Here is a 57,671-nt window from a genome sequence, read left to right as displayed (position 1 = left end):
ACTCACTATTCCCCTAATAATTTATGACTAAAGAACAAACGTGGAGTCAACGATTTGAATCAGCATTGCATCCGGCGATCGCTCGTTTTAATGCCAGTATAGGTTTTGATATTGAATTAATCGAATATGACCTAACTGGTTCTCAAGCTCATGCCACAATGTTGGCTCACACAGGGATTATTTCCCCCGCAGAGGGTGAACAACTGGTGGTGGGTTTAGAACAAATTCGCTCTGAATACCGCCAAGGCAAATTTCAGCCGGGAATTGATGCGGAGGATGTCCATTTTGCTGTGGAACGGCGATTGACGGAAATTGTGGGTGATGTGGGTAAAAAGCTGCATACCGCGCGATCGCGCAATGATCAAGTAGGTACTGATACCAGACTTTATCTGCGCGACCAAATTCAACAAATCCGCAGCCAATTGCGAGAATTTCAAGGCGTATTGCTAGATATAGCCGAACAGCACGTTGAAACTCTGATTCCGGGCTATACTCACCTCCAACGCGCCCAACCCCTGAGTTTAGCTCATCACCTGCTGGCATATTTCCAAATGGCACAACGGGACTGGGAACGCCTGGAGGATGTTTCCCGCCGAGTCAATATTTCGCCTTTGGGGTGTGGTGCATTGGCGGGAACGACTTTTCCTATTGACAGACATTACACAGCCGAACTCTTGCATTTTGAGAGTATTTATGCTAATAGCTTGGATGGAGTAAGCGATCGCGATTTTGCCATTGAATTTCTCTGTGCTGCGAGCTTAATCATGGTTCACCTCAGCCGTCTTTCCGAGGAAATCATTCTTTGGTCATCTGAAGAATTTCGTTTTGTCACCCTCAAAGATAGCTGCGCCACGGGTTCGAGCATTATGCCCCAAAAGAAAAATCCCGACGTACCAGAATTGGTGCGAGGCAAAACCGGGCGCGTATTTGGTCATCTTCAAGCAATGCTGGTAATCATGAAAGGGCTACCCCTGGCATACAATAAAGACCTGCAAGAAGATAAAGAAGGTTTATTTGATAGCGTTCACACCATCAAAGCTTCTCTCGAAGCAATGACAATATTGTTGCGCGAAGGCTTAGAATTTCGTACCCAGCGTTTAGCAGCAGCAGTGGAAGAAGACTTCTCCAATGCGACAGATGTCGCTGATTATCTCGCCGCTAGGGGTGTCCCTTTTCGGGAAGCCTACAACCTGGTCGGTAAAGTTGTCAAAACCAGTATCGCCGCAGGTAAACTGTTAAAAGACTTAACCTTAGAAGAATGGCAAAACCTGCATCCCGCATTCGCCACAGATATCTATGAAGCAATATCCCCCCGTCAAGTTGTAGCAGCACGCAACAGTTACGGTGGGACAGGTTTTGCACAGGTGAATCAAGCAATTGTGACAGCCCGCGCTCAAATGGTTGAATAGGGGAAGTATAGCAAAAGTCAAAAGTCAAAAGTCAAAAGTCAAAAGTCAAAAGTCAAAGACTCGCTGTGACTGGGTTTTAGGCTTTTGCCATGTCCTAAGCACCTTGGCGGTTACTATAAGAGGTAGGGAAATCACCGCCCCATCCCCACTAACAAACCAGGGCGTACATAATATATATGTACGCCCTGAAAATTCAAAAATTCAAATAACAAGGATTTCAATAGGTGGCTTAGTCAGTATCAGTTGCTGCTGCGCCCTCTTCTTCCTCACTCTTCGGAGGTCTTTGTTGGAACCTTCTCTGCATTCTTCCTGTAGTAGTCCGTTTACGAAACTTTCTGGCATACGCCTGGTTCCGTAGCGCCTTTTCTTTTTTCGGGTTACGGCGCTTGGCCATGTTCACCTCATTTAATAAACAACAAAAAAGTGCAACTAGGTATCACATAAGCAATATCAGCTACTTATGTTATTGATATACTTTTGTCCTAGCTTAGTAATCCACATACTTTTAACAGTATACTAGGATATCATATTTAATTGATTTATGTCAATAGTATCCAGAATCCTGTCTCCAGTCTCAAGGTGTTGCTCATCGAGCATTCAACCAGCAGTTCAATGACGTGTGGGTAAAATATCGCGCCCATCCCGCAAAAATAAAAAACACCAGTCTTCGTAATTGAGTCAGAATCTCACATAAAGTTGAAGAAATTGGAATTGAGAAATTAGATTATTGGAAACTATTCCCAGAAAGACAAGAATAAGCTTAGATGTTTCATATGCTGTACTTGAAATATCAGATTAACTGCTACTTGTAATCAGACTCGGAGTATTTTTAATCTAAAAAGGAATATATGTATTAAAAATTATTGTATAAACAAATACTTAAAATTCAATCATGATTTTGGCAACAAATGGGAAGATTGATATACTATATACAAGAAATATAAGAATAAAATCTTTAACTCTTAGCATATTTGTGTTATACAAAAATCAACCCTATAGTCATGGATTTTATATAAAATTGTAGGAAATTAGAGAACACAACACACATACATCACTGAAGTTTGAATGTTTTTGTTTTTTTTTGCAACAGTTGTTCAGTCTACACGTAATTTATGGCGTGTAGGACAAACGGTACTGGGTATCATTTTTCGTCATCCCATTACTGGCGCTAGTATAATTCCGATTTTACCAGATGGTAGAATTGTGCTGATTAAGCGACGCGATGATGGCTGCTGGGCGTTACCTGGAGGAATGGTGGACTGGGGAGAGGATATTCCTCAAACAGTCAACCGAGAATTGATAGAAGAAACTGGATTGGAGTTGGTGCAAATTACCCGTTTAGTAGGAGTTTACTCAGCACCTGATAGAGACCCCCGCATTCATTCAATTTGTGTTGTGGTGGAAGCAAAAGTTCAAGGGAAAATGGAGATTCAACATACCTTGGAGGTTATGGAAATCCAGGCTTTTCCAGCTAATTCTTTACCTCTAGGAAAAATGGCTCATGACCATACTCGCCAATTACAAGACTACTTGAATGGCTTGACAACACTGGCGTAAAACGATTTTGGATTTAACGTTAAATTAAAATGGCTACCCTATTTTGCAACTCCCGGAGGAAATTCTCTCAAGGGCTATTATTTTGGCGCGAAGCTGGTAAAGGAATTCCTGTAATTTTTTTACATGGTGCTTGGAATGATAGTAGTCAATGGGTATCAGTGGTTGAGTCATTATCTGATAATTTTCATTGTTTGTCACCAGATTTATTAGGGTTTGGTGAGTCAGAAAATCCTCATGTTCATCACTCCATTGATTTACAGGTGGAGTGTATTGCTGAGTTTATTCAAGCTCTGAAACTAGAAAAAGTATACTTAGTAGGTTATTCTCTTGGCGGTTGGATTGCGGCTAGCTATGCTTTAAAGTATCCTGACCAAGTTGGTGGTTTAGTATTACTAGCGCCAGAAGGTGTAGGGATAGAAGGACAAGAAAAATATGCGCGTAAAATGCGAAAATTAGTCAGTCGTACACCAATTTTATCGACACTATTAAAATTTTTTCGACCTTTAAATAAAATTGCGGGAGTGAAAGCAAAAATCGAAAGGGATTTTAGTCAGCGTCAGGTTTTGTTAGAATATCCCAATGCCTGTCAGTTATTATTCCAAAGGCGGCAGTCAGAAATTGAAGCCGAGTTTTTGGATAAAAGATTGCATTTAATGCAAGTTCCAGTTTTGATTTTGCAAGGTGGTCAGGATTTACTTGATGCTGTAGTTAAAAGTCAAACTTATACTCAACTGCTTCCTAAAGTTGAGTTGCAAATCATTGCTCACGCCGGAAATGATTTACCTGGTTGTTGTCCTGGGATTTTAGCTAGGGATATTCAGAATTTTATCACGGCTAATGCAAGTTTTTAGGAATGGGGATTTAATCAAATAAAGAACCTCACCCCCAGCCCCTCTCCTTAGTAAGGAGAGGGGAGAATTAAGGAGAGGGGAGAATTTAATGCTCTGTGATGTTTTCCCGCATTCTCCTGCTTGCTAAACTTGAGTTGCAAATCATTGCTCACGCCGGAAATGATTTACCTGGTTGTTGTCCTGGGATTTTAGCTAGGGATATTCAGAATTTTATCACGGCTAATGCAAGTTTTTAGGAATGGGGATTTAATCAAATAAAGAACCTCACCCCCAGCCCCTCTCCTTAGTAAGGAGAGGGGAGAATTAAGGAGAGGGGAGAATTTAATGCTCTGTGATGTTTTCCCGCATTCTCCTGCTTGCTAAACTTGAGTTGCAAATCATTGCTCACGCCGGAAATGATTTACCTGGTTGTTGTCCTGGGATTTTAGCTAGGGATATTCAGAATTTTATCACGGCTAATGAAAGTTTTTAGGAATGGGGATTTAATCAAATAAAGAACCTCACCCCCAGCCCCTCTCCTTACTAAGGAGAGGGGAGAATTAAGGAGAGGGGAGAATTTAATGCTCTGTGATGTTTTCCCGCATTCTCCTGCTTGCTAAAGTTGAGTTGCAAATCATTGCTCACGCCGGAAATGATTTACCTGGTTGTTGTCCTGGGATTTTAGCTAGGGATATTCAGAATTTTATCACGGCTAATGAAAGTTTTTAGGAATGGGGATTTAATCAAATAAAGAACCTCACCCCCAGCCCCTCTCCTTAGTAAGGAGAGGGGAGAATTAAGGAGAGGGGAGAATTTAATGCTCTGTGATGTTTTCCCGCATTCTCCTGCTTGCTAAAGTAGGGATATTCAGAATTTTATCACGGCTAATGAAAGTTTTTAGGAATGGGGATTTAATCAAATAAAGAACCTCACCCCCAGCCCCTCTCCTTAGTAAGGAGAGGGGAGAATTAAGGAGAGGGGAGAATTTAATGCTCTGTGATGATTTCCCGCATTCCCCAGAAAATTAAATTGGGTTCCATAATTAAATGGGCGGCAATTTCGGGGAATTGTATTTGGAGATAGTTTAGTAGTAAGATGCGATCGCCTCCTTTAATGACAATTTTGCTCTCTGGAAATAACTGCTCCCAGGCTGTAACAAAATCTTTAATTCCAGCTAACAAAGTGTAAATAATTCCACTTTGAATTGCTTCTGTTGTATTCAGGGCAAAGCGTGGAGGTAAAGAGCTAATTTCTGTTTCTAAATGTGGTAATTGTCCGGTTTTTTCACCCAGACTACTAAATTGTAAACCCAGTCCCGGCAGAATTGCACCTCCCACCAAAGACTTTTTAGCATCCGCACCTGTAAAAGTGAGTGCAGTTCCAGCATCAATTACCAGCATAGGAAAACCCCAAGTTTTTCCAGCACCCCACAAAGCCAGCGCTCGGTCAATTCCCAAAGTGGGGTACATATTTAATAAGGGAATTTGTTCCAAGGTAATCACGCGCACATGAGGGTGAGTTTCCCAAAGTGCAGTTTGTTGGGGAACAACAGAGGCTAAAAAAATAGGGGGATGGGGGGAGTTTTTTTCGCCTACTTTCCTACGGCGACTGGGAGGAAAAATTTCTGGTGGTAAATCATTAAATGTTTGACATTGAGCTAGTTGTTGTGTTATGTATTCGGAAAAAGGGTCAGTATCCCAAGTGTCGCTGAGGGTTTGTCCTGTAAATAACGCCCAGTGCAGCCGAGAATTGCCAATTTCCAACGCTAACCAAATATTCTCTCTGTGTCCTCTGCGCCTCTGTGGTTTCACACTTTTAATTTTTTGAAGTCAGTCATTATATTTTTCAATAAAACTTAATATTCAAGGCGTGTCAAAATAAAACAAGGGAAAAATATACTCATTGTGTCAAGGAGGCCAACTATGGTAGCACTCACCGAAAGAACTGAAAAACGGCTCACCATAGAGACTGTGAAGATTGCTCAAGAAACTATCGCAATTCGGTCTTTAGACTGGGATCGCGATCGCTTTGATATTGAGTTTGGTTTACAAAACGGTACAACCTATAACTCGTTTCTGATTCGCGGTGAAAAAACTGCCTTAGTTGACACTTCTCACGAAAAGTTTCGCCAGTTATATTTTGATACTCTCACAGGATTAATCAATCCTACAGAAATTGATTATTTAATTATCAGCCACACAGAGCCAGATCATAGCGGCTTAGTCAAAGATTTGCTGCAAATGGCTCCAGATATCACCGTTGTGGCTTCTAAGGTAGCAATTCAGTTTCTGGAAAATCTCGTCCATCAGCCCTTTAAACGCCAAATTGTCAAAAATGGCGATCGCTTAGATTTAGGCAATGGTCACGAATTTGAATTTGTGATTGCTCCTAATTTACACTGGCCAGATACTATATTCAGCTTCGACCATAAAACCAAAATTCTCTACACCTGTGATGCTTTTGGGCTGCATTACTGCTCAGATAGCACCTTTGATGAAGATTTAGCAGCGATTGAAGCAGATTTTAAATATTACTACGAGTGCTTAATGGGACCAAATGCCAGATCGGTTTTATCTGCTCTGAAGCGGATGGGTGAACTGAAAACCATTGAGATGATTGCCACTGGTCACGGTCCCTTATTATCTCACAACGTCGAAGAACTAACTGGACGTTACCGCACTTGGAGCCAAAGCCAAAGCAAACCTGAAACCGCTATTGGGATATTTTACGTTTCAGAATACGGATATAGCGATCGCCTGGCACAAGCCATAGCCAAAGGTATCAATAAAACTGATGTCGCTGTGGAAATTGTGGACTTGGGTTCAGGGGTAGATTTACAAGAACTGCGGGAATTAGTCAGCCGTTGTACAGGAATTGTCGTGGGTACACCGCCGGCGGTCAGTAATGCTAATATCCAAACAGCACTCAGTACAATTATTGGATCTGCCAAAGAAAAACAAGCCATTGGCATATTTGAAACAGGCGGAGGAGATGACGAACCTATAGATACTCTGCTGAATAAATTTCGCAACTTGGGTTTAACCACAGTTTTTCCAGCGATTCGGATTAAACAAACCCCCACAGAAAATACTTACCAACTTTGTGAAGAAGCGGGTACAGACTTGGGACAATGGGTAACACGCGATCGCAGCATCAAAGCGATGAAATCTCTAGGTGCAGACCTAGACAAAGCACTAGGTAGAATCAGTGGGGGATTATATATTATTACCGCCAAAAAAGGCGATGTATCCAGTGCCATGCTAGCCTCCTGGGTTTCTCAAGCCAGCTTCAAACCGATGGGATTATCCATTGCAGTAGCTAAGGATAGAGCAATTGAATCACTGATGCAAGTAGGCGATCGCTTTGTCCTCAACGTCTTAGAAGAAGGTAACTACCAAACCCTGATGAGACACTTCTTAAAGAGGTTCGCCCCCGGTGCTGACCGCTTTGAAGGTGTGAGAACTCAGCCCGCCCAAAACGGCGCTCCCATCCTCGCCGATGCTTTAGCCTACATGGAGTGTGAAGTTGTAAGTAGGATGGACTGTGGCGACCACTGGGCAGTATATAGCAACGTTTACGAAGGGCGAGTATCCAAACCAGAAGCACTCACAGCAGTTCATCATCGTAAAGTCGGCAACCATTATTAAGTTACTTCACCGACAAAGGCCAAGGTACAAAGAAAATTTCCGCGTCTTTGCGCCTTTGCGCCTTTGCGTGAGATAAAAACTTCCTGATTCCTCACACCCAAAGGCTATGTCAATAAATAAACCCCGTGATGTTCAAGTTCTTCCCATTGCTACAGATACCACAGTCATGCGATCGCGCAGTTGGTCAAGACTGAGATTTGAAATTGAATATGCTTTAGCCAAAGGTACAACTGCCAATTCTTATAAAATTCAAGGCGATAAAATTGCTCTGATTGACCCTCCAGGAGAAACATTTTCCCAAATTTACAAAGAAGCATTACAGCAACGGATGGATGTAACCACCATTGATTATGTAATTCTGGGTCATATTAATCCCAACCGCGCCGCCACTCTTAAGGCTTTATTAGAACTAGCACCACAGATTACCTTTGTTTGTTCTAATCCTGGGGCTAAAAATTTACGGGATATTTTAGAAAATCAGGATTTACCAATTATCGTCATGCGGGGGGAAGAAACCCTGAATTTAGGTAAAGGACATGATTTACAGTTCATTCCCACCCCTAACCCCCGTTATGCAGACCAACTCTGCACATACGACCCACAAACAGAAATTCTTTACTCAGATAAGCTATTTGGGGCGCATATTTGTGGAGATCAGGTATTTGATGAAGGCTGGGAAACAATCAACGAAGACCGACGCTATTATTTTGATTGTCTGATGGCTCCCCATGCGCGTCAAGTAGAAACAGCTTTAGATAAACTGGCTGATTTACCCATCAGAATGTATGCTACTGGACATGGCCCCATAGTCCGTTATGGCTTAATCGAACTAACTAAAGCTTATCGGCAATGGATTCAACAACAAGCGGCGGCTGACTTGACAGTGGCGCTGATTTATGCATCGGCTTATGGAAATACAGCGACATTAGCACAGGCGATCGCTCGTGGTATTACTAAAGCTGGTGTAGGAGTAGAATCAATTAACTGTGAATTTACAGAACCCGAAGAAATCCGCGCTGCTGTAGAAAAATCTGCCGGTTTCGTCATCGGTTCACCTACTCTTGGCGGTCACGCACCTACACCAGTGCAAACAGCTTTAGGAATTGTCCTCTCTACTGCGACAAATAATCAACTAGCTGGGGTGTTTGGTTCCTTTGGCTGGAGTGGTGAAGCCGTTGATTTAATTGAAAGCAAACTCAAAGACGCTGGCTACAGATTCGGTTTTGATGCCATTCGGGTCAAATTCAAACCCGATGATGTCACCTTACAATTGTGTGAAGAAGCCGGAACCGATTTTGCCCAAGCGCTGAAAAAAGCTAAAAAAGTCCGTGTTCCCAGCCAACCAGCCACAAATGTAGAACAAGCCGTGGGGCGCATTGTGGGTTCTCTGAGCGTCGTTACAGCCAAAGAAGGGGATATATCCAGCGCCATGTTAGCTTCTTGGGTGTCTCAAGCTAGCTTTAATCCTCCTGGTTTAACCATAGCTGTAGCGAAAGACCGGGCTTTAGAAACGCTCATGCACTCAGGAAATAAATTTGTCCTCAATATTCTCCCAGAAGGCAAGCATATAGGCTTAATGAAACATTTTCTCAAACCTTTTGCCCCAGGACAAGACCGATTTGGTGATGTCGCTACTGAGGAAAGTGAAAGTGGTTCTCCCATCCTTACAGATGCCCTAGCATATTTGGAATGTTCTGTCAAAGGTCGGTTAGAATCGGGTGATCATTGGCTGGTTTATGCCACTGTGGATAATGGCAAAGTCTTAAATAAAGATGGTGTGACAGCTGTGCATCAACGTAAAACCGGAAGTCATTATTAGACATCGACCGTCACTGTGGAAACAACTTTGGTGAATGGGGATGTTAACCCAGATGTCAAGGACTTAGCCCCAGAAGGTTTACTTTTTATCTTTGCTACAGATAGCCCAAATAATCAACCGTTGTTGGTTGTCACTAATGAGATGAGCAAGTCCTAAGTTGACAATTTCATAGACAAAACTATACTTATATTGACAAAAATCAATATATATTTTAGGAAAAAATCAACTACTTGATATATAATACGGTGATATCAAGTATTGAATTGAGACTATTGCCGACGCGAAAACCAAGCAATGATGGTGGTAGTCTTTTTCAGAAACTTAATTGGAACACAATCGCGTCTGGCTAAGGCGTGAAAGTCTACTGAGGGATAACTGCTCCCATGCTCCCGTTGAAGTAGAAAGTAAAGTCTAGTTTTGTCTAGGTTTTATATAGCAGCGGAACTACGACACTCTACAATGTAGCGTCTGTTCCTGAACCTGGAGCTATTTTTGGCTTAGTAGCAATTGGTTCAATGGGTCTTTTACAATTCAAGCGGAAGCGCTAGAACTAATTCCTGCAATAATTGCAGTCCCAAGGGGGAGAGACTATGGCTAATAGCTAGCTCTCCTCTTTTTGCAGTGTAATAGTTTCCTCACCCACTGGATAAACTAACTTTCAATTCTCTTTTCTAAATATTGACCAATCATCAATTGCTCACTAGCACGAGAAATGATAGTCTGTCTGGTGCGGTATTTGCTACCAATAAGTTTTAATTCCTCTTCAAATACTGAGCCGTTGTACTCAGTTCGCAAACATAATGTTTTAGTGTTGGGGAAATAATATTTGGCGGTTACTGGTTTGGATGTCGCAAAACCGCGATCGCGATATAAAATATTTCCCAAAACTCCAAATAATGTGGAACCTTGAGACTCTTTTCTGTCCTTTAACACATTTGTACTGTCCCAGGTGACTTCCGCACCACAGATTAAACTCACGGAGTTGGGTAAATTGTGCAGCAGCCCTAGATTTTGCAATTCATCACATCCTGGTTCTAAAAACCGGATGGTGATCAAACTTTCCATTTCCTTGGTTTCACCCTCTGGCAAAGTATAATAGCGTCTTTCAGACCGCCAATGACCTACTGATTCTTGGAAAAATTCTGCAATCTGGGTTTCGTCAACGGTTTGTGCAAGTTTTAGCGGTGATATCACTCTTCTTCCTCGCCTGAGCAAAAATTGGCATTACTCATATAATACATCGATAGAAAAGGCAATCTTTAGTTAAAAATTTTAATACATATCGAAAAATACTAGTTGATTTGCAACATTATGTATATTTATGTAAAATAAAATTTCATAATTCAATAATCTTCAAATTACACTCAGAAGTCGAAAAAATTCCTGTAAATGGCTATTTTAGATGGATTAACCTTCGAGCCAAAACCGAAAATTATGTAAATTTTTATACAAAAAATGTATTTTTTGTAAGTGCTAAAAAAGATTTATTTTTGCGTAGGCAGCATAATGGTAAATATTTTATTGGCTTAAATAGTTAAAAAAAAGCGCAAAGATATGTCAGAGTATCTCTATATATTCACGCGTCTTACAAGTTAGTAATATCGATATTAAATTACTTGGAAATACACCGGAAGTTGCAGTAAAACCTCCCTTTTAGGAGAAAAATACATGATTTTGGATGAAAAAATGCCTAACAAACAGGCAAAATTGCCAAACGATAATGGCTCCCTATTAAACCAGGTAATTAATCCCCAATTGCATTCAATTTCACAAACGCAACAAATAACAGCCGCAGCTAATCGCCCTTTGTCTATATCTGTCTTATTCATTACTTCTTTGCTCAGTATGGGCTTCTTGACGGTCAGCTGTGGATCGATGCCGAAGGAATCTGCTAAGGCGCAATCTCAGCAACGTGGTGAGGGTGGGCGTGGTAAAAATGCCACACCTGTAGATGTGGCGATCGCCCGCACTGGATCTTTGCGAGTACAACCCAGTTATACAGGGAATACCACGCCATTTCGGACTGTTTCACTGCGATCGCAAGTCGAAGCAAGGTTATTGGCTTTGAACTTAGACGTAGGTGATAAAGTTAACCAGGGGCAGAACGTCGGACTATTAGATGATGCCATCTTGTTAACATCATTAAAACAAGCAGAAGCCGAACTAGCAGCCCTGGGTTCAGAAGTAGCCAGAGCAAAAACTCAGGTAAGTAACGCCCGTGCAGAAGTAGAAAGAGCGCGCTTAGAATTAGTGCAAGCCAAAGCCGACTCCAAACGCCTACAGCAACTCGTTCAAGCAGGTGCGATCGCCAAACAAACCGCAGAACAAGCCCGCACCGCCGCCCAAACATCAGCCCAATCACTCCGCGCATCTGAAGATCGGGTGCGTACAGAACAGCAAGCCGTCGCCGCCGCCCAAGGTAGAGTCATCGCTCAACAAGCCGTAGTTGCTCAATTTAAAGAGCGCAGATCCTATGCGCGCTTAATCTCCCCCATCACCGGTGTAATTACTCAAAGAGTCACAGAACCAGGTAATTTGCTGCAAGCAGGTAACGAAGTTTTGCAAATTGCCGACTTTAGCCGGATAAAAGTCGTGGTGCAAGTTTCCGAATTAGAACTATCCCAAATTCAATTGGGACAATCTGTGCAAGTCAGCTTAGATGCTTTCCCCAATGAGTCAATAATTGGCAGAGTCACACGCATCTCTCCAGTCGCTGATCCTACAGCCCGTTTAATCCCAGTAGAAGTAATAATTCCCAATAGCGACAACAAAATTGGTAGCGGACTCTTAGCAAGAGTCAAGTTTCCCTCCCAGACATCAGAGCGAGTAGTGGTGTCCCAAACAGCTATTCAAAAAGAAGCCAAAAATAATAATGCTTCTAACTCCACAGCCACTAAGAGCGAGTCGGAAGATACCTACGGCGGGTTAAGCCTACGCAGTGGTAAAGTCTTCGTAATTACAAACAGAGAAGGTCAAACCAAGGTAACAGCCCGTGCTGTAACTTTAGGTAACAAAGCTGATGGCAACGTAGAAATCTTATCTGGTTTGGAAGCTGGTGAACCCTATGTTGCTCGTAGTGGTAAACCCTTAAAAGACGGTGATTCTGTAGTTATTTCAATTCTGTCAGAAAGCGGAGAATAAAAATTTGGCGTTGCTCAAACCAAGTATGAATTTAAATGTAGAGACGTTCCACCCAAAGTATATACAGGGGTTTTGACATCAGCAACGCCAAAAATTAAATATGACTTTTTGTGGTGTTTATTTAGCCCTGTTATTGGAGATTAGCAATAGATGCAGGAAACACAGAAGGGCGGCGGATTTAGTATCAGCACTATTTCCATTCGCCGACACATCGGCACACTCATGCTGGCTCTAGCAGTATTGGTAATGGGTGTCTTTTTTATGATCAAAATACCTGTAGATTTACTACCATCAATTACCTATCCCCGAATTGGAGTGCGGATAGATGCACCAGGACTTTCTCCAGAAGTAGCAATTGATGAAGTCACCAGACCTTTAGAATCAGCCTTTTCCGCCACCGAAGGGGTACTACAGATTTTTTCTCAAACTCGTGAAGGACGAATCAGTTTGGATCTGTATTTTCAACCAGGGGGCAATATTGACCAAGCCTTAAACGATGCTACAGCCTCCTTTAATCGAGCTAGAAGTAATTTACCAGACACTATTGAAACAGCGCGCTTATTCAAATTCGACCCTTCCCAGTTACCAGTTTACGAATTTGCCTTAACTTCTCCCTCCTTACAAAGCCTGGATTTGCGGGTTTTTGCCGAAGAAGAACTAGCGCGGGAACTAGGTGTTGTCCCCGGAGTCGCAGGGGTAGACGTATCGGGAGGAGTGAAAGAAGAAGTTAGAGTTAATCTAGATTTGGCGCGTTTGCAAGCCTTGGGTGTGGGTTTAACCGATGTGTTGGATGAACTGAGAAACCGCAATCAAGATGTTTCTGGTGGTCGGCTTTTAGGGTCAAATTCTGAGCCATTGATTCGGACTGTGGGGCGTTTTCAAAGTGCAGATGAAATTAAAAATTTGTCTTTTGAGGTCAATTCTGACTCAGATACCACCGTTTTGAATCGCCGCGTTTATTTACGAGATTTTGCCGAAGTCATTGATGGCTCAGAACAGCAGCGCATCTATGTTTTACTTAACGGGGAACCTGCTGTTAAAGTCAGCATTCAAAAACAGCCAGATGCTAACACAGTCAACGTTGTCGATGGTGTAAAAAAACGATTAGCAGAACTGCAAGCCTCTGGTGTAATTCCGGAAGGGACAATACTGACATCTACCTTGGATGAGTCGCAGTTTATCCGCAATTCCATTTCTAATGTTGTTACTTCCGGGTTAATTGGTACGGGATTAGCTGCTTTTGCGGTTTTACTATTTCTTGGTTCCCTGCGACAAACTTTTATTATTGTCATTGCTATCCCTTTAGCCAGTTTAGCCGCCATCATCTTGATGGGAATCTTTGGCTTATCCCTGAATGTATTCAGCTTGGGTGGTTTAGCTTTAGGGGTGGGTATTGTGGTGGATAACTCCATTGTCATGTTGGAGAATATCGCCGAGGGTGCAGGTATGACTCCTGGGAAAGATAGCAAAACTCGCCTGAATTCCCAGCAATTGATTGAACAGGCTGAACGAAGTAGTCAGGAAATAGAGTCAGCTTTAATTGCTTCTACCAGTACGAATTTAGTGGCGGTGATGCCATTTTTGCTCATTGGCGGCTTTATTTCACTGCTATTCAATGAGTTAATTCTTACCATTACTTTTTCTGTAGCGGCTTCTATTGTAATTGCTGTCACCATTGTACCTATGCTTACCTCCCGCACCTTGGCGTGGAAATTTTCTAGTGGGTTGAGTAAGTTTTGGCTGCTACAAGAATTTAACCGCCGCTTTGATGCAGCGACAAACAGATATAGCCGTTTTTTGGCTGATATATTGCGCTGGCGATTTTTAACAGTGGCGATCGCTATTATCCTATTTGGTGGTGGTAGTTTGTGGATGGCTCCGCAAATTCCCCAAGAAATCTTACCGCGAATTAGTACAGGACAAGCCAGGTTAAATGCTCAGTTTCCACCTGGTACGCCCCTAGAAACCAACCGCAAAGTTATGGCGATGGTGGATGACATCCTCCTGAAGCAACCAGAAACTGAATATGTCTTCTCTACAGCTGGCGGTGCGCTGTTTGCAACAAATGTCAGTGCTAATCCTCTCAGAGGTACTAGCACTATTACCCTCAAACCGGGGACTAATACTGAAGCTTATATCGAACGAGTTACCCAAGAGTTCAACAAGCTAAATTTAGTCGGAATTCGCCTGCGCCTTTCTCCTGGTCAAGTGCGGGGTTTAATTCTCAGCAACTCTCCCGCACGTGGCGCTGATGTTGATATCATTCTTCAGGGTAACGATACAGACAACTTAGAACAAGCTGGTCGAGACGTGCTAACAGCCTTGGAAGAACGATCCAAATTAGTCAGATTTCGTCCTGATGCTGATGACCGTCAACCAGAACTGCAAATTCGTCCTGACTGGGACAGAGTAGCAAATTTTGGCTTAACTACTAGTGATATTGGCGACACAATTCAGACAGCTATACAAGGTAGTGTACCCACCCGACTACAACGCAGTAACCGTTTAGTCGATGTCAGAGTGCAGTTGAATGAAGCATCAATTCAAGAGGTTTCTCAATTGCAAAGATTACCTTTGTTCGTTAACAATAATCGCCAAGTCCGCCTGAGCGATGTAGCTACAATTACTCAAGGACAAGCGCCTGGGGAAATTCAAAGGATTAATCAGCGTCAAGTAGTCATATTTGCAGGTAATTTGACCCAGGGAGCTAATCTTAGTGATGCTTTTACTGAAGTAGATACAATTCTCAGTAGTATAAAATTACCCGAAGGTGTAAGTGTTTTGCCCAGTTCGGCAGCTGCATCCAATCAGGAACTCCAAAACTCACTGCAACTATTAGGTGGATTAGCTAGCTTTTTAGTCTTTGTCGTCATGGCAGTGCAGTACAATTCACTCATTGACCCCTTGGTAATTATGTTGACAATTCCTTTGGCTTTAGCTGGGGGAATTTTTGGGCTTTACATTACCAATACTGCCATTGGGGCGACAGTGATTGTGGGGGCTGTGTTATTGGTGGGTATTGTGGTTAACAATGCCATCATCATGGTGGAACTCGCGAATCAAATTCGCAAACGAGACAAAGTTGACCGAAAAACCGCAATTTTGCAAGCGGCTCCTCAACGCTTACGTCCAGTATTAATGACTACCATTACTACAGTTTTAGGGATGTTTCCTTTGGCTTTGGGAATTGGTGAAGGTTCAGAATTCCTTCAACCATTGGGTGTGGTAGTATTTTCCGGTTTGTCACTAGCCACATTGCTAACGCTGTTTATTATCCCTTGTTTCTATACTATGCTGCACGATTTATTACATTGGCGTTGGGCGAAGCCAATTTTAATTCATTTGGGTGGCTGGAAGAAAAAGTTCTACTAACAAAGGTGAGTTTAGGCACTGATATAGCGATTCCTACCTCAATAGGTACTACAAGAATTATTCGACCACAGATGGACACAGATAAACACAGATAAATCTGTATCTCAGCAGACTAGTAAAGGCTATATAGCCGTTCCTCATCACATGAGGTATAGCAAAAGTCAAAAGTCAAAAGTCAAAAGTGAAAGCATCACGACTGCAAGCCACTTGAACAGGTGTACCAAAGGGTACAAGTTCTAGGAGCATACCATAGTGCAGATCAGCTTGTGGAATATAAAAAGCTAAACCAGGGCCAATTTGGGGGGTACGACTGAGTTCAGTTTCATAACTATCCACCTGAGCAGCCACACGGGAAGATATTACAGCACCTGGACACAAAGCGATCGCTCTGGTCATTTCTGCTATACAGTTAGGAGCTAAGTAGTCATCATCATCCAAAAACTTAATCCAGTCACCGCTAGCTTGTTGCACTCCAGCATTTACCGTTGCAGCGTGACCTTTATTAACTGGGTGGCGATGATAAACAACAGAGTTACCCAAGCTTTTGATGTATTGTTCAGTTTCATCAGATGAACAGTCATCAGCAACAACCACTTCACAAGGTATGGTCTGATTAAGAGCAGAGTTAAGGGATCGTTTGAGCAAATTTAAGCGATTATAAGTAGTGATGACAACGCTAAATTTCATAATTTAATGCCCGTAGCACAGACTTCTACAATATAGCTTCTATGCTCAGTCCGTTTTAATTGATCAAATTCTCGAGATTTTGATCTAAATAAGTAGACTGAAATAGGATTATCGATTTATCATAAGTGATTGTGAGTTTTTAGAGCAGAAAGACTATGAGCGCTCAAGAGATTATCCGCTCCATTGAAGCGGAACAACTAAAATCGGATTTGCCTATTATCTATGTAGGCGATACCGTAAAAGTCGGTGTCAAGATTAAGGAAGGACAAAAGTTTCGCGTACAACCCTACGAAGGCGTAGTAATTGCCAAACGTAATGGTGGCATTAATGAAACCATTACAGTCCGCCGGGTGTTTCAAGGTATTGGTGTTGAGCGGGTATTTTTGTTACATTCTCCCCGCATCGACAACATTAAAATCATCCGTCGAGGTAAAGTCCGCCGTGCTAAACTCTATTACTTACGCGGACGCGTAGGTAAAGCTACCCGGATCAAGCAACGCTTTGACCGTGCCTTGTAAATTTCGGCTCAAAGTATGGCAGAAATTTGTAATAGTAAGCGGCATTTGCCGCTGATTTGCCCCCCCGACAAAAATAAAGTAGCATAAGAGTGAAAATGCGTTATACTAAAAAAGGTTCAGCGCAATAACTGAATCCAACGCACTTTGTGCGCTCTTAGTTCAGTTGGTAGAACGCAGGTCTCCAAAACCTGATGTCGGGGGTTCAAGTCCTCCAGGGCGCGCTTGAAAGCAAAAAAACACAGCCCGGAACAACAGCACGCCTGCTAAGATAGCAGATAAGGCTAGTTATTTCGGGTGTAATTATTTTTGATTTACAGCTTTTTTGCTTCCAGTAAGTATGATGGAGTCACATCTGTCAACCTGGATGAACATGAGCAGGGTATAGCTTTATTTAAGAAACGGGGGGAAACGACAATGGCCAAAAAAAATGAAGCAGAAATGCCAGAAAACACCAATGGATTCAGTTTAGCCAACTTCTTTCAAGGTACGAAAGAAGAACTGGAAAAAGTGGTTTGGCCAAGTCGAAAGCAGCTAGTGAGCGAATCAGCCGGTGTGCTATTAATGGTGACACTCTCTGCATCTTTGATATATTTGGTCGATGGATTGTTCGGTTGGGTAGCACAACAGGTATTCTGATGACTTCTGCAACAGACGAACCATATAACTCAGCATTCCATTCTGAGGAAACCGCAGAAAGAGCGTTCAATGAAGCACGCTGGTATGCAGTCCAAGTAGCCTCAGGTTGTGAAAAACGTGTTAAGACAAATTTGGAGCAACGTATCCAAACATTTGATGTATCTGACAAAATTGTCCAAGTTGAAATTCCTCACACGCCTGCGGTAAAAATCCGCAAAGATGGCAGTCGTCAGCACACCGAGGAAAAGGTTTTCCCCGGTTATGTGCTAGTGCGAATGGTGATGGAAGATGATACTTGGCAAGTGGTGCGAAACACCTCCCATGTAATTAATTTCGTGGGAGCAGAACAAAAACGTGGCGGGAGCAAAAGCCGAGGTCACGTTAAACCAGTGCCTTTAGGTGCATCAGAAGTAGAACGGATCTTCAAACAGACTAGCGAACAGGAGCCGATTGTCAAAATTGACATGGCAGCTGGTGATAAGATAGTCGTGCTTTCAGGTCCTTTTAAAGACTTTGAAGGCGAGGTGATTGAAGTCAGTCCAGAGCGAAGCAAATTAAAAGCCTTGCTTTCGATTTTTGGGCGAGATACACCAGTAGAATTAGAATTTAATCAGGTAGAAAAACAGAGCTAACACAAATGGCGAAGAAAGTAGTAGCGGTCATTAAACTGGCCCTGAATGCTGGAAAAGCCAACCCAGCACCACCAGTGGGTCCCGCATTGGGTCAACACGGTGTGAACATTATGATGTTCTGTAAAGAGTACAATGCCAAAACAGCAGACCAAGCTGGAATGGTAATCCCTGTAGAAATTTCGGTGTTTGAAGACCGGAGTTTTACATTTGTACTCAAGACACCACCAGCATCAGTACTGATTCGCAAGGCAGCGAAAATTGAACGCGGCTCTAATGAACCCAACAAAAAGAAAGTTGGGTCAATTACAAAGGCTCAATTGCAAGAAATTGCTCAAACCAAAATGCCTGATCTCAACGCCAATGACATCGAAGCGGCGATGAGAATTGTGGAAGGTACGGCCAATAATATGGGCGTAACCATCTCTGATTAGTCATTAGTCATTGGTCATTGGTCATTGGTAGATCAAAAGACAAAAGGCAAAGGACAAAAGGAAAAAATTTATCGGGGGAGAGGTCACGTCTCGTAATTACCCCAGGAGAAAAAAATGGGCAAAAAAATATCGCGCCGCTTTCAGGCGCTGCTAGAAAAAGTAGAAGATAGGGACTATACACCCCTAGAAGCTTTAAATCTGCTCAAAGAAACGGCAACAGCCAAGTTTCCCGAAGCCGCAGAAGCACATATTAGACTAGGGATTGACCCGAAATACACAGACCAACAGTTGCGGACAACGGTAACACTGCCCAAAGGTACAGGACAAACTGTGCGGGTGGCAGTAATTGCTAGAGGTGAAAAAGTTACCGAAGCTAGTAATGCTGGTGCTGATGTTGTTGGTTCCGATGAGCTAATTAACGAAATTCAACAAGGTATGATGGATTTCGATAAGCTAATTGCTACACCGGATGTGATGCCACAGGTGGCGAAACTGGGTAAGTTACTCGGTCCGCGTGGTTTGATGCCATCACCCAAGGGTGGAACAGTGACATTTGACGTAGCAAGTGCGATCGCTGAATTCAAAGCTGGTAAATTAGAATTCCGGGCTGATCGGACTGGTATTGTCCATGTTATGTTTGGTAAGGCATCCTTCTCGCCTGAAGATTTGTTGGTAAACTTGAAGGCATTGCAAGAGACGATTGATCGAAATCGTCCTTCAGGAGCCAAAGGCCGTTATTGGCGGACAATTTATGTCACCTCAACTATGGGGCCATCAATTAAAGTCGATATCAACGCTCTCCGGGATTTAAAACTAAGCGAATTAGCTTAACGAAAATGAGGGAATAGAGACTAGAAAAGATTCTTTGAGTAATCAATTTTTTTTCTGAGTACCTACTGAACTCATGCCCCAAAACTAAATAAGCCAAGCCGGAGACAGCAGGAGCCAAAAGCTCAAATATCCTGCCGAGGTTAAAGCTCTAATTGCCTGAAGTGCCACCCATTGAGGTGTGAGTACTAACGTATTATGAGTTTTCCTATGAAACCCCGGCTCGGATAGCTGGGGTTAATTGTTTTTACAGGCTGATAGTAAAACCCGTTGAGGTCATCTATCGGCTCTCGAATTAACACCGATAAACAAAAACCCAGCGACAGATTTAGTTAAAGCACCGAAGTAAAACCGAATTTAGTCTCATAAGTAGATGTTCTGAAAGTTTTACTTGATGAAAAATAATGATTTTGCCCTTGGAGGTAAAACTAAGCATGGGTAGAACGCTAGAAAACAAAAAAGAGATAGTAGCTGATCTCAAAAACAGTCTGAGTGAGTCAACTTTGGCACTGGTAATTGATTATCAGGGTTTAACAGTTGCTCAAATCACTGACTTACGCCAGAAGCTGCGTCCGAGTGGTGCTGTTTGTAAGGTAACGAAAAACACCTTAATGGGCATTGCCATTGACGGTGACGAGAATTGGCAACCACTTTCGGAGTTGCTCCAAGGTTCTTCGGCTTTTTTGCTGGTTAAAGAAGATTTTTCTTCAGCAATTAAGGCTTATCAAGAGTTTCAGAAAGTTACCAAGAAGACAGAACTTCGTGGTGGCGTTATGGAAGGTCGCCTGCTCAAGGAGACTGATGTCAAGGCTCTAGGAGACTTGCCATCCAAGGAACAACTCATGGCGCAAATTGCCGGAGCTATCAACGCCTTGGCTACCAAAGTGGCTGTTGGTATCAACGAAGTTCCCAGTTCTTTGGCTCGTGCTTTACAAGCTGTGGCTGATAAAGAGAAAGAACAAGGTGAGAGTACCGAAAGTGCGGAACCGAGTACCGAAAGTGCGGCTGAATAAAATTCGCCAAATTACAACAAAGTTTGCCTGCTGGAGTTTATCCTTAATTGCAGCTTTTGGTAGGCAACAACACAATTTACATTACAGGAGTTATATCAATGTCTGCTACAACTGATCAAATTCTCGAACAATTGAAAACCCTCTCTTTGCTAGAAGCATCTGAGTTAGTTAAGCAAATTGAAGAAGCTTTCGGCGTGAGTGCTGCTGCACCTGCTGGTGGGATGATGATGATGGCTCCTGGCGCTGCTGCTGCGGCTGAACCAGTAGAAGAAAAAACTGAGTTTGATGTGATACTAGATTCAGTTCCAGCTGACAAGAAGATTGCTGTTCTGAAGATTGTCCGCGAATTGACTGGTTTAGGTCTCAAAGAAGCCAAAGACTTGGTGGAAGCTGCGCCTAAAGCAGTCAAGGAAGGTATTGCTAAGGACGCGGCTGAAGACGCTAAGAAGCGGATCGAAGAAGCTGGCGGTAAGGTAACTGTCAAGTAGTCAAGATTACGCCCAAAGACTTGTAGTTGAGGGATTCTCAGAAAAAGCCTGCACAAGCAGGCTTTTTTTTTAATCATGCAAATCAGCATCCCAAACGCCAATATAAATCCGATCCTGCTGATTGCGTTCAATTACACCTTTTAATCCGCCTACATTAAAAGAGTATCGCCTAGTTTGGCGATCGCGTACTCTTTGAAGTCCTTGGTTAATCTCACTATTAGCATTACCACCCAGCATTCCCTCTAATGTTCTTTGCATTACTTCAGGTGGAACAGATGGGGCAAAAGCTATCTCGGTTTGGCGCAATATTCCCGTTTTTTGGTCAAATAAGTAACCAAGATCAACATTGTCTTCCAATTTATAAAGATAAGCACGAGTATTCCATAACCCTTTAGTATTTTTACTGGGCTTACCTAATGCTGCTTTGACAGCATCTTGAGAAGTTCCTGTAGGAAATGCCGGCACACTGGAACTTTTGGTGTTACTAGGAGCAGCTTCGGGATTTTGCTGGGGTGGTGGTTCTGGGGTTTCTGGTGGCGGTGGTTCTGGGGTTTCTGGCTGGGGTGGTGGTTCTGGGGTTTCTGGTGGCGGTGCTTCTGCGGTTTCTGGCTGCGGTGCTTCTGCGGTGGAAATATCCGGTTCTGGTGCAAATGTGGGAGTTACTTGTGGCTGTTGTTCTACAGGTACTACTGTATCTAGACGAGGTTGTACTGCAACTGGTGTATCCGTAGGTTCTGAAGGCGAGGCTGTTGGTGAAGGAGTAGGTGAGATGTTATCTGAGTCAGAAAATGGTGTGGGTGTAGATGATGTGGTGATAGATTCTTGAGACTGTGGTTGACGAGTCACGCTAGAAATTGCTACCCCACCAATTAAACCACCTAAAACTAAACTGCCGATAATCAAAGCGGACTTTGGCGATTTCCGGCTAGGAATAGTTGGGGAAGAAGATATTGCTTGGGTTTGCTGAGTCGATGCTGCATGGGCAGGACTAAGGCTGACTGTGGCTTTAGTGGTGGAAGGCTGTGGGGAAATATCAGTGGGGGATTTTAAAGCATATAGCATTTTACTGGCAGTACTATAGCGATCGCTCACATGGGGCTGAATTGCCTGATTAATTACTTTTGCCAGATGTCGCGACACATCCGGGGCTGATTCTTCCCAAAGAATTGCTCCTGTTTGCAGATGTGTCTGTAGTTCTGGTGGGTGTTTACCCGTCAGTAAATAAATCGCCGTCAAGCCTAAACTGTAGATGTCAGTGGCGTAAACAGGTCGTCCTATGGCTTGTTCTGTGGGCATATACCCCGGTGTACCAATGACAAGCGATCGCGTAGGATGATGAGAAGAACTCACAACTGAACGGATAGTTTCCTTAACTGCCCCAAAATCAATCAAAAACGGCTTGTTATCAGCAGAGCGCAGAATAATATTATCTGGCTTGATATCCCGGTGAATTATGCCTTTACTGTGGACATAATCTAAAACTGATAACAAACTCAACAGAATTTCCCGAACAGCAGTTTCGCTCTCTGGCCCTTTGGCTTCGACAATATTTGTCAAAGTTGGCCCTTGAATCCATTCTTGAACCAGGTAAAACAGTCCATTCTCCGAAAAGTAGGCATATAACTTGGGAATTTGGTTACAACTGTCACCCAGATATTCCAAAGTTGCAGCTTCCCTTTCAAAGCGCTGTTGAATCATTTGGTAGGTTTTTGGGTCATTGGCTATGGGTTTGAGTTGCTTGATTACACAGCGACGGCGCGAAGGCATATGAGTGTCTTCTGCCAGAAAGGTTTCCCCAAATCCACCAGCACCGAGTACTTGAATTACTTGATAGCGATTGTTCAGCAGCGTTTTTGTCATGAATATTTACTAACTCGCACCCTTGGCAAATGTATATCAGATATTTAAGACGAGTTTCAGACAGGTTATATCCCCTAGCTTCAACTTAATCTGAGATATTTACAGGACTTACGCAACATTATTTCACCAGAGATAAACACAGCGAATATAGTACTTAGCAGACTAGTACCGCACGGCGGAAGTCAAAAGTCAAAAGTCAAAAGTCAAAAAGCTCATTAAACAGGCTTTTCAAGGATTTTAAATGGTTGCTTTATTTACGCCGTGTTGTACTAGGAAACGCGATATTAATCGGAATTATTTAACCTGACTAACAACCCATCTGCTATTTTCAGCATCCCATAAAAGGAAAAAGTTGACAGAACCAGGAACTCGTCTACCATTTTTCATCAAGTATTGAAACTTAGCATTGACAGTGGCTGTTTCTTCACTGGCTTCTAACAAACTAACTTGTTCAACATTGACGCTTTCAACTTTTCCTCCCCACCAGTCGATGTAGGAAAGATAACCATCTGGGTGGAGACGTTGATTACTTTGTAGGCTGGGAGCTAGTTGATTCCACGCAGTTTCATAATGACCCTGGTTAATATTGATATAATAATTCTCCACAGATTCTGCTGGTGATGGTCTGAGGGTTTCTGGCTGTATTACCGCAGGAGGTTGATAAACCGGGGGTTGAGGAGGAACTGTTTTGGGAGGAGAGGGATTTACAGGTTGTGTAACTTCCTCTGGTTCAATGGGATTTGGAGAAGGTTCTGTAATTCTGGCAATTGGAGAATTTACAGGTGGCGTAACATTCGGCACTTCACTCTGGTTCGTTGCAGGTTCTTTAAATGAGTTGCTTGGTTGGGTAACTGGTTGAACTGATTGGGGTGGTCTATTCATGGCAAAACCAATCAGAATAGAAGCACCAATCAAACCACCTACAATTAAACTGCCGAGAAAAATTCCCTTTGGTTTACTGACTGGTTCAGGAGGTAGTCCGGTAGATCCTGGACTAACCGCAACTGTGTATTGAGATGGGACGGGAGGTGGTGCTGTGGCTGGCGCTGTTGCTACTAATGGTTGTTGATAAGGTATTGTGGGAGGTACACTGGATGAAGCAAATTGCAAAGCTGACAGCATTTCTTTAGCCGTCGGAAAGCGATCGCGTGGATGATAGGCGATCGCCTGGTCTAATACCCCTGCTAATATAGGATTAATCTGCCTAGCATACTGTCGCCAAACAATTTCACCTGTTTGAGAATCTGACTCTAACTCCTGTGGTTGTTTCCCCGTGAGTAAATAAATTGCTGTCAATCCCAAACTATATAAATCACTAGAATACACTGGTCTACCGGCTGCTTGTTCACTGGGCATATATCCAGGCGTACCAATCACAATCGAGCTAGTAGGATTACCTTGGGAATTAACCACCGTTCCCATAGATTCCCGCACCGCACCGAAATCAATTAATACTGATTTACTATCACGCTCACGCATGATAATGTTATCCGGCTTAATATCGCGGTGAATAATGCGCTTTGAGTGGACATACTCCAGCACTGGTAACAAATCCACCAGAATTTCCCGCACCGCACTTTCACTAAACAACCCCTGCTTTTGCAGTTTTGCTGTTAACGTGTCACCCGAAATCCACTCTTGAACTAAATAGAATTGCCCCTCCAACTGAAAATAGGCATACAGCGTAGGGATTTGGTCAGTAAATCCACCCAAATCTTCTAAAATTGCGGCTTCCCTTTGAAACCGTTCCTGTACCAATTGATAAATTTGGGGATTATTCTGAATAGGTCTGAGTTGTTTAATCACACAGCGACGACTAGAAGGCATTTGAGTATCTTCCGCCAGAAAAGTTTCGCCAAAGCCACCAGATCCTAAAGTCCGAATCACTTGATAGCGGTTATTCAGAAGCATTTGCATAAATCACCCTTCACCCACATCAAACCTCTGCGTACCTTTGCGCTTAACTCCGCGCCCCTTTGCGTTTAAAATCTTCCTAATTATTTCGGAAAATATCTTCTTTGATAACGGTCTTGATATTTACTAATATATCTAGCATTACGCTGCTCTAATTGTGACAGCAATTTAATAGGAAATGCTTTTGGTGAGTATACAGGATTATACCAACTTTGAGCATTAAAATATTTTTGTAAGCCAGGAGTATTAAAGCGACGACCGTGACGAGCATAAATCGAATTTCGCATAATATCTAGCTCTAAACCGTCTTTGCCGTCCAAATCAGCATCTATTACGGCTCTTTCCGACAGCCATAAATAAGGAACTGTGGTCGCAGATGAAGAATTTACCGGTTGCGTAATATTGAGGACTTGATCCTGGTTAATCTCTGGTGGTTTCAATGTTCCCGTTGACTGGGTAACTGGTTGAACTAGTTGGGGTGGTCTATTCATGGCAAAACCAATCAGAATAGAAGCACCAATCAAACCACCTACAATTAAACTGCCGAGAAAAATTCCCTTTGGTTTACTGACTGGTTCAGGAGGTAGTCCGGTAGATCCTGGACTAACCGCAACTGTGTATTGAGATGGGACGGGAGGTGGTGCTGTGGCTGGCGCTGTTGCTACTAATGGTTGTTGATAAGGTATTGTGGGAGGTACACTGGATGAAGCAAATTGCAAAGCTGACAGCATTTCTTTAGCCGTCGGAAAGCGATCGCGTGGATGATAGGCGATCGCCTGGTCTAATACCCCTGCTAATATAGGATTAATCTGGCTTGCATACTGTCGCCAGACAATTTCACCTGTATGAGAATCTGACTCTAATTCCTGTGGCTGTTTCCCAGTCAGTAAATAAATTGCTGTCAGACCTAAACTATATAAATCACTCGAATAAACTGGTCTCCCGACTGCTTGCTCACTGGGCATATATCCAGGCGTACCAATGACAATCGAGCTGGTAGGATTACCTTGGGAATTAACCACCGTTCCCATAGATTCCCGCACCGCACCGAAATCAATTAATACTGATTTACTATCACGCTCACGCATGATAGTGTTATCCGGCTTAATATCGCGGTGAATAATGCGCTTTGAGTGGACATACTCCAGCACTGGTAACAAATCCACCAGAATTTCCCGCACCGCACTTTCACTAAACAACCCCTGCTTTTGCAGTTTTGCTGTTAACGTGTCACCCGAAATCCACTCTTGAACTAAATAGAATTGCCCCTCCAACTGAAAATAGGCATACAGCGTAGGGATTTGGTCAGTAAATCCACCCAAATCTTCTAAAATTGCGGCTTCCCTTTGAAACCGTTCCTGTACCAATTGATAAATTTGGGGATTATTCTGAATAGGTCTGAGTTGTTTAATCACACAGCGACGGCTAGAAGGAATTTGGGTATCCTCCGCCATAAAAGTTTCCCCAAATCCACCAGACCCCAAAGTCCGAATCACTTGATAGCGGTTGTTTAGCAGCATTTGCATAAATTAGCCTTCACCCACATCAAACCTCTGCGTACATTTGCGTTTAAACTCCGCGCCCCTACCCTCCGGGAACGCCTAACGGCGAATGCGTTTAAACTCCCCCCTCAATTTACTTTAAATCTAATAAACCTTCCTCCTTCAACTTAGGACTAAAACGAAATTGTTCTTGCAACCCCCGGTCTTTCAAGACACCTAAAATTTCTGCTTCCACTCGCCGAGAAATATTTTTTAAGATTTTAATTTGTGCCAATTCATCATTAGCTGGATGGTGATATTTTTCCTCTTCTTCAGGTGTCATTAATGGGAGAACATTTATAGGTTGTGTCCAACTTTCCTTGTGATCTGCATTTCCTAAAGGAACACTACCATTTTCAGCAATCCAAGCATTTTCAATATTTTCTAAAACCGTGCGGCTAGGGCGTGCAATAGTTTGAACCTTTACCCAATAACATTCTTGAGGCTGACGAACTAAATGCTGCTTCAGACTAAGGTAAACATCGCGGGAATATCCTACAAATTGCAACACTTTGGCTTGGTCAAAGATGGCGTATACTCCTATTTTTCCTTGAAATGCTTCAATTACTCGACCCTGGTCGTCAATGTAAGGAATATACTCCAGGTTTGCCAAAGAAGGAATATTTATTTCAGTACTCATATATCAAACCTAAAACTTGCTGTTGGTTAGTTGATAATTGATAATTTTAAAAAATGCCTTTTCCCATTAAGCAATTTTTTGATAAATTGCACAAAGGCGACTGGGTTGAAAAATCTTGGCATTGAACATAAAATTTGGGGGTACGTTGATGATTACATACTCATCAGACTCATTGTATTTTTCCAATTCTGCTGGCATTCCTTTGGGGGTAGAGAAGCTATAGGGAACTGGTTGAAAAAGTAATTCAGTAAATTCAACCTTTTCACATTTTGACTGTTGGCGAATCTGTTGTATAAAGGATTGATTTTTCAACAAATTAAACAGAGTTTCTTGTGCTTGTGCTTCTAGAGTGAAACTGCTATCAAAATTCTGGATGATTTTAAAAGGCATTTTGTGTACAGATAGTTGATTGATTAACGACTGAATCAAAATATAAGGCAAGCATCTCACTGTTTTAATGAAGCTCTATAAAACCTCACCCCAACCCTCTCCTTAGTAAGGAGAGGGAGCAGAAAATTTACCTATAGATCAGCCTATTAGATTTTGGGACTTCTGTCAGCTATGGCAGGAATCGCAGAAGGTAAAGAATCGTGTTCGGGTAGCATCTCACGAGAAGTCGGGGAGATTTATGGCTACGCCACTAAGGGTAAACAAGTCAAAAGTAAAAAGGCAAAAGAATCATTTCTTTTGCCTCTTAACCTATGAAGTTTTAGCTTTTGGCTTTAATCTATGCCTAAGCCACCCTAGCTATCGTAATCATCCTCTTCGTCATCTACTTCCTCGTAATCATCATCATCATCATCTACGAGATCGCTTATTTCATCAGCAATCAATTCATCATCTTCATCCAGAATAGGTCTTTCGGTGCGGCGTTTGCCAAACCCAGATTCCGCCAACCCAGGAGAATCTAAATTGTAAGTGCGGGCTGTGCGGTCATCCAATACCATATCCAGAGAATCGTCAACCTCATCCAATACCCCATTACCTTCAGCGATCGCATATTCATCAATCGCCCCTGGTTCCTCATAGGTATTGTAACCAGTACCAGCCGGAATCAACCGCCCAATAATCACATTTTCCTTCAAGCCCCGCAGCCAGTCAGACTTACCCTCAATCGCCGCTTCCGTTAGCACCCTGGTAGTCTCTTGGAACGAAGCCGCCGAAATAAAGCTATCAGTATTCAACGAAGCCTTAGTAATCCCCAACAGCACCGGCGTATATTGCGCCCGCGCCCCGCCAGTAATCGCCATCGCCTCATTCACCTGCTCCACTTGGCGCAGTTCCACCAACTCCCCAGGCAACATGGTAGTATCCCCACCATCATCAATCCTGACTTTGTTGGTCATCTGGCGCACAATCACCTCAATGTGCTTGTCAGAAATATCAATCCCCTGAGACTGATACACCATCTGCACCTCATTCACCAAAAAAGTCTGCACCTTTTGCAAAGCATGGCTAGCACAAGCATAAACGCCATCCTCCGAACCCAAACTAAAGAACACCTCCAAAATTTCATGGGGATTCGATGGACCATCACTCAACGGTTCACCCGCCGAAATCATCGAACCATCCGGCATCATCAAATTCTGCCCAGGTCCCAAGGGATAATCTGTCACTACACCATTGGATTCCATCACCTTAGCAGCGATCGCCTCATCCCCATCACCATAAACCACCTTTAGCTCACCAGAGCGCCGCGCCAAAATACACGCCTCCTTGGGTTTACGAGCCTCCAGCAATTCTTCAATCCGGGGCAAACCTTGGATAATATCCCCAGTTTTCGCCCGTTCAAACACCAACAACACCAAATTATCACCCCGTTGCACCAAATCCCCATCTTCGATTTGCAACACCGCCCCAGGGCTGACTCGGTAAGGGCGACCGACGCGGATATTGATGGCATATTGTTGAGCAGTCAAAGCCGACTCCCCAGTGGCAGAGCTAGGAGTAATATTACTCACAGACAACACTTGCCCAGAATCCTCAGCGAAGATTCCCGGAGCAATTTCTGCCCCTTCCACCAACAAATCACCCTGCTTCACCGTGGGTAAAACACTGGTATTCATAATCAGCTTGTCACTATCGCGCAACACCAAACAGCGCCGCACCGCTTCCGAGTCTTGACGCACACCCCGCACAACACCGCCTTCCTTACCCAAAATTTGAGTCCGGGCTACCACAGCCCCAGGAGCAATGCTGTCGCCATCCTCCACCTCCAAACTCGTTTGGGTACTACCTTGGGTAGCATCGGCGGTAATATCGCGACGAATTACCAAAGATTCCAAAATCACCAACTGCAAGCGCTGCACATCAGGATTTTCTTCATCTAACACCAACTCAATATCTGCGGCTAAAGGCGAAGCTGTATGATCCTGTTCGCCATCCTGTTCAATTTCCAGCACCAGCTGAGTCCGCAACAGTTCCACACCTTCCACAGACTTCACCCGTTCGGAATCTTTATAAGGCAGACGTTGCACCGCCCGCATTTGAATCGAACGCCCTGTTTGTTGACTAATAGAAGTAGTGGAAGGCACATCGGGATTATTCGGCACAGCAAACTCCACCACCGGACGGCTCAACAACGCCGGTCCTTCAGGAGATTCCACATACTGAATGTAGCGTAACTCCGTGGCCACAGTCCCTTGAAACTCCTCCCCAGGTTGGACAAAAGTATTATCTCGTCCCATTACCGCCTCTGGGTCATCCACCATCAGCAGTTCCCCAGGTTTCACCACTACTTCCCGGAGAATGTCATTTTTCTGAGTGACTTCAATTACCCCACTGTTTTGGCAGAAGATATCCTTCACAACTTCTGTGCCGGCTTCTACAAACTGCCCATCTTCCACCAACAGCAAGGAAATATCCTTATTCACTTCGTGGGTTTCTTCAGGAATCCACAGCAAAGTTCCACCCTGGACAATTTCGTAACCCAGCTTGGCTTTGCCTTTTTTCTGAACTTCCACACCCCCGAACTTCAAAAAGCCGCCGGTGTTGGTGCGATAGCGCTCATCAATCAACTCCGCCACCACCTGACCATTCTGCACCTTGGTTCCTGGAGTAGCCCGCAGGTTAAACACCTGGTTGTTGCCAGTGGTAATTAAATAGTGGTTACGCCCTTGGGAACTTTCCACAGTGACGGTGGCTTGGTCTAAAACCACAGAAGCGGTAATAATTTCAATTTCTCTGGTACTTTTGCCGGGGGTAGCTTCGGGTAAGCGCACCACACCACCATGCACACTGGTTAACTTGGTTTCTGCCAAAACGCCATTTTCGGCAATTTCGTCCCCATTTTTCACCACCAATTCCGCACCAGGAGGCAAATTATAAACTTCCCCAGACAGCACCCAAATCAAGCCACCCCTTGCGGCTGTGGTGGTAGTGTTGCCTTGGCGGTCTGTTTTTTGTTCTGGCACTACATCGGCAAACTGCACTTCCCCAGCCAAATCAGAAGCCACATCCTTCACGGCTTTTTCTGTATTGGTGCGGGTTGTGCGTCCACCCAGAGCCACTTCTGCTAGTAACTGCCCGATTTTTACTTTTTGTCCTTCATGGACATATAAAGTGGAACCTTGAGTCACATGAATTTCTTGATGCTCTTTGTCTCCAGAACCGTCTTTTTTCGGTTCCAGATTAATGATGCCATTGGCTTCTACATACAGCGCATCTTCGCCGTGGCGGGTGCGATAAGTTCTGGTGCGTAATTTGCGAGGTAAACGAATGGTTCCTTCGGTTTTAGAACGCACTTGCTGGGCTACTTCCCCGGTGAATACACCCCCAGTGTGGAATGTCCGCATGGTCAACTGTGTGCCGGGTTCACCGATACTTTGGGCGGCAATAATCCCCACGGCTTCGCCCAAGTCTACCATTTTGGCATGGGCTAAACTCCAGCCGTAGCAGTGTTGACACACCGAACGCGCTGCTTCGCAAGTCAGAGGCGATCGCGCCACCACTTCAGTTACACCAGCTTTGTGAATTTCTGCCGCCAAATCATCACAAACCGGAGTATTGCGGGGTGCAATTACTTCCTTAGTAGTGGGATGGATGACATCTTCAGCAATTACCCGACCCAGTAGGCGTTGTGCCAGGGGAATCAAGATTTTGCCGCCTTCGGTCATCGCCCGCACGGGAATTCCTCTGGTAGTGCCGCAGTCAAATTCCCGAATAATCACATCCTGGGAGACATCCACCAGCCGACGGGTGAGATAACCAGAGTCCGCAGTGCGTAGTGCGGTATCTACCAACCCTTTTCTTGCACCGTAAGAGGAAATAATGTATTCGGTGACCGTCAGACCTTCGCGGAAGTTGGTTTTAATGGGTAAGTCAATAATTTCCCCTTGGGGGTCTGCCATTAGCCCCCGCATCCCCACCAACTGCCGCACTTGAGAGATATTCCCCCGCGCCCCAGAGAAGGCCATCATATACACCGAGTTCAGAGGGTCAGTGTTCTTAAAGTGAACCACCACCTCATCTTTGAGTGCCTCACTCGTACCATTCCAAGTATCAATTACCTTTTGGAACCGTTCCACTTCAGTAATTTCACCCCGTTGATAACGAGTTTCCGTGGCGCGAATTTCTTCTTCGGCTGCTTCGAGGAGCGATCGCTTTGTGGGCGGAATCATCAAGTCATCTACACTGATAGAAACCCCAGCCTTGGTAGCATAGCGAAAACCCAACTCTTTCAACTTATCAGCCATTACCGCCGTGCGCGCCGTACCATAATGGGTGAACGCCCAGGAAATTAACTTTCTCAGTTGACCCTTGTCAACGACGCGATTGCGAAAAACTACCTTTTCCTTAGTCATTAATCATTAGTCCTTAATCAGTTATCAGTTATCAGTGAACAGTGAACAGTGAACAGTTAACAGTGAAAAGTTAACAATTATCAAAGCTTTTGCTGGAGGACTTAAACCCAACGATGTCTCTTGACTGATAACTGATAACTGATAACTGTTAACTGATTTGCACTTAAACTGCTAATGCTTCTTCAATGGCTTTGTTGTAAATAACACGACCAGGTGTTGTATGTACATACTGAGAAATTAAATTCCCTTGGGCATCTTCTCTGATGCGGCGAGACTTATACAGCAAAGTCCGGGTTCCATCAACGTTTTCTGTGACTTCCAACGGCTCTGTATCTGGTTTTTCCGATTCCACGTCACCATCAAACCGCACGTAAACATAAGCGTGTAAGTCCACTTGGTCTTGTTGGAAAGCCATAATTACGTCATCCATTGAGGCATAATACTTACCCATACCCTTAGTCGCAGCAGGGTTTTCGGCTGTTAAGTAATATGCTCCCAAAACCATATCTTGGCTAGGTGTAATAATTGGTCTACCTGTAGCCGGGGACAAAACATTATTAGAAGCCAGCATCAACAACCGCGCTTCCGCCTGACTTTCTAGAGACAGAGGCACGTGTACCGCCATTTGGTCGCCGTCAAAGTCAGCGTTAAAGGCTGGACATACCAAGGGATGTAATTGAATTGCGCGTCCTTCCACCAAAACCGGTTCAAAAGCCTGAATACCCAAGCGGTGCAGAGTTGGCGCACGGTTGAGCATCACCGGGTGTCCTTCAATCACCTCTTCTAGGACATCCCACACACTGGGGTCATTGCGAGAAATCAACTTTTTGGCGGCTTTGATATTATTCACCATACCGCTACGAATCAGGCGATTAATCACAAAGGGTTGAAATAACTCAATGGCCATTTCTCTGGGTAAACCGCACTGGTGAATTTTCAGTTTCGGTCCCACGACAATTACAGAACGTCCAGAATAGTCAACCCGTTTACCCAACAAGTTTTGCCGGAAACGTCCTTGTTTACCCTCAATGATGTCAGATAAAGACTTCAGAGGTCGGTTATTTGCCCCTACTACTGTGCGTCCCCGACGACCATTGTCAATTAAAGCATCCACTGCTTCTTGCAGCATCCGCTTTTCGTTCCGCACAATAATCTCTGGTGCTAAAATTTCTTGCAACCGTGCCAAACGATTATTCCGGTTAATTACCCGGCGATACAAGTCATTTAAATCACTGGTAGCAAACCGTCCACCATCCAGCTGTACCATTGGCCGCAGGTCAGGGGGAATTACGGGAATGACTGCCATTACCATCCATTCTGGTTTTGAACCGGTGGCGATGAAGTTGTCTATTACCCGGAGACGTTTAATTAGTTTGGCTCGCTTCTGCCCTTTAGCGTTGCCAATTTCTTCGCGCAGGTTCTCCGCTTCTTGCTCCAAATTAATATCTGCCAGCAAACGCAGCAACGCTTCAGCGCCAATGCCTACTTCTACGCCCTGCAACAGAGAATCTTCACTATATATTTGGTCTTCAATTTCCAACCATTGGTCTTCACTGAGTAGCTGCTTATAACTTAATGTTTCCGCATTACCAGGACTCAGGACAACATAAGAGTTGAAATAGACTATCTGCTCTACATCCCGCAAGGGCATATCTAGCAGAATGGAGATGTAGCTGGGAATACCTTTAAGATACCAAACGTGGGCGACTGGGGCGGCGAGTTTAATGTATCCCATGCGGTGACGACGCACCCGCGACTCGGTGACTTCCACACCACAGCGCTCGCAGACAATACCACGGTGACGAACTCTCTTATATTTACCACAATGGCATTCCCAGTCTTTAGCTGGGCCAAAGATGCGCTCGCAAAATAAGCCGTCCATCTCTGGTTTCAGAGTCCGGTAATTAATTGTTTCTGGCTTGGTGACTTCACCAACTAGCTGACCATTAGGTAAAGTGCGCTCACCCCACTGCCTGATGCGTTCCGGTGATGCCAAGCCGATTTTAACGTAGTCAAACTGATTAGTTTGGGCGGGTCTCATAATTAATTCGTAATTCTTAATTCTGATCACGGATGAGACGGATTAAAGGATTTCACGGATTTGAGCATCTGTTGCTATCACAAATAATCTCATTCGCGCAATCCTTTAATCAGCGTTCGTAATTTGGGGATTGGGGATTGGGGATTAGATTTGAGGGATTGGGGATTAGGAAATTTTCCCCCCTGCTCCCTGCCTCTTTCCCCCTGCTCCCCATACCCCCGACTCCCTACTCTTCCTCTTCTAGGGATTCACGGGAGAGAGATTCGTAGGTTGGTCGAGGGGGTGTGCGTCGGGCTGATTGATCTGCCATTAAATCGACTTCCACATCTAAGGAACTACCATCGGTTTGGGTTTCTACCTTGTGTACGGCAATGTCTAATCCTAATGATTGCAGTTCTCGCATTAGCACCTTAAAGGACTCCGGTGTTCCTGGTCGGGGAATTGACTTACCTTTAACGATCGCATTTAACGCTTCATTCCGTCCTTGCATATCGTCTGATTTGACTGTCAGCAATTCCTGCAAGGTGTAAGCTGCACCAAAGGCTTCCAAAGCCCACACTTCCATTTCGCCAAAGCGCTGACCACCTTGTTGGGCTTTACCACCCAAGGGTTGCTGAGTTACCAGCGAGTATGGCCCTGTGGAACGAGCGTGGATCTTATCATCCACCAAATGCACCAGTTTGAGAATATAAGCTACGCCTACGGTTATTGGTCGGTCAAAGGGTTCGCCTGTACGACCATCAAACACCATAATTTTGCCAGGGTTATCTGGGTTGTATACCCAGTCTTTACCTGTTTCGTCTCGTGCTTCTTGCAATTTGCCATGTACGATGCTGCGGGAAGTCTCTTCCCCATACATTTCGTCAAAGGGAGTAATTTTAAACCGGACTCCCAAAGTATGAGCAGCCCAGCCCAACATACACTCAAACACCTGTCCGACGTTCATCCGACTAGGTACACCCAAGGGGTTAAGCACAATGTCCACGGTGGAACCATCTGCTAAATAAGGCATATCTTCTACTGGTAATATCCGAGAAATAATCCCTTTATTACCGTGGCGACCTGCCATTTTGTCGCCCACTTGGATTTTGCGCTTCTGGGCGACATACACCCGGACAACCATATTGGCTCCTGGTGGTAATTCATCGCCTTGTTCACGGGTAAATAAACGCACGTCAACGACGCGTCCTTTTTCACCGTTGGGAACTCGCAGGGAGTTGTCTCGCACATCCCGTGCTTTTTCACCAAATATGGCACGCAAGAGTTTTTCTTCTGGCGGTTGGTCAGATTCACCTTTAGGTGTGACTTTTCCTACCAGAATATCTCCAGCTTCTACCCAAGCACCGATACGGATGATTCCCTGTTCATCTAACTGACGCAGAGCATCTTCGCCGACGTTGGGAATTTCTCTGGTGATTTCTTCTGGACCGAGTTTGGTTTGTCTGGCTTCAATTTCATATTTTTCAATGTGAATTGAGGTGTAGACATCATCCTGTACCAGTTTTTCGGAAATCAAAATCGCGTCTTCGTAGTTATACCCTTCCCAAGGCATATAAGCGATGACAATATTTTGACCCAAGGCTAATTCACCACCTTCGGTGGATGAACCATCAGCGAGGACTTGACCTGCAACGACTCGCTCACCAATGCGGACGAGAGGTTTTTGATTTAAACAAGTGTCTTGGTTGGATCTTTGGTATTTAGAAAGCCGATATCTAATTTCTGAGTTACCGTCTTTGGGACGAACACGAATTTCTGTGGCATCGACATAGGTAACATCACCATCGGTACGGGAGACAATCACCATTCCGGAGTCTCTCGCGCCTTGGGCTTCTAAACCAGTACCTACCAAGGGACGCTCTGGCTTGAGCAGGGGTACTGCTTGCCGTTGCATATTGGAACCCATCAGCGCTCGGTTAGCGTCGTCATGTTCCAAGAAGGGAATCATGCTGGTAGCTACAGACACAATTTGCACTGGGGATACTGCTACGTAGTCTACTTGTTCAGGGGTTGTGGTAGCCCAGTCTTGGCGATAACGCACTGGCACTTGTGGTCCTTTGATGTAGCCATTTTCATCTAAGGGAATGTCACCTGTAGCAGTCCGCAAATCGTCTTCTTCGTCGGCTGTCATGTAGACCGGCGGTAAGTCAAAGCGCACTCGACCATTTTCTACTGGTCTAAAGGGTGTTTCTAAAAATCCATAGAGGTTGACTCGCGCATGGGTGGCTAAGGAACCAATCAAACCAGCGTTGGGGCCTTCTGGGGTCTCAATGGGGCAGATTCTGCCGTAGTGAGAAGGGTGAATATCTCGCACGGCAAATCCTGCCCGTTCACGAGTTAAACCACCAGGGCCAAGGGCGCTGAGACGGCGTTTGTGGGTCAGTTCTGCTAAGGGATTAGTTTGATCCATGAACTGACTTAATTGGCTAGAACCAAAGAATTCTTTGATTGCTGCTACCAATGGTTTGGGGTTAACTAAGGAGGCTGGGGTTAAAACTTCGGCATCGGATACGGTCATCCGTTCGCGAATGATGCGTTCTAAGCGATTTAAGCCGACTCGCACTTGGTTTTGCAGCAGTTCGCCGACGCTTCTCACCCGACGATTACCTAAGTGGTCAATATCGTCGATATTACCGATGTCGTATTCTAGGTTAATCAGGTAATCTACTGCTGCCAATATATCCCCAGGAGTTAGCACGCGCATGGTGTCGGGAACAGACAGCCGTAATTTTTTGTTGAGTTTGTAACGACCAACGCGACCGAGGTCATAACGTTTGGGGTCGAAGAAGCGGGAGTCTAATAGCTGTTGTCCACCTAATACTGTCGGTGGTTCACCCGGACGTAATTTGCGGTACAACTCCATCAGGGCTTCTTCTTCGGAAAACTGCCCTTCTTTTTCGATGGTTTTTTGGAAATATTCGGGGTGGCGCAGAGCATCAAAGATTTCGTTATCTGACAAGCCCAGGGCCTTTAATAGTACCTGTGCTGAGAGTTTACGGGTTTTGTCGATGCGAACCCACACCAAATCGTTACGGTCTGTTTCAAATTTCAGCCAAGCCCCCCGGTTAGGGATTAAGCTAGCTGAATAGGTACGCCGCCCGTTTTTATCGATTTCTGATTTGTAGTAAACTCCAGGCGATCGCACTATCTGGTTGACAATTACCCGTTCGGCTCCGTTAATAATAAACGTGCCTCGGTCTGTCATTAAAGGCAGATCCCCAATAAATACTTCTTGTTCTTTGATATCCCCTGTTTCTTTGTTCAACAGCCGGGTCGGTACATACATTTGTACAGCATAGGTACTATCCCGCCGTTTCGATTCCTCAACGCTGTATTTTGGCTCTTTGAGTTTGTAGTTGTTACCTAAAAAGTGCAGTTCTAGTTTGCCTGTGTAGTCTGTAATTGGACTAAAAGAGTTGAGTTCTTCTATCAAACCCTCTTCTAGAAACCAGCGAAAACTTGAACGCTGGATTTCAATCAAATCGGGCAACAGAAAGGCGGATTCCATATATGTATCTGTAGTCATGCCTTTACCTTCATCAACCTGGTTAAACTTTTTGTGAGGACACTGTTTATATCTCTTTTTTTGGCGTGTTCCCAGCGCTCACTTGTGTCCATAACTATTTGGGAACTTCTGTGTTTTTTATGCCATCTGCTATTTCTAGGTGTAGGCAAACGCCGCTATTGAAGCCCGAAAGAGAGTTTTTGGCAAGGGGGGTAATCGCCCTTGTTTTCTCTCAAGGTGCGTTAAAATCCAGATATTATGCTGATTTTTCAACAGTCTTCGGCTGAAACATTGATGAATTTGTTGTGCTTTCCTCACTTCCTCTCCCATGAAGCTTCATGAATGCCTAGATATGTCTAGACTATTTGTGTCATCAATTCACCGTCTATACTTACGGTAGTCTCCTAAGACACAGGGAAAGAGCCGTGTATTTTGTCGGCTCTGATTTGTAACTAAGGGCTTTATTTTGGTGGGTTTTGCTCACAAGATAATTTACTTTTAACAATTTTCTATAGGTTAAATACAGCACAGACGCTTTTTTACCCAAGTCTTGATGACTGTCGAATCCTGGCATCATTCATAAATTCAGAACATCCGCTTGTGGAGATGAGGTGGATGATCAAGTTGATAAGAGTGCAAAATCAAGCTTAAAAGTTTATAATTCCTTCCTTTTTTATTATGACGTATTCAAATTGTTTTGGAGGGATTAATACTAGCATATTTTTGTCCTCCTAAAGTTTTATTTTTTCCGCACTATACTTTGGCGAGCTTCTGTTACCACCTACCTGGGACATAGATGAGCAAGTTTTATAGTGCTAGTCGAAATAATTCACAAGCATTTTGGGTGGTTTGAGCGGCGATCGACTCTAATGTCTCCCCACGCAGATGAGCTACTTGTTCTGCTACATAACGAACATAGGCTGGCTCATTGCGTTTTTGACCCCGTTTGGGTACTGGAGACAGAAAGGGACAGTCTGTTTCCACTAGCAGGCGATCGCTTGTTACCATCGCTGCTGAGGCTTGGATAGCTTTAGCGTTTTTGAATGTTACTGTCCCGCTAAAGCTAATGTAGAAGCCTAAGTCCAAAAACCATTGGGTTTCCTCTGGTGTTCCACCCCAACAATGCATGACACCTCTGGGGGTTTCTCCTGTGCTTTCCTGCCATTTTTGCAGGATGTCCCTAACTTCTGGGGCTGCATTACGACAATGGATAATCACTGGGAGATTGAGTTCACAGGCGATCGCTAGTTGGGCTTCAAAGGCTATGCGTTGTTCTGCATAGTTATCTGCTTTGTAAAGATCCATACCCATTTCCCCAATTGCTACCACTTTCGGTTCCGAACTAGCCAAAGATTTAATTTCTGCGGCTGTGTCGCTGTGCCATTTTTCCACATCTAAGGGATGCAAACCAACGGCAAAGCTGAGTTCGGGAAACTGGTGCGCTAGGGTCTTGATGCTGGAAAATTCTGATGGTTCGACGCAGGAATGTACGAGGCGTACTACACCTGCTTCTTGCCATCGCGATCGCACTGCTGCTAAATCCGGCTCAAATGTATCAAAGTTGAGATGGACGTGAGTATCAATCAACTGCATTGTAGTTATCAGTCATGATTTCCTAAACAGTAATCAGTGATATACATAGATATATTTACTGATTACTGAACAATTGAACTACTCAGCAGACGCTGGAGCGAGTGGCTTGAGTTTGCGAGCCAACCTTGATTTTTTCCTAGCACCATTATTCGGGTGGAGAACACCGCGCTTCACAGCTTTGTCAATTTTGCTAACAGCCTCAGACAGCCGTACCTGGACTTCTTTTTCTAAGTCTGAGTTAGGATTAGCTGCATAGACATCTACTGCACTAAAGTATTTTTTCATCAGCGTTCTTACTGCTGACTTGTAAGCTTTGTTACGCAGACGATTGCGTTCTCCGATTTGGGCGCGTTTAAGAGCAGATTTTGTATTCGCCACAGTCAATTCCAAAAATACTATTAATATGTACACACACTACTAGACTTACTAATATAGCATTCATCCTGCCAATGTCAGAATTTATCAAAAAAGTTTTTCTTTGGGAGTGGGGAGTGGGGAGGAAGAGGCAGGGGGGCAGGGTGCAGGGGGCAGGGGGGAGCAAGTCCTAAGTTGACAATTTCATAGACAAAACTATACTTATATTGACAAAAATCAATATATATTTTAGGAAAAAATCAACTACTTGATATATAATACGGTGATATCAAGTATTGAATTGAGACTATTGCCGACGCGAAAACCAAGCAATGATGGTGGTAGTCTTTTTCAGAAACTTAATTGGAACACAATCGCGTCTGGCTAAGGCGTGAAAGTCTACTGAGGGATAACTGCTCCCATGCTCCCGTTGAAGTAGAAAGTAAAGTCTAGTTTTGTCTAGGTTTTATATAGCAGAAGACGATAACTAATGACCAATGACCAATGACCAATGACCAATGACCAATGACGGTTGGTGTGTAACCGATTGAGAAAATGCGTTAAAATAAGTTACTTGAATTAAATTTCAGCGACTCAAGTAGAAAAACAGATAAAAATTATACTCAGTCTCTATTCCACCCCCTTGAACGAGGTAACTGGATATGCATATGTGTCACCAGCAAACCGGCAGGAAGGGCAGGTTAGGTTGTCAGGGTAGTGAGGATTGGCACACCTTCTCCCTGCCGTATACCGCAAAGCTTACCACTAGGGTGAGCCAACTAGGTAAATCGAACTGAGGAATTATAGTCGCCTTCTCAAGCAAACCATGTGCTGGCAGCCTTGGGAGGATCAAAAAAAATCCAGGTTAAGCTAGAGAAGAGAATTAGGGTTAGCTCGACAACCTCATTGGTTAAAAGTTAAGACTGATTCTCAGGCGGGAATAATCTAAATTTTGGCATTATCCTTACTCCATGCTGCGAATCATTACTCAGCAGGCAGACGTTGTATCAGAACTACAACGTATCTGTAATCGTACTCACGATGAACACGTGCTTCACAAAGAAGCAACTGTGCGCGAAGTATTGCAAGCAGTGCAGCGCCAAGGCGACAAAGCTGTTTTGCATTATACAGCTGAATTCGATAACCAAACTCTCAAATCAGAGGAATTGCGTGTTACTGGCTCGGAAATGGATGCAGCCTACCAACAGGTATCGAAAGAGCTACTCCAGGCGATTCAGTTGGCTAGCCGCCAGATTGAAGCATTTCACCGACAGCGTGTCCCGAAAAGTTGGGTACACTTTGGCGATGATGATGTGGTGGTGGGTAAACGCTATACCCCTGTAGACCGTGCGGGTTTATATGTGCCTGGTGGTCGTGCTGCTTATCCCAGTACTGTACTCATGAATGCTATTCCGGCTAAGGTGGCTGGTGTGCCTCGTGTGGTGATGGTAACACCTCCTGGTGTCAGAAAAGCAATTCACCCAGCTGTTTTGGTAGCTGCTCAAGAAGCAGGGATAGAAGAAATTTATCGTGTTGGGGGGGCGCAGGCGATCGCCGCTTTAGCTTACGGTACAGATACGATTCCTAAAGTAAATGTCATTACTGGCCCTGGTAATATTTATGTCACCTTAGCCAAAAAACTGGTTTATGGTACTGTCGGCATTGATTCCTTAGCAGGGCCGAGTGAAGTGTTAATTATTGCCGATGAAACAGCAAATCCGGTAAATGTGGCGGCGGACTTGTTGGCGCAAGCTGAACATGATCCAATGGCGGCGGCGATTTTGTTGACTACGGATACTGCTTTAGCTAAAAACGTGCAAGTAGCTGTAGAAAGACAATTAGTGGATCATCCCCGAAGGATAGACACAGAAAAAGCGATCGCTCATTATGGCTTAATTGTGGTTGTGGAATCTTTGTCAGCAGCAGCCGAATTTTCCAACGAATTTGCTCCCGAACATTTAGAGTTAGAAGTTAAAGATCCTTGGGCTGTGCTTTCCGATATTCGTCACGCCGGCGCAATATTCTTGGGTTACTCTACACCAGAAGCTGTAGGAGACTATTTAGCAGGGCCTAACCACACCTTGCCAACTTCCGGTGCGGCTCGTTATGCTTCACCTTTAGGAGTAGAAACCTTCCTCAAACATTCCAGTATTATTCAATACTCACCTACTGCACTGCAAAAAGTGGCTGGAGCAATTGATGCGCTAGCAACAGCCGAGGGCTTACCGTCTCATAAAGATTCAGTAAGGCGCAGAATTCAGCAGGAAGAGTGATTTAGAATGTTAATTTTTTTCATAAACTATTGGACAAAGCTACTCGGTAGCGGCCAGATATAAGATTGGACAGCAGTAGCATCAAAGGAACAGCGACATATAGCATATTTCATCTGAGTAGGTACGTAGTGGCATGGCAAGCTTAAAATGATGCAATAGAAAATGTTCGTAGTTGCGCTTTAGCGCGATTTAACTTAGAAATCTAATGCACTATTTTAGCCTTGTCACGCCTGTAGGGCTGGCAGTCCTTGCCCTCCCCCACAAGATTTATAATATTAATTGTGTATGTACTTAATTTACTTACGGAGTGCTATTTTATACGCTATCACCAAGGAACTGCCAAAAACTTGTTTCAAGTAATTTAGGACTTACGCACACTCTACATTTTCTTGGCGTTCTACAGCCCTTGCGGGCATCGCTGCGCGCGGGCGGCTAAAGCCCTGGGGGCATACGCTACGCGAAGGCGGTATGGGCTTCCCGCACGCTACGCGAACGATAAATCAAGATTTTTGGCAATTATTGCGTAAGTCCTGAGTAGAACGAGTTATTCAAGCTTTAAATGATTTGGTATTTACCAGTGATGCCAAAGTCATACTCTGTCATGTATTTCCCACACCAGAGTCAGAGATGCAACTACCCGCAGACCGCCCTCATCCAGAATCTTCAAAGTCTTCTGATTTCCATATTGAAAAACTACTGTTAAAGTATAAAGAAAACTTATCATTTAACAGTGAATTAGAATTGGTAAGCGGCGAGCCTGCGGTGGAAATTATTCGCCTAGCCAATATTTACAAAGCCGACTTAGTGGTAATTGGTAGTCGCGGGTTAGTTGGGATGAAGCGAATTGTCCTGGGTTCTGTCAGTACTCAAGTAGTGGAACAGGCTAATTGTTCGGTCTTGGTGGTAAAACCAACATCCTAAGTATTGACTGTAGAGGCGATTAATCACTTTCTCTTGTACAGAGGCGATTAATCGCGTCTCTACTACTGACTTGCCAAAAACTGACGCAAACTTAATAAATTCAGGGTTTGACCTAAATTGAGGGGTAGCATTGAAACTCCTTCCAAGCGGGACTGCACCCAACCTTCTCCCCAATACCATTCATGAAAGCCATCAATACCTCCACTGAGGAGCAAACGAAGACAGTTGGGTTTTGCCACTTCTACTTGATGATGAATTGAAATTGGCCCTGTCCAGGTTGTAAACTGAAAGCCGGTGTGCAGTTCTTCTGGCATTCCGGGAGTAAAATTTTGGACCACCAGCCATTTGGCTAGTTTTTCGGGATTTTGCAAACTGTCACGAATCGCACTGGCGGAGGCGGTGATTTCTATCCGTAGTTGACTTTGTTGAAATTTACCCAGCATTTTTTTTAAGAATTCTTTAAAGGTCTGGTCTGGCTTTTGCTGCATTGTAGTTCTAGTATTGCAAATACAATCACCTATCACAGCCTCGTTTTTCTACTAGATGAGAATTTAGAATAGAGAATGTAGACTTATTAAGAAATGTAAGGTTTTTCATGGCTGACCAATTAATTCGTGCCACAGCTGCCGACGGTGGAATTCGTGCCGTGGGTGTGATTACTAATCGTTTAACAGAAGAAGCACGGCAACGCCACAAGTTGTCTTATGTGGCTACAGCAGCGCTGGGGCGGAGTATGGCTGCGGGCTTATTGATGGCTTCTAGTATGAAGCGACCTGGTTCGAGGGTGAATGTCCGAGTTAAGGGCGATGGGCCTTTGGGCGGAATTTTGGTAGATGCTGGTTTGGATGGAACTGTACGCGGTTATGTTGCCAACCCATCTGTAGAATTGCCTCCGAATGAAAAAGGTAAGCTCGATGTTGGTGGTGCGGTTGGTAAAGGCTACCTTTATGTGGTGCGAGATATCGGTTATGGCTACCCTTACTCTAGTACGGTGGAACTAATATCGGGGGAAATCGGCGAAGATGTGGCTCATTACTTAGTTAGTTCTGAACAAACACCTTCGGCTTTGGTTTTAGGCGTATTCGTCGGAGCAACTGGTGTAACTGCTTCTGGAGGTTTGCTTGTACAGGTTTTGCCGAAAGCTGCTAGGGATGAAGACCTAGTGGAAACACTGCAATCACGGGTATCTAGTTTGTCTGGATTTACACCGTTGTTACAAGCTGGTAAGACGTTGCCAGAAATTTTTGATGATTTACTAGGGGATATGGGTCTGTCAGTATTTCCCGAACGTCAAATGTTGCGCTTCCACTGTGGTTGTTCTTTTGACCGTGTGCTAGGGGCGTTAAAAATCCTGGGCAAAGAGGAGTTGCAAGACATGATTACTAAAGATGATGGTGCGGAGGCAATTTGTGAGTTTTGCGGCGAAGTTTATCAAGCAAATAGGAATCACTTGGCGCAATTAATTGTTGATTTACAAGCTGAATCTTCGGTTTCTGGTTAAAGTATAAAGTCATACGAAAAGATGATAATATTCATGCTATCTGTGGTCGGAGAATATTTATGCCGTGGCTTTTGAATTATGAGAAAGTTACTGTGGCAGCATCGGAATTATCAGCCTAGAACAGATCGCTATTCAACTATTTTGGTGTGAGAGATGACACAGAGGGATATTCCAGAACGTTGGCCCCCATCCGGAGCAGGACAGCCAGATGATATGACAAGATTATCCCGAACACCTCAATTCGGTGAAACTCAAAGTTTTGGTGTTCCGGCTAATGGTTCTACCTCTAAGTCTGTGCAGCGACAAAAACAAGACAGTTCCGAATTACTTTTAAATAATCAGTCAGCAGAACCTAGTTTACCCAGGATAAATTCTGGGAGATTCCCTGCTTGGACGAGAAGCTGGGTTTTGTGGGGATTAATGTTAACATTGATTCCTGGCGGTGTGGGGTTTCTGGCGATGGCTATGCTGCTAAAGCTACCAACGGCTCCCAGTTGTCCGGCGATTTCGCGACCTTTTGTGAGTGCTGCGGTGAAGTTACATTGCGCTCAGTTATCTGCTTCTAAGCTGACTGTGAAGGATTTATTGCAAGCGATCGCCATAGTCAGTAAGATACCAGAGGATCACCCGTTGCGGGGAGAAATTGATCGTTATTTAACAGAATGGTCGCAGGATATTTTACAACTTGCAGATGAAAGTTTTCAAGCGGGAAATTTAGAAGAAGCGATCGCTACTGCGCGTCAGATACCTGAAGGCTTACGACCTTCTCAATTAGTTGAGGAACAAGTTAGTAAATGGCAATCAACTTGGTCTGATGCAGAAGATATATATAAGAATGCGGAAGGGGAACTAAAACAACGACGCTGGCAATCAGCGTTTCTGCTCTCGGCTAGATTACTGCGTGTGGATAATCAATATTGGTCAAGTGTTAAGTATGACCAGTTAAACAATTTGATTACTTCGGCACGGGAGGATGGTGATAAGTTAGGCCAGGCTGAAAGTTTAGCAAATAGCAAGGTAGTAGATAATTTACTAAAAGCGATTAAATTGTCTGAGTCTATTAGACCTGAAAGCTACCTTTATGAAAAAGCGCAGGAGTTCATTCCCGAAATTGGCCGGAAAATGCTGGATTTAGCGGAGGCGAGTCTGGATAAGCGGGATGCAGATACAGCGTTAGATATTGCTAGACAAATTCCGGATAATGCGCGATTGCAGACAGAAGTTGAAGATTTTATGGCTTTGACTGATGCGCGACGCAGTGCATGGATTGGGACAATATCTGGGTTAGAATCAGCTATTTTTCAGGCGCAACAAATTGATGCTTCTAGAAGAATTTATGGTGATGCTCAAGAGTTGATTGCTCGTTGGCAATTGGAAATTGAAGACGTGGCGCGTTTAGAAAAGGCGCGGAGCCTTGCTAGTCAAGGTACTATTGAATATTTAACGGCAGCAATTAGTGAAGTTCAGATGATTTCTTCTGATAATCCCCGCGCTTCGGAGGCGAGGAAGGAAATCAACCGTTGGCGTAACCAAGTTGAGACTATTGAAGATAGACCTATTTTGGAACGCGCTCAACAATTGGCATGGCTAAATGATATTAATTCTTTGCAAGCAGCAATATCGGAAGCGAGTCAAATCCGTCGGGGTAGGGCGTTGTATTCTGAAGCACAGAACAAAATTAATGGTTGGACGGCGACTGTTGAGCGTATACAAGATCAGCCATATTTAGATCAAGCAAGAATGCTGGCGCGGAGTGGTGATTTGAATGCTGCTATTAATACGGCTCAACCAATTGCGTCTTCAGGGCGATCGCTTGCTGGTGAAGCCAGGAAGGCTATAGATGATTGGCGAGGACAAATCCGGGCTAGAGAAAACTGGAATCGAGCTAGAGCAGTGGCTGTTGCTGGTACACCGGAAGCTTTGTCTCAAGCTATCGGTATTGCTCAACGGGTTCCCAGAAATAGCACGTTGCGGATGGATGTGAATATTGCGATTAATCAATGGAGTCAGCAATTATTCGATATTGCTCGTTCTCAGGGTGATTTTAATATTGTGCGTGCTATTGAGACGGCTAAGTTGATTCCTCGCAGTAGTTCTGTTTACAGTCGGGCGCAACAGCAAATTGAAAATTGGCAGTCTTTTCTCAATCCTCCTGAACCTGAGCCTCCTGTAATTCAGCCAACTGTCCCTATTATTGAGCAGCCAAGTCCGCCTATTGTGGAACGGTAATTGTTTATAGATCTTCATCAACCTTTGGCAAATTATATGTTTGTGGGAGGTTGATTTTTTTATTTACATGAGTTACCCACGAGTGACGGGAGAATTAATTGTTTTGGCTTGCTCTAGGAGGCGATCGCATGAGATAATTGAGTCAGGACTTACGCAAAAATATGGAAAACCGAACCACGTAAAGCCTTCTCTACGAGAGGCTTGTCTGCGACACGCTACGCGAACGCCAACGGCATAGCTAGAGCCTCCGGCACGCTACCGCGAACGCTTACCGCGAAGCGTCTCCCCTTCTCCCAAAGGGAGAGGCTAGCGCCAAGGGAGAAGGACACAAAGGACACGTTCGCGTAGCGTCTCGAAGAGAAGTTAAGAAGGTTTCAGAGAGTCCTTGCGTAAGTCCTATGAATATATTCAGTATTTTTCATAATTTTGTTAAAGTTGTGGTTAATAATGTAGAGACGTTCCATGGAACGTCTCTACACGGGTTTTGACATCATCACAAATCGTGTTGATACTTCAAGTCAAAAGTTAATAACTTACTTGCGTTTTTTTGTGGTAGCCTGAACAATTCTTGATTCCAAAGTAAATTCTGGTATTTCTGCGAGTTCGGCTTCATTCAAACTATACTGTTCACACACCAAACTCAAGCGATTTCCCGGTGTTTTTACGGCGTTGACGGAGTGAGTTAAATCACCTTGAAAGTAAACTAAAGTATTTACCTGGGGCTTAATTTGTCCCAGTTGGCGTTTCTGCGACTTCAGTACCAATTCTCCCCCTTCCATATTTTGGGGTAAGCGCACATAAAGAACGCTGACAACTGCCGGCGGTTCCACGGTTTTGCAGTAAGAACGCAACGAGCGGTCAATGTGCGGGTCTACACGGGAACCTTCCTTCAGTTGTAACGGATTGAGGTAAAATGCATTACAACTCGGTTGTAGAGCCAAATCCAGGTATGGTTTGAAATAGGGAAACTTTTGTTCTACAGTGGGAATGTGCGATCGCCTGAATACTACAGAAAATCCCTTAGTCCCCACAAAATCGCGGTTGAGATTATTGATAGCAAAGTAACGACAAGCTTGAATTTCTCCCCATAAATTATTCAGATATTCGCTAGGGAAGGCGTTTGGTTGTTGTTGATAGTGTTTCACAGTCAGTATAGAAAGCAATAGAAGAATAATATACAGCCAGTGCAGAGTGACCAAAGGCGATCGCATACGGCGTTGTTGTATCATGAACACTGGGAAACTTTGATATCCCGGAACTCATTCACAACTGGAGTTTGCGTTTGACAGAATTACAGATGCGGCTGTGATTTCTATTGCTAGTGAATGGCGTACTCACTTAGATGAGATAGAGGTAGAAATGCACATATTTGCTGGCTTGGCTTTTGGCTATAAAGCGAAACCCGAAGACAATATCAATGAATGGCTACCAGATAAACCCAAAGTGCGGCGAGTCATCAGGCGTGTATCCAGTACCTTTTGGTTTAGTCGTGAGGTGATGCAGTATGCGCCAGACTGTGTAGTGATTATACCAGAAAATGTGCGCGATCGCCTGAAACAAAAACTCCGCACTCTCTGCGATTCATACAATATAGAAATCAGGAGTTAACTTTTGTGGGGTGGGCATCTTGCCCGCCCTCAAATTACCTTAAAATCTTTTCAATCATCCCATTCGCTTGGGAAGCATAACCACCGCCAAATAAATTAAAGTGATTGAGAATGTGATACAGGTTATACAGGGTTTTTCTCTGCTCATAACCTGCATTTAAAGGAAAAACCTCGTGATAACCTTGGTAAAACCCGGCTGAAAAGCCACCAAATAACTCTGTCATCGCAATATCAACTTCTCTATCGCCAAAATAAGTTGCTGGGTCAAATATTACCGGTTCGCCTGACACAGTATACCCAGCATTTCCACCCCATAAATCACCATGTACTAAGGATGGTTGCACTTGATGATTTGCCAATAATTCCGGAATAGCTGCAAGTAATTGCTCTTGTTTGGGAAAACTCCCACCCCGTCGCCTAGCTAACTGAAACTGATAACTCAGGCGATGTTGAGTATAAAATTCTGCCCAGTCTGCTGTCCAGGTATTGATTTGGGGTGTGGAACCAATAGTATTATTAATTTGCCATCCAAAACCTTTGTTGCTAGTAGCTTTGTGCATCTGTGCTAACTTGCGTCCCATTTCTTGACAAGATTTGCTGTTACTACCTCCCATTTCTAGCCATTCCAAGACGATATAGCTAGAGTTTCCAGCAGTACCCCAGCAAATCGGTTTGGGTACAAGAATGGTATTTGTCGCCAGCATTTCTTTTAAACCCAGCGCCTCAGCTTCAAACATAGCAACTTGAGAAGCTTGATTGAGCTTGACAAAATAAGTCAAATTACCATCAGCAACAGCATAACCTTGATTAATACAGCCACCACTCACACTGCGCTTGTGCTGAGTTTGAAATTTTTCGCCAGTTACTTGGCTAATATGGGTATCAATTTCAGTCCACATAATTTCAGTTACCAGTTAACAGTTAACAGTTAGGGACTTACTCGAAATAAATTATCCAAATAAACGTTAGCGTAGCTTGCCGAAGGCTACCACAGAGACACAGAGGTAACAGAGTTTTGAGAGTTTGAGAGATTTTTTGCGTTAGGTGATTGAGTATTTTCTTATTTGGAAGTCCCTTAACATTATTTAACCACTGATAACTGATAACTGATAACTGTTTACTGATGTGGTTTCAACACGACTACACCATAAGCATCTGGGGAAAGATACTGTTGTGCGGCTTGCATTAAGTCAGTTGCATCTTGGGATTGAATATGATCTGGGTAGTTAAAGGCAGGTTCTAAATCTCCTACCATAGATTGATAATAACCGTATAAACCAGCGCGATCGCTTGGTGTTTCGTTTGCAAATATAAACTTGTTGGCTACCCGTCGCCGCACACGGGCAATTTCTGGTTCTGAAACCAACTCTGTATGTAGTATACGGATATGTTGAGCGATCGCCTCTTCCACAGCCTGTAAATTTTCCACCGCACATTTAGCAGAAATATAAAACGTTCCTTGTAACTGATTGGTCATATTACTCACACCAATGGAAGTCACAAGTTCCCGTTCTTCCCGCAAATCTCGCACCAGTCTGGAAGTGAGTCCATGTCCCAAAACTCCCGCCAAAACATCCAACCCATAAATATCATTTAACTGTTTCAAACCTGGAACCCGCCAAACCATGACTAAACGTGCTTCCTGAAGACTTTCATCAACAAACTCCCGCCGCACAACTTCTGTAAACGCAGGTTCAGGATTAACCCCTAACTGTTGACTGTTAACTGTTAACTGTTCACTGACACTAAATCCCTCCGCTACAGTTGCAATTAACTCTTCCACAGGTAAATTACCCACAGCTACAGCCGTAATTGATTGGGGTTGATACCAAGTACGATGAAAATCGCGCATTTGCTGGGCTTTAAGTTGAGAAATTACCGCTTCTGGCCCCAACACTGGACGGCGATAGGGTAACTGTTCAAAAGCTGTCTCCATTGACCTTCTAAACGTCCTGCGCCGGGGATTATCCTCAGAACGGCGAATTTCTTCCAAAACCACCAAACGTTCCCGTTCAAAGGCATCATCAGGAATTATAGCGTTACATACTACATCTATTTGCAGTGGAGCCAGTGCGGCAAAATCCTTGGGAGCCGTATTTATATAGTATTGAGTATAGTCTTGGCTAGTTGCCGCATTAGTCACAGCACCCCGTTCTTCAATGTGACGTTCAAACTCACCGCTTGCTAAACGCTCGGTTCCTTTAAAAATCATGTGTTCTAAAAAATGAGCCATGCCATTAATAGCATCAGATTCTACCGCCGAGCCAACTTTAATCCACAAACTGAGATTCACTGCTTCCACTGGCATTTGTTCTGCAACTATGGTCAAGCCATTGGGCAATGTATGCACCGTGGGGGCATTTATCCGAGGGAATTTTAGCAAGGTTGAGGTCATGGGTAGTGGGGAGTGAACAGCTTTGTTATTCCTTTATTTTATCTAGCAATTCCAATCAGCATCTTAGGGTTGTGAATATCACACGGCCTTTTTCTTGGCAAATAACGTAAAATTATGAGTAGTAATATTAAAAATTGTAAAGATAGATGTCTAATATTTCTACTCACAAAACCAAATCTCGTGTTGCTGTCATCGGTGCAGGGATAGGCGGACTGACTGCGGCTGCATTATTAGCTCATCGGGGTTACAGCGTTTTAGTCTTAGACCAAGCCCTGGTTCCGGGGGGGTGTGCTTCCACATTTCAACGGCGCGGATTTACCTTTGATGTGGGGGCGACTCAGGTAGCTGGATTAGAACCTGGGGGAATTCATCACCGCATATTCTCAGAATTAGGGATAGATTTACCAGCAGCGACACCATGTGACCCGGCTTGTGCTGTGTATTTACCTGGGGAAAGTACACCGATTAATGTTTGGCGTGACCAAAAGAAATGGCGAGAGGAACGCCAAAAACAATTTCCTGGGAGTGAACCGTTTTGGCAGATGATGGCGGTGCTATTTGAAGCTAGTTGGCAATTCCAAGGACGTGACCCGGTATTACCTCCCCGCAGTTTATGGGATTTATGGCAATTAACTCAAGCGGTACGCCCTAGTACATTCATTACCGTACCCTATACATTATTTACTGTGGGGGATGCTTTAAGGTTTTACGGACTGGGTAACGACCATCGTTTGAAAACGTTTTTGGATTTGCAATTAAAGCTATATTCTCAAGTTGATACAGAGGAGACGGCTTTACTTTATGCAGCTACGGCGTTGAGTGTATCCCAATTACCCCAAGGTTTATTTCACCTCCAAGGTAGTATGCAGGTACTAAGCGATCGCCTGGTTGCATCCTTAGAAAGAGATGGTGCTAAATTATTAATGCGCCACACTGTGGAACACATCCAGGTAGAAAATAACCAAGCTACGGCTGTAGTCATCAGAAATCAAAAAACAGGCGAAGTCTGCACAGAAACTGTAGACCATGTAGTTGCTAACGTCACCGTGCAGAACTTAGTGCAACTATTGGGAGACAAAGCCCCCTCTGGGTATAAAAATCGCGTGGAAAAATTACCCCCAGCGTCCGGTGCATTTGTGGTGTATTTAGGGGTAGATATCAGCGCTATTCCCCCAGATTGTCCGCCCCACCTACAATTCCTCTATGATGTCGATGGACCGATTGGGGAAAATAATTCTCTGTTTGTTTCCGTCAGTCATTCGGGAGATGGACGCGCCCCAGATGGAAAAGCCACAATTATCGCTTCATCCTTTGTCGATCCTGCACCGTGGTGGGAAACCGAGAATTATCAAGGACTTAAACAGAAGTATACAGAAGATGCGATCGCACGTCTTTCGGAATATTTCTACCTCAAACCAGAAACCATCATTCATCAAGAAGCCGCCACACCCCGGAGTTTTGCTCATTACACAGGACGCGATCGCGGTATAGTAGGCGGTATTGGTCAAAGAATACCCACCTTTGGCCCCTTTGGATTTGCCAATCGCACACCCATCAACCATTTATGGTTAGTCGGTGACTCAACTCATCCCGGAGAAGGTACAGCTGGAGTCAGCTACTCAGCCCTAACAGTGGTTAGACAAATTGAGCAAGTCCTAAGTTGACAATTTCATAGACAAAACTATACTTATATTGACAAAAATCAATATATATTTTAGGAAAAAATCAACTACTTGATATATAATACGGTGATATCAAGTATTGAATTGAGACTATTGCCGACGCGAAAACCAAGCAATGATGGTGGTAGTCTTTTTCAGAAACTTAATTGGAACACAATCGCGTCTGGCTAAGGCGTGAAAGTCTACTGAGGGATAACTGCTCCCATGCTCCCGTTGAAGTAGAAAGTAAAGTCTAGTTTTGTCTAGGTTTTATATAGCAGGCGAAGTCTCAGCACAAAAATAGCAACCGCCAACGAGGTTAAGACATAAACGGATAATCAAACTTAGACACCACTGGGGTTTTAACCCACTCCCCACTCCCCACTCCCTACTCCCCAGCTATATGTACATCTGTGGTTAAATCTTAAAAATAGTTACTGTAGCAAGATATCTAGTAAAATCATATCCTCATAGTAATTTGTATGTAGGTACTCTTGCTGTGTATCAACTAACATAAGCTGGATACATGAATTACGAAACAGCTCGCAAACTCCTCATAGCCCAGACAGTGACAACAGAGGAAAATCCAGATGCATTATTAATGCGAATGAAGCTGGGAAAACCACCAGTACCCGGTCAGATCACTTCGATTTTATTAGCTTTGAAGGTGGTATTTGAATCTATGAAAGATGCGCCCAACCTCGACAGAGAATTAGCCTTTGCTCTTTATCAGTTGGGTGTCAAGGCGCAGCAAATATTTGTAGCCGGACGCAAAGCTGGGGTTGATTGGCCGCCTCTGCTGAAGGAAGATTTACTGAGAATTTCCTTAGCGACTGAAAGCATCTTTTCTGGTATTTGGCAAACCCCATCTCCTGTAGGATTAGGAGGATTATAGAGGCGACTTGCAGCAGGTTGGGTTCAACCGAACCCACAGCAAACGCCAACTATTAGCGATTTCGCAATTCAGATTCCAATTTATCGAGGTCAGCTTTGAGAAAAACCGTCATTTGACCTGTGAAAGCTTTACCTCCTGGAGGTTGGGCAATTTCCATCCAATAGACATAGCGATCGCCTACACGTAATTCTCCCTGTAAAGCCTCCCTGATAGGGGTTCTAGCCATCCGCGCCGAGTTAATCGCACTCTGGTTAGGATACTCATATATTACTTGAGCGCGATTAAAATCTTGATAGATATCTAAGCTATAAATCACCCGTAAAGATTCCTGGAGACGCTGAAAACTCATCCCATTAATGGCATCATACATAGTCAGGCGCTCACTACGAATCCGGCCTCTATCCTGAGTTAATCTCACCCTACCAGGAGGTAACACAGATGCTTGAAAAGTGAATCGCTGGGCTGCTGTATCACTTTTTTGGATAAACAAACGCTCACCAGGTCTAGGGCGCAGTGTAGGATGTGCTTGAATCCAGGTTGTGACTTCTTCTGTAGTTTGTCCTGGTAAAGCCTCAGCTTTGGAATCAAACAGCATTCCCACGCCCAACCAGGGAACCAGAGAAAAAGGTAAAATCAAGAACTTAAGCAGAGATTTTTTCAGCATTTTCCTATTCGGGACTTACATGGAAATTTCCCCCGACAGGGGATAATCATAGTTTTCCCATTTTTAGGTATGTTGCATCAACCCTTAGCATCAAAATAAACTTCCGCCTCCATCAAGGCTGTCAGGTTTAAGCTATTTAAAATGCTGGACTTAATTGGGCGCTTTTCATCCCAAAAAATTAGAGATGAATAAAAATTTATAGCTGCTGGAGAAGTCAAAACCTCAAAAGTCTTTTGTGCTGTTTCCTGATTATCAAAACTGAGAAAGTAAACAGTATCATCAAAAACCACAGGTTTCTCACTCAGCTTACCGATTAATCTAAACTCTAACCGCTTATAAAGTCCACAAATCGCTATTTTCCAAGGTTTAAAAGTATATGAACCAACCCCAAAAATAGAAAATCTGGGTTGATTTTTGTATATTTTACTTTTGCGATTATCCAAGTAACTTCCATGAGACTCTAGATAATCCCAGGTCTTAGGAGCTACACATTTTATATATTCAGTTGTTTCACCCACAAATTTTTGAGTAACTAGAACATATCGCTCAGTACTGCTGATGCGATTTTGAGCAACATCAGAGCCTTTAAGCAAAGGGAAAAGATATGTTTCTTCAATATCAACTATTTCTCCTAATTTATTAATAAAAGTATGATCAATTTTACGGAATTCCATGATGTTTGAGCAATCATGTTTAATACCTGAGCGCCATTTTGTTTCAGTTCTGATATCGTACAATTTACTCAAATTTTCAAAAGCAGCTATATCTCTAATTAGAACATTATTTCGATATCCGATTTTGTACGATTCTAAGCTTTCTAGACTACTGAATACATCACAGTAGTAGTTTTTAGAGGTTGAATCGAATTTGCAGAATAATAGACAAGCTTCCACAGAAGCATTAAAATACTTTTTTGTATCTATATTATAAGTTGCACAATCAGCTAGATTTAGATTATGAGAATAAAGGTAGTTCAATAACTTTCTGGAAACAGAAGTTTTACAAAGCATTGCTAGGTAAGCATCACGCCCCTGTAGCCATTGGATAGCCTGAATTAGCATCCATTCTGAAATATCAAAGTTACTCTTACCTGTGATTGCATCTAAACCGCTATAATTTTGAAAATTATTTTTATTGGGCAGGTTTTCGCCACCAATGCTTCCTTGTTGTGAACTTGTCACCCAAGGAAAATTACCAAGGACTAGGAGTTTACCATTGATTTGATTTACATAAGATAACCAATCAAATTGAAAAAAAGTCTGCATTTTCAAGCTCAATTCTTTTATCTTGCAAGAATAGCTTCTTTGTTTTCACCTCTTGTAAATAATCTGGGTTCAGTTCTACTCCCATAATCTTGTTCGTTGATTGAAACAAACGTGAAGCTACCTGAATAAAATTACCTATTCCACAAGTTGGCTCAATGATCACATCAGGACATACACCCAATTCGATCAACTTTTTACATACCTTGGTAGCGAGTTCTATGGGTGTTTGAAAGTCTCCATATTCTACTTTTGCTTTGTCAACAGTGCGAATCATTCCTTAGCCCTGTAAACAGCTATTATACCTGCTTCTTCTCCAGCACTCTCAATAACTCTTCTATATTGAAGTCGCCTGCAAGGCGTTAGAAATAGTTAAAAATCCTTCCAAAGGAGGGTTTAAGAGTATTTCATCTGCGATATTAGATGCTTCAATTTCATCAACAGGCAAATTTCGATCATACATAAAAGCAATCAAATCATCTTTATTGCCTTCATTTTCCAAGATGCTGCGAATTCCACGAGTCATCTGAAAATCAGCCGTTCTTTCTGCACTTACATAAATTGTGTGTAGAATGTTCAAATTTGCAGTCCGGTTCATACTTTGGTCTGTCTTATCATAAACAAAGATGATTAATGCATATCCCAGTCCAAAAATTTTTTGTCGTGCAGATTTAAAAGGACAAGATGACTGTGGTTGCTTAATGCTTGTTACCTTAACATCAACCAATAACCCCGGAAAATCGATACCACTGGCTGAATTACCCTCCACAAAATCATACTTATTTTTGAGATAAAGCCTAAATTTTTGCTCTAAATATGTGCCGATTGCTTTCCCATCAGTCACACCATACAGTAAAGGTTCAGGGTGTCTAGACTCGGCGGCTGAAAATAGTGCAGCTTCGGTACAGAGGGCTTCTATGGTCAAAATTGTCATAGTTGAAGCAAAAATTAATGACAATTATCATACCCTAGCTTGAGGTTACAGTTGTGCGATCGCCAAAAAAGCAAGATATTCCAGATATAATTAGAACAGAGGATAACTAATTAACAATTATGTATAACTCTGAAACCCAACCTCAAATCTTACGCGCAGCATGGGAGCAAGGTTTGCAGCAAGGGTTAACCCAAGTTGCACTCAATATGCTCAAAGAAGGTATCGATTTAGCTCTTGTAGCAAAGCTAACGGGATTATCACTTGCAAGAGTCAAGAATTTGCAAACTCACGATGCTGATAACTCCCAAGTATTAGTCAAAGATTTTTTGGAATTAAGTGAGTCATCACTGAACAAAGTTTGGCTGGATTCAGAGGAAGACGAAGCTTGGAAGGATCTATAATTTGACAATTGCCCTGAGAGAGCCTTAAGGTAGTACAATTAAACTAAAGAGAGCAGAAAATTCTCCATAGCTTTTCTTGCGATAACTCTGTAAACTGATGTATTGATACGGATAAAGGCTAGCTCTTGTATAGCAGGCTGAAGAGGTGATTATAGTGTTTTCATGTTTTAACGTAGCAAATTACTTTATCTGGCTGGCAAATGAAACAGGCTCTTTTATTAGTAATCTAAAGCTGCAAAAGCTGGTTTACTATGCTCAAGCCTGGCATCTTGCACTCTATGAAACTCCTTTATTCCCAGAAGATTTTCAAGCATGGATACATGGGCCTGTGATACCTGTATTGTACCAGAAGTACAAGCCTTTTGGATGGCAACCTATTTTACAGGATGCTAACCCAGAACTAGAATTACCTGATGAGGTTCGAGAGTTTCTGGATGAACTTGCAGAAGAATATTTTGCCTGCGATGCTTATGAACTTGAGCAAATGACTCATGATGAGGAACCCTGGAAGTGGGCTAGAGGAAATCTAGCATCTGATGCACCTTCCAACGAAATCATTAAAAAGGATTGGATGAAGGAGCAAGTCCTAAGTTGACAATTTCATAGACAAAACTATACTTATATTGACAAAAATCAATATATATTTTAGGAAAAAATCAACTACTTGATATATAATACGGTGATATCAAGTATTGAATTGAGACTATTGCCGACGCGAAAACCAAGCAATGATGGTGGTAGTCTTTTTCAGAAACTTAATTGGAACACAATCGCGTCTGGCTAAGGCGTGAAAGTCTACTGAGGGATAACTGCTCCCATGCTCCCGTTGAAGTAGAAAGTAAAGTCTAGTTTTGTCTAGGTTTTATATAGCAGTACTACGCATCTCGTGCCGAAGAAGATTAAGAAGAGAGCATAAATAAACGGAGTAATCTGTAGTTTATGTGAACCAAACCACTCAAAACATGAGTAAACGTTATCTAGGTCATAACACCTTGGGATTCGCTAGTCCCCTGCCATGTTGCTACTTATTAAACAATAGCTAGAAAACCCGGAGATATCAGGCTTTGAGTATCAACAGGGAGAGTTACAAGGGTATGAAGTCCGTGAATATCTTTTGAATAAATGGAATAGAAAATGTGCATACTGTACTGCGGAAAATGTCCCTTTACAAGTTGAGCATATTAAACCAAAAGCCAAAGGAGGAACTAATAGAATTTCTAATTTGTGTCTAGCTTGTGAGAAATGCAATATCAAAAAAGGTACTCAAGATATTGAGAAGTTTTTAGCAAAAAAGCCTGAGTTGTTGAAGCAAATTTTATCCCAAGCCAAGCGTCCACTAAAAGATGCGTCTGCTGTAAATTCAACGAGATGGGCTTTATTTAATAAGTTAAAAGAAACTGGATTACCTATAACAACAGGTTCAGGAGGTTTAACTAAGTTTAATAGAACTCGTTTAGGATTGCCTAAAACTCATTGGATTGATGCTGCTTGTGTAGGAAAAGTTGAAACTCTCAAAATACTGACAACAAAAATTTTAACAGTAAAAAGCACGGGGCATAGTTGCAGAAGATTCTGTAGGATCAATAAATTTGGTTTTCCTTGCACTGAGCCTAAAAAAATATTCACTCATGTTTCTACAGGAGATTTTGTTAAGGCTACTTTTGCACAAA

At 43.4% G+C, this 57,671-nt stretch carries 44 protein-coding genes, 1 tRNA gene, 6 pseudogenes and 1 other annotated feature; of the genes and pseudogenes, 30 read left to right on the top strand and 21 right to left on the bottom strand.

The window, feature by feature from the left end:
* The first annotated feature begins 23 nt into the window (after window positions 1-23).
* On the top strand, window positions 24-1,409 hold the full coding sequence (gene argH / locus NSP_RS04295; protein WP_006198311.1) for an argininosuccinate lyase: 1,386 nt from the start codon (window positions 24-26) through the stop codon (window positions 1,407-1,409).
* A 229-nt stretch (window positions 1,410-1,638) separates the two neighbouring features.
* Here the strand turns inward: argH and NSP_RS26210 are convergent, their stop codons facing one another.
* Window positions 1,639-1,803, bottom strand: coding sequence for a hypothetical protein (locus NSP_RS26210; RefSeq protein WP_006198310.1), 165 nt, complete (start codon window positions 1,801-1,803; stop codon window positions 1,639-1,641).
* A gap of 671 nt (window positions 1,804-2,474) precedes the next feature.
* Here NSP_RS26210 and NSP_RS04290 point away from each other — a divergent pair.
* From NSP_RS04290 to NSP_RS26195, 5 genes are all read left to right on the top strand, one after another.
* Window positions 2,475-2,966, top strand: a complete 492-nt coding sequence (locus tag NSP_RS04290; RefSeq protein WP_006198309.1) for an NUDIX domain-containing protein — start codon at window positions 2,475-2,477, stop codon at window positions 2,964-2,966.
* Between the two features lie 29 nt (window positions 2,967-2,995).
* A complete protein-coding gene (locus NSP_RS04285; RefSeq protein WP_006198308.1) occupies window positions 2,996-3,817 on the top strand; it encodes an alpha/beta fold hydrolase in 822 nt (273 codons plus the stop codon).
* 98 nt (window positions 3,818-3,915) lie between these two features.
* Window positions 3,916-4,053, top strand: coding sequence for a hypothetical protein (locus NSP_RS26205; RefSeq protein ID WP_006198307.1), 138 nt, complete (start codon window positions 3,916-3,918; stop codon window positions 4,051-4,053).
* A 98-nt stretch (window positions 4,054-4,151) separates the two neighbouring features.
* Complete coding sequence (locus tag NSP_RS26200; RefSeq protein ID WP_017803823.1) at window positions 4,152-4,289, top strand: hypothetical protein; 138 nt, start codon at window positions 4,152-4,154, stop codon at window positions 4,287-4,289.
* Between the two features lie 98 nt (window positions 4,290-4,387).
* On the top strand, window positions 4,388-4,525 hold the full coding sequence (locus NSP_RS26195) for a hypothetical protein (RefSeq protein ID WP_006198306.1): 138 nt from the start codon (window positions 4,388-4,390) through the stop codon (window positions 4,523-4,525).
* Window positions 4,526-4,782: 257 nt separating this feature from the next.
* Here NSP_RS26195 and NSP_RS04280 read toward each other — a convergent pair whose 3' ends face one another.
* Complete coding sequence (locus tag NSP_RS04280) at window positions 4,783-5,607, bottom strand: pantothenate kinase (RefSeq protein WP_006198305.1); 825 nt, start codon at window positions 5,605-5,607, stop codon at window positions 4,783-4,785.
* Between the two features lie 111 nt (window positions 5,608-5,718).
* Between NSP_RS04280 and NSP_RS04275 the strand changes: the two genes are divergently transcribed.
* The 4 genes and pseudogenes from NSP_RS04275 to NSP_RS27475 form a co-directional block, all read left to right on the top strand.
* The gene (locus NSP_RS04275; protein WP_006198304.1) at window positions 5,719-7,443 is read left to right on the top strand and encodes a diflavin flavoprotein; all 1,725 of its coding nucleotides are present in this window, start codon (window positions 5,719-5,721) and stop codon (window positions 7,441-7,443) included.
* 106 nt (window positions 7,444-7,549) lie between these two features.
* On the top strand, window positions 7,550-9,262 hold the full coding sequence (locus NSP_RS04270) for a diflavin flavoprotein (RefSeq protein WP_017803822.1): 1,713 nt from the start codon (window positions 7,550-7,552) through the stop codon (window positions 9,260-9,262).
* A gap of 15 nt (window positions 9,263-9,277) precedes the next feature.
* Window positions 9,278-9,418: a hypothetical protein gene (locus NSP_RS26190; RefSeq protein ID WP_006199090.1), complete on the top strand. Its 141-nt coding sequence runs from the start codon at window positions 9,278-9,280 to the stop codon at window positions 9,416-9,418.
* Between the two features lie 317 nt (window positions 9,419-9,735).
* A pseudogene (locus NSP_RS27475) lies at window positions 9,736-9,810 on the top strand (PEP-CTERM sorting domain-containing protein); the annotation flags it as partial.
* Window positions 9,811-9,913: 103 nt separating this feature from the next.
* Here NSP_RS27475 and NSP_RS04265 read toward each other — a convergent pair.
* The gene (locus NSP_RS04265; protein ID WP_006199089.1) at window positions 9,914-10,456 is read right to left on the bottom strand and encodes a phycobiliprotein lyase; all 543 of its coding nucleotides are present in this window, start codon (window positions 10,454-10,456) and stop codon (window positions 9,914-9,916) included.
* A gap of 474 nt (window positions 10,457-10,930) precedes the next feature.
* Between NSP_RS04265 and NSP_RS04260 the strand changes: the two genes are divergently transcribed.
* Window positions 10,931-12,403, top strand: coding sequence for an efflux RND transporter periplasmic adaptor subunit (locus NSP_RS04260; RefSeq protein ID WP_006199087.1), 1,473 nt, complete (start codon window positions 10,931-10,933; stop codon window positions 12,401-12,403).
* Between the two features lie 150 nt (window positions 12,404-12,553).
* On the top strand, window positions 12,554-15,775 hold the full coding sequence (locus NSP_RS04255; protein ID WP_006199085.1) for an efflux RND transporter permease subunit: 3,222 nt from the start codon (window positions 12,554-12,556) through the stop codon (window positions 15,773-15,775).
* Window positions 15,776-15,958: 183 nt separating this feature from the next.
* On the opposite strand, the pseudogene NSP_RS04250 reads toward NSP_RS04255, so the two are convergent.
* A pseudogene (locus NSP_RS04250) lies at window positions 15,959-16,462 on the bottom strand (glycosyltransferase family 2 protein); the annotation flags it as partial.
* 155 nt (window positions 16,463-16,617) lie between these two features.
* Here NSP_RS04250 and rplS point away from each other — a divergent pair.
* From rplS to rplL, 8 genes are all read left to right on the top strand, one after another.
* The gene (rplS, locus tag NSP_RS04245) at window positions 16,618-16,980 is read left to right on the top strand and encodes a 50S ribosomal protein L19 (RefSeq protein ID WP_017803821.1); all 363 of its coding nucleotides are present in this window, start codon (window positions 16,618-16,620) and stop codon (window positions 16,978-16,980) included.
* A gap of 148 nt (window positions 16,981-17,128) precedes the next feature.
* Window positions 17,129-17,201 (top strand) — tRNA-Trp (locus NSP_RS04240).
* A gap of 193 nt (window positions 17,202-17,394) precedes the next feature.
* Complete coding sequence (gene secE, locus NSP_RS04235) at window positions 17,395-17,616, top strand: preprotein translocase subunit SecE (RefSeq protein ID WP_044482803.1); 222 nt, start codon at window positions 17,395-17,397, stop codon at window positions 17,614-17,616.
* The gene (gene nusG / locus NSP_RS04230; protein WP_017803819.1) at window positions 17,616-18,248 is read left to right on the top strand and encodes a transcription termination/antitermination protein NusG; all 633 of its coding nucleotides are present in this window, start codon (window positions 17,616-17,618) and stop codon (window positions 18,246-18,248) included. Before secE ends, nusG begins: the two co-directional genes overlap by 1 nt.
* A gap of 5 nt (window positions 18,249-18,253) precedes the next feature.
* Window positions 18,254-18,679, top strand: coding sequence for a 50S ribosomal protein L11 (rplK, locus tag NSP_RS04225; RefSeq protein WP_006197126.1), 426 nt, complete (start codon window positions 18,254-18,256; stop codon window positions 18,677-18,679).
* A 114-nt stretch (window positions 18,680-18,793) separates the two neighbouring features.
* Window positions 18,794-19,510, top strand: coding sequence for a 50S ribosomal protein L1 (gene rplA / locus NSP_RS04220; protein WP_006197125.1), 717 nt, complete (start codon window positions 18,794-18,796; stop codon window positions 19,508-19,510).
* Window positions 19,511-19,590: 80 nt separating this feature from the next.
* Window positions 19,591-19,759: a sequence feature (ribosomal protein L10 leader region), on the top strand.
* A 182-nt stretch (window positions 19,760-19,941) separates the two neighbouring features.
* Window positions 19,942-20,520 carry a 50S ribosomal protein L10 gene (gene rplJ / locus NSP_RS04215; protein ID WP_006197124.1) on the top strand — a complete coding sequence of 193 codons (579 nt, stop codon included), beginning with the start codon at window positions 19,942-19,944 and terminating at the stop codon, window positions 20,518-20,520.
* A 98-nt stretch (window positions 20,521-20,618) separates the two neighbouring features.
* On the top strand, window positions 20,619-21,008 hold the full coding sequence (gene rplL / locus NSP_RS04210) for a 50S ribosomal protein L7/L12 (protein ID WP_006197123.1): 390 nt from the start codon (window positions 20,619-20,621) through the stop codon (window positions 21,006-21,008).
* A 69-nt stretch (window positions 21,009-21,077) separates the two neighbouring features.
* On the opposite strand, the gene NSP_RS04205 is transcribed toward rplL, so the two are convergent.
* The 10 genes from NSP_RS04205 to rpsT form a co-directional block, all read right to left on the bottom strand.
* Window positions 21,078-22,868, bottom strand: a complete 1,791-nt coding sequence (locus NSP_RS04205) for a serine/threonine-protein kinase (protein ID WP_006197122.1) — start codon at window positions 22,866-22,868, stop codon at window positions 21,078-21,080.
* A gap of 294 nt (window positions 22,869-23,162) precedes the next feature.
* Window positions 23,163-24,785 (bottom strand): serine/threonine-protein kinase, encoded by a 1,623-nt coding sequence (locus NSP_RS04200; RefSeq protein WP_006197121.1) that lies wholly within the window; start codon window positions 24,783-24,785, stop codon window positions 23,163-23,165.
* Between the two features lie 80 nt (window positions 24,786-24,865).
* Complete coding sequence (locus NSP_RS04195) at window positions 24,866-26,308, bottom strand: protein kinase domain-containing protein (RefSeq protein ID WP_006197120.1); 1,443 nt, start codon at window positions 26,306-26,308, stop codon at window positions 24,866-24,868.
* Window positions 26,309-26,417: 109 nt separating this feature from the next.
* On the bottom strand, window positions 26,418-26,963 hold the full coding sequence (locus tag NSP_RS04190; protein WP_006197119.1) for a GIY-YIG nuclease family protein: 546 nt from the start codon (window positions 26,961-26,963) through the stop codon (window positions 26,418-26,420).
* Between the two features lie 66 nt (window positions 26,964-27,029).
* Entirely contained in the window at window positions 27,030-27,353 is a 324-nt protein-coding gene (locus tag NSP_RS04185) for a hypothetical protein (RefSeq protein ID WP_017803818.1), read from the bottom strand.
* A 353-nt stretch (window positions 27,354-27,706) separates the two neighbouring features.
* The gene (locus tag NSP_RS04180) at window positions 27,707-31,765 is read right to left on the bottom strand and encodes a DNA-directed RNA polymerase subunit beta'' (protein WP_006197116.1); all 4,059 of its coding nucleotides are present in this window, start codon (window positions 31,763-31,765) and stop codon (window positions 27,707-27,709) included.
* 163 nt (window positions 31,766-31,928) lie between these two features.
* Window positions 31,929-33,806, bottom strand: a complete 1,878-nt coding sequence (locus tag NSP_RS04175) for a DNA-directed RNA polymerase subunit gamma (RefSeq protein WP_006197115.1) — start codon at window positions 33,804-33,806, stop codon at window positions 31,929-31,931.
* A gap of 226 nt (window positions 33,807-34,032) precedes the next feature.
* Window positions 34,033-37,332, bottom strand: coding sequence for a DNA-directed RNA polymerase subunit beta (gene rpoB / locus NSP_RS04170; RefSeq protein ID WP_006197114.1), 3,300 nt, complete (start codon window positions 37,330-37,332; stop codon window positions 34,033-34,035).
* A gap of 786 nt (window positions 37,333-38,118) precedes the next feature.
* Entirely contained in the window at window positions 38,119-38,904 is a 786-nt protein-coding gene (locus NSP_RS04165) for a TatD family hydrolase (RefSeq protein WP_006197113.1), read from the bottom strand.
* 78 nt (window positions 38,905-38,982) lie between these two features.
* Complete coding sequence (gene rpsT, locus NSP_RS04160) at window positions 38,983-39,282, bottom strand: 30S ribosomal protein S20 (RefSeq protein ID WP_173403255.1); 300 nt, start codon at window positions 39,280-39,282, stop codon at window positions 38,983-38,985.
* Window positions 39,283-40,229: 947 nt separating this feature from the next.
* On the opposite strand from rpsT, the gene hisD reads away from it, so the two are divergent.
* Both hisD and NSP_RS04150 read left to right on the top strand, forming a co-directional pair.
* Complete coding sequence (gene hisD, locus NSP_RS04155; RefSeq protein WP_006197111.1) at window positions 40,230-41,531, top strand: histidinol dehydrogenase; 1,302 nt, start codon at window positions 40,230-40,232, stop codon at window positions 41,529-41,531.
* 564 nt (window positions 41,532-42,095) lie between these two features.
* Complete coding sequence (locus NSP_RS04150; RefSeq protein ID WP_231859532.1) at window positions 42,096-42,452, top strand: universal stress protein; 357 nt, start codon at window positions 42,096-42,098, stop codon at window positions 42,450-42,452.
* A gap of 62 nt (window positions 42,453-42,514) precedes the next feature.
* Here NSP_RS04150 and NSP_RS04145 read toward each other — a convergent pair whose 3' ends face one another.
* Window positions 42,515-42,895 (bottom strand): hypothetical protein, encoded by a 381-nt coding sequence (locus NSP_RS04145; protein ID WP_173403331.1) that lies wholly within the window; start codon window positions 42,893-42,895, stop codon window positions 42,515-42,517.
* Window positions 42,896-43,047: 152 nt separating this feature from the next.
* On the opposite strand from NSP_RS04145, the gene hslO reads away from it, so the two are divergent.
* Window positions 43,048-43,953 (top strand): Hsp33 family molecular chaperone HslO, encoded by a 906-nt coding sequence (gene hslO / locus NSP_RS04140; RefSeq protein WP_006197108.1) that lies wholly within the window; start codon window positions 43,048-43,050, stop codon window positions 43,951-43,953.
* A gap of 153 nt (window positions 43,954-44,106) precedes the next feature.
* On the top strand, window positions 44,107-46,182 hold the full coding sequence (locus NSP_RS04135; protein ID WP_006197107.1) for a hypothetical protein: 2,076 nt from the start codon (window positions 44,107-44,109) through the stop codon (window positions 46,180-46,182).
* Between the two features lie 533 nt (window positions 46,183-46,715).
* Here the strand turns inward: NSP_RS04135 and NSP_RS04130 are convergent.
* Window positions 46,716-47,327 (bottom strand): 2OG-Fe(II) oxygenase, encoded by a 612-nt coding sequence (locus tag NSP_RS04130; RefSeq protein ID WP_042202394.1) that lies wholly within the window; start codon window positions 47,325-47,327, stop codon window positions 46,716-46,718.
* A gap of 86 nt (window positions 47,328-47,413) precedes the next feature.
* On the opposite strand from NSP_RS04130, the pseudogene NSP_RS04125 reads away from it, so the two are divergent.
* Window positions 47,414-47,790 (top strand): annotated as a pseudogene (locus tag NSP_RS04125) (WCX domain-containing protein); the annotation flags it as partial.
* Window positions 47,791-47,824: 34 nt separating this feature from the next.
* On the opposite strand, the gene NSP_RS04120 reads toward NSP_RS04125, so the two are convergent.
* Both NSP_RS04120 and NSP_RS04115 read right to left on the bottom strand, forming a co-directional pair.
* Window positions 47,825-48,688, bottom strand: a complete 864-nt coding sequence (locus tag NSP_RS04120) for a fructosamine kinase family protein (RefSeq protein WP_006197104.1) — start codon at window positions 48,686-48,688, stop codon at window positions 47,825-47,827.
* A 218-nt stretch (window positions 48,689-48,906) separates the two neighbouring features.
* Window positions 48,907-50,184, bottom strand: a complete 1,278-nt coding sequence (locus NSP_RS04115) for a M16 family metallopeptidase (RefSeq protein ID WP_042202390.1) — start codon at window positions 50,182-50,184, stop codon at window positions 48,907-48,909.
* 146 nt (window positions 50,185-50,330) lie between these two features.
* On the opposite strand from NSP_RS04115, the gene crtD reads away from it, so the two are divergent.
* Together crtD and NSP_RS04105 are read left to right on the top strand one after the other, a co-directional pair.
* Window positions 50,331-51,848 (top strand): C-3',4' desaturase CrtD, encoded by a 1,518-nt coding sequence (crtD, locus tag NSP_RS04110; RefSeq protein ID WP_006197102.1) that lies wholly within the window; start codon window positions 50,331-50,333, stop codon window positions 51,846-51,848.
* Window positions 51,849-52,371: 523 nt separating this feature from the next.
* On the top strand, window positions 52,372-52,740 hold the full coding sequence (locus NSP_RS04105; RefSeq protein ID WP_006197101.1) for a hypothetical protein: 369 nt from the start codon (window positions 52,372-52,374) through the stop codon (window positions 52,738-52,740).
* A 52-nt stretch (window positions 52,741-52,792) separates the two neighbouring features.
* Here NSP_RS04105 and NSP_RS04100 read toward each other — a convergent pair whose 3' ends face one another.
* The 3 genes and pseudogenes from NSP_RS04100 to NSP_RS04090 all read right to left on the bottom strand — a co-directional run bounded on the left by NSP_RS04100 (window position 52,793) and on the right by NSP_RS04090 (window position 55,600).
* Window positions 52,793-53,404, bottom strand: a complete 612-nt coding sequence (locus tag NSP_RS04100; RefSeq protein WP_006197100.1) for a hypothetical protein — start codon at window positions 53,402-53,404, stop codon at window positions 52,793-52,795.
* A gap of 77 nt (window positions 53,405-53,481) precedes the next feature.
* Window positions 53,482-54,943 (bottom strand): annotated as a pseudogene (locus NSP_RS04095) (SAM-dependent methyltransferase).
* Window positions 54,940-55,600 (bottom strand): annotated as a pseudogene (locus NSP_RS04090) (type II restriction-modification system restriction endonuclease). Before NSP_RS04090 ends, NSP_RS04095 begins: the two co-directional pseudogenes overlap by 4 nt.
* Before the next feature lie 119 nt (window positions 55,601-55,719).
* On the opposite strand from NSP_RS04090, the gene NSP_RS04085 reads away from it, so the two are divergent.
* The 3 genes and pseudogenes from NSP_RS04085 to iscB form a co-directional block, all read left to right on the top strand.
* On the top strand, window positions 55,720-56,001 hold the full coding sequence (locus NSP_RS04085) for a hypothetical protein (RefSeq protein WP_006197097.1): 282 nt from the start codon (window positions 55,720-55,722) through the stop codon (window positions 55,999-56,001).
* Window positions 56,002-56,155: 154 nt separating this feature from the next.
* The gene (locus NSP_RS04080) at window positions 56,156-56,596 is read left to right on the top strand and encodes a Panacea domain-containing protein (RefSeq protein ID WP_231859531.1); all 441 of its coding nucleotides are present in this window, start codon (window positions 56,156-56,158) and stop codon (window positions 56,594-56,596) included.
* A 444-nt stretch (window positions 56,597-57,040) separates the two neighbouring features.
* Window positions 57,041-57,671 (top strand): annotated as a pseudogene (gene iscB / locus NSP_RS04075) (RNA-guided endonuclease IscB); the annotation flags it as partial.

It is taken from the genome of Nodularia spumigena CCY9414 (assembly GCF_000340565.2).
Taxonomy (GTDB): Bacteria; Cyanobacteriota; Cyanobacteriia; order Cyanobacteriales; family Nostocaceae; genus Nodularia; species Nodularia spumigena.
The sequence above is the reverse complement of the archived record's forward strand: the minus strand, read 5'-3'. Positions and strand labels throughout refer to the sequence as shown.

Excerpts from the sequence above, each read along its gene's own strand:
- NSP_RS26200 (WP_017803823.1), top strand. The coding sequence starts at position 4,152 with ATGTTTTCCCGCATTCTCCTGCTTGCTAAACTTGAGTTGCAAATCATT.
- NSP_RS04255 (WP_006199085.1), top strand. The coding sequence starts at position 12,554 with ATGCAGGAAACACAGAAGGGCGGCGGATTTAGTATCAGCACTATTTCC.
- NSP_RS04285 (WP_006198308.1), top strand. The coding sequence starts at position 2,996 with ATGGCTACCCTATTTTGCAACTCCCGGAGGAAATTCTCTCAAGGGCTA.
- NSP_RS04105 (WP_006197101.1), top strand. The coding sequence starts at position 52,372 with ATGAATTACGAAACAGCTCGCAAACTCCTCATAGCCCAGACAGTGACA.
- NSP_RS04205 (WP_006197122.1), bottom strand. The coding sequence starts at position 22,868 with ATGACAAAAACGCTGCTGAACAATCGCTATCAAGTAATTCAAGTACTC.
- NSP_RS04195 (WP_006197120.1), bottom strand. The coding sequence starts at position 26,308 with ATGCAAATGCTGCTAAACAACCGCTATCAAGTGATTCGGACTTTGGGG.
- NSP_RS26195 (WP_006198306.1), top strand. The coding sequence starts at position 4,388 with ATGTTTTCCCGCATTCTCCTGCTTGCTAAAGTTGAGTTGCAAATCATT.
- rplK (WP_006197126.1), top strand. The coding sequence starts at position 18,254 with ATGGCGAAGAAAGTAGTAGCGGTCATTAAACTGGCCCTGAATGCTGGA.
- NSP_RS04200 (WP_006197121.1), bottom strand. The coding sequence starts at position 24,785 with ATGCAAATGCTTCTGAATAACCGCTATCAAGTGATTCGGACTTTAGGA.
- rplL (WP_006197123.1), top strand. The coding sequence starts at position 20,619 with ATGTCTGCTACAACTGATCAAATTCTCGAACAATTGAAAACCCTCTCT.
- NSP_RS04145 (WP_173403331.1), bottom strand. The coding sequence starts at position 42,895 with ATGCTGGGTAAATTTCAACAAAGTCAACTACGGATAGAAATCACCGCC.
- hisD (WP_006197111.1), top strand. The coding sequence starts at position 40,230 with ATGCTGCGAATCATTACTCAGCAGGCAGACGTTGTATCAGAACTACAA.
- NSP_RS04185 (WP_017803818.1), bottom strand. The coding sequence starts at position 27,353 with ATGCCTTTTAAAATCATCCAGAATTTTGATAGCAGTTTCACTCTAGAA.
- NSP_RS04270 (WP_017803822.1), top strand. The coding sequence starts at position 7,550 with ATGTCAATAAATAAACCCCGTGATGTTCAAGTTCTTCCCATTGCTACA.
- NSP_RS04190 (WP_006197119.1), bottom strand. The coding sequence starts at position 26,963 with ATGAGTACTGAAATAAATATTCCTTCTTTGGCAAACCTGGAGTATATT.
- NSP_RS04120 (WP_006197104.1), bottom strand. The coding sequence starts at position 48,688 with ATGTGGACTGAAATTGATACCCATATTAGCCAAGTAACTGGCGAAAAA.
- NSP_RS04180 (WP_006197116.1), bottom strand. The coding sequence starts at position 31,765 with ATGACTAAGGAAAAGGTAGTTTTTCGCAATCGCGTCGTTGACAAGGGT.
- argH (WP_006198311.1), top strand. The coding sequence starts at position 24 with ATGACTAAAGAACAAACGTGGAGTCAACGATTTGAATCAGCATTGCAT.
- NSP_RS04100 (WP_006197100.1), bottom strand. The coding sequence starts at position 53,404 with ATGCTGAAAAAATCTCTGCTTAAGTTCTTGATTTTACCTTTTTCTCTG.
- NSP_RS26205 (WP_006198307.1), top strand. The coding sequence starts at position 3,916 with ATGTTTTCCCGCATTCTCCTGCTTGCTAAACTTGAGTTGCAAATCATT.
- rplS (WP_017803821.1), top strand. The coding sequence starts at position 16,618 with ATGAGCGCTCAAGAGATTATCCGCTCCATTGAAGCGGAACAACTAAAA.
- NSP_RS04115 (WP_042202390.1), bottom strand. The coding sequence starts at position 50,184 with ATGACCTCAACCTTGCTAAAATTCCCTCGGATAAATGCCCCCACGGTG.
- NSP_RS04135 (WP_006197107.1), top strand. The coding sequence starts at position 44,107 with ATGACACAGAGGGATATTCCAGAACGTTGGCCCCCATCCGGAGCAGGA.
- NSP_RS04175 (WP_006197115.1), bottom strand. The coding sequence starts at position 33,806 with ATGAGACCCGCCCAAACTAATCAGTTTGACTACGTTAAAATCGGCTTG.
- rplA (WP_006197125.1), top strand. The coding sequence starts at position 18,794 with ATGGGCAAAAAAATATCGCGCCGCTTTCAGGCGCTGCTAGAAAAAGTA.
- hslO (WP_006197108.1), top strand. The coding sequence starts at position 43,048 with ATGGCTGACCAATTAATTCGTGCCACAGCTGCCGACGGTGGAATTCGT.
- NSP_RS04290 (WP_006198309.1), top strand. The coding sequence starts at position 2,475 with ATGTTTTTGTTTTTTTTTGCAACAGTTGTTCAGTCTACACGTAATTTA.
- NSP_RS04275 (WP_006198304.1), top strand. The coding sequence starts at position 5,719 with ATGGTAGCACTCACCGAAAGAACTGAAAAACGGCTCACCATAGAGACT.
- NSP_RS04260 (WP_006199087.1), top strand. The coding sequence starts at position 10,931 with ATGATTTTGGATGAAAAAATGCCTAACAAACAGGCAAAATTGCCAAAC.
- rpoB (WP_006197114.1), bottom strand. The coding sequence starts at position 37,332 with ATGACTACAGATACATATATGGAATCCGCCTTTCTGTTGCCCGATTTG.
- NSP_RS04085 (WP_006197097.1), top strand. The coding sequence starts at position 55,720 with ATGTATAACTCTGAAACCCAACCTCAAATCTTACGCGCAGCATGGGAG.
- secE (WP_044482803.1), top strand. The coding sequence starts at position 17,395 with ATGGCCAAAAAAAATGAAGCAGAAATGCCAGAAAACACCAATGGATTC.
- NSP_RS26210 (WP_006198310.1), bottom strand. The coding sequence starts at position 1,803 with ATGGCCAAGCGCCGTAACCCGAAAAAAGAAAAGGCGCTACGGAACCAG.
- rplJ (WP_006197124.1), top strand. The coding sequence starts at position 19,942 with ATGGGTAGAACGCTAGAAAACAAAAAAGAGATAGTAGCTGATCTCAAA.
- crtD (WP_006197102.1), top strand. The coding sequence starts at position 50,331 with ATGTCTAATATTTCTACTCACAAAACCAAATCTCGTGTTGCTGTCATC.
- nusG (WP_017803819.1), top strand. The coding sequence starts at position 17,616 with ATGACTTCTGCAACAGACGAACCATATAACTCAGCATTCCATTCTGAG.
- NSP_RS04165 (WP_006197113.1), bottom strand. The coding sequence starts at position 38,904 with ATGCAGTTGATTGATACTCACGTCCATCTCAACTTTGATACATTTGAG.